General features: G+C 74.0%; 41 protein-coding genes (1 of these 41 running past the window's edge). 17 read left to right on the top strand and 24 right to left on the bottom strand.

Annotated elements, in window-relative coordinates; genetic code table 11:
• The 3 genes from EV385_RS29640 to EV385_RS29635 all read right to left on the bottom strand — a co-directional run.
• Positions 1 to 613, bottom strand: partial view of an MFS transporter gene (locus EV385_RS29640; protein WP_242625147.1) — the 5' portion only. 611 nt of this gene lie to the left of the window's left edge; the window shows 613 of its 1,224 coding nt (coding positions 1–613); the start codon lies at positions 611 to 613; its stop codon lies off the left edge, out of view.
• Between the two features lie 124 nt (positions 614 to 737).
• Positions 738 to 866 (bottom strand): hypothetical protein, encoded by a 129-nt coding sequence (locus EV385_RS35840; RefSeq protein WP_278045015.1) that lies wholly within the window; start codon positions 864 to 866, stop codon positions 738 to 740.
• 10 nt (positions 867 to 876) lie between these two features.
• Positions 877 to 1,239, bottom strand: coding sequence for a hypothetical protein (locus tag EV385_RS29635; RefSeq protein ID WP_130512447.1), 363 nt, complete (start codon positions 1,237 to 1,239; stop codon positions 877 to 879).
• A gap of 188 nt (positions 1,240 to 1,427) precedes the next feature.
• On the opposite strand from EV385_RS29635, the gene EV385_RS29630 reads away from it, so the two are divergent.
• From EV385_RS29630 to EV385_RS29620, 3 genes are all read left to right on the top strand, one after another.
• The gene (locus EV385_RS29630) at positions 1,428 to 1,841 is read left to right on the top strand and encodes a CBS domain-containing protein (RefSeq protein WP_130512446.1); all 414 of its coding nucleotides are present in this window, start codon (positions 1,428 to 1,430) and stop codon (positions 1,839 to 1,841) included.
• A gap of 48 nt (positions 1,842 to 1,889) precedes the next feature.
• Entirely contained in the window at positions 1,890 to 2,327 is a 438-nt protein-coding gene (locus EV385_RS29625; protein WP_130512445.1) for a DUF6582 domain-containing protein, read from the top strand.
• Positions 2,328 to 2,554: 227 nt separating this feature from the next.
• On the top strand, positions 2,555 to 3,571 hold the full coding sequence (locus EV385_RS29620) for an SDR family oxidoreductase (RefSeq protein WP_130512444.1): 1,017 nt from the start codon (positions 2,555 to 2,557) through the stop codon (positions 3,569 to 3,571).
• Positions 3,572 to 3,656: 85 nt separating this feature from the next.
• On the opposite strand, the gene EV385_RS29615 is transcribed toward EV385_RS29620, so the two are convergent.
• On the bottom strand, positions 3,657 to 4,505 hold the full coding sequence (locus EV385_RS29615; RefSeq protein WP_130512443.1) for a Rieske (2Fe-2S) protein: 849 nt from the start codon (positions 4,503 to 4,505) through the stop codon (positions 3,657 to 3,659).
• A gap of 90 nt (positions 4,506 to 4,595) precedes the next feature.
• Here EV385_RS29615 and EV385_RS29610 point away from each other — a divergent pair, with 90 nt between their 5' ends.
• Complete coding sequence (locus EV385_RS29610) at positions 4,596 to 5,810, top strand: PP2C family protein-serine/threonine phosphatase (RefSeq protein ID WP_242625146.1); 1,215 nt, start codon at positions 4,596 to 4,598, stop codon at positions 5,808 to 5,810.
• A gap of 131 nt (positions 5,811 to 5,941) precedes the next feature.
• Positions 5,942 to 8,191: a catalase gene (locus EV385_RS29605; RefSeq protein WP_130512442.1), complete on the top strand. Its 2,250-nt coding sequence runs from the start codon at positions 5,942 to 5,944 to the stop codon at positions 8,189 to 8,191.
• 81 nt (positions 8,192 to 8,272) lie between these two features.
• On the opposite strand, the gene EV385_RS29600 is transcribed toward EV385_RS29605, so the two are convergent.
• From EV385_RS29600 to EV385_RS29585, 4 genes are all read right to left on the bottom strand, one after another.
• Entirely contained in the window at positions 8,273 to 8,473 is a 201-nt protein-coding gene (locus EV385_RS29600; protein ID WP_130512441.1) for an MbtH family protein, read from the bottom strand.
• Positions 8,470 to 23,616, bottom strand: coding sequence for an amino acid adenylation domain-containing protein (locus EV385_RS29595; RefSeq protein ID WP_479723881.1), 15,147 nt, complete (start codon positions 23,614 to 23,616; stop codon positions 8,470 to 8,472). Before EV385_RS29595 ends, EV385_RS29600 begins: the two co-directional genes overlap by 4 nt.
• 86 nt (positions 23,617 to 23,702) lie before the next feature.
• Positions 23,703 to 24,704, bottom strand: a complete 1,002-nt coding sequence (locus EV385_RS29590; protein ID WP_130512439.1) for an iron-siderophore ABC transporter substrate-binding protein — start codon at positions 24,702 to 24,704, stop codon at positions 23,703 to 23,705.
• Between the two features lie 56 nt (positions 24,705 to 24,760).
• Positions 24,761 to 26,077, bottom strand: a complete 1,317-nt coding sequence (locus tag EV385_RS29585; protein ID WP_130512438.1) for a lysine N(6)-hydroxylase/L-ornithine N(5)-oxygenase family protein — start codon at positions 26,075 to 26,077, stop codon at positions 24,761 to 24,763.
• A gap of 165 nt (positions 26,078 to 26,242) precedes the next feature.
• On the opposite strand from EV385_RS29585, the gene EV385_RS29580 reads away from it, so the two are divergent.
• Entirely contained in the window at positions 26,243 to 27,190 is a 948-nt protein-coding gene (locus tag EV385_RS29580) for a methionyl-tRNA formyltransferase (protein ID WP_130512437.1), read from the top strand.
• Positions 27,191 to 27,231: 41 nt separating this feature from the next.
• Here the strand turns inward: EV385_RS29580 and EV385_RS29575 are convergent, their stop codons facing one another.
• A complete protein-coding gene (locus tag EV385_RS29575; RefSeq protein WP_130513638.1) occupies positions 27,232 to 29,052 on the bottom strand; it encodes an ABC transporter ATP-binding protein in 1,821 nt (606 codons plus the stop codon).
• Positions 29,053 to 29,068: 16 nt separating this feature from the next.
• Positions 29,069 to 30,745, bottom strand: a complete 1,677-nt coding sequence (locus EV385_RS29570; RefSeq protein WP_242625144.1) for an ABC transporter transmembrane domain-containing protein — start codon at positions 30,743 to 30,745, stop codon at positions 29,069 to 29,071.
• A gap of 98 nt (positions 30,746 to 30,843) precedes the next feature.
• On the opposite strand from EV385_RS29570, the gene EV385_RS29565 reads away from it, so the two are divergent.
• The 3 genes from EV385_RS29565 to EV385_RS29555 are packed head-to-tail and all read left to right on the top strand — an operon-like array spanning position 30,844 to position 33,727.
• Positions 30,844 to 31,839 (top strand): FecCD family ABC transporter permease, encoded by a 996-nt coding sequence (locus EV385_RS29565; protein ID WP_242625143.1) that lies wholly within the window; start codon positions 30,844 to 30,846, stop codon positions 31,837 to 31,839.
• Entirely contained in the window at positions 31,836 to 32,873 is a 1,038-nt protein-coding gene (locus tag EV385_RS29560) for a FecCD family ABC transporter permease (protein ID WP_130512435.1), read from the top strand. Before EV385_RS29565 ends, EV385_RS29560 begins: the two co-directional genes overlap by 4 nt.
• 17 nt (positions 32,874 to 32,890) lie before the next feature.
• A complete protein-coding gene (locus EV385_RS29555; protein WP_130512434.1) occupies positions 32,891 to 33,727 on the top strand; it encodes an ABC transporter ATP-binding protein in 837 nt (278 codons plus the stop codon).
• A 19-nt stretch (positions 33,728 to 33,746) separates the two neighbouring features.
• Here EV385_RS29555 and bfr read toward each other — a convergent pair whose 3' ends face one another.
• From bfr to EV385_RS29540, 3 genes are all read right to left on the bottom strand, one after another.
• Positions 33,747 to 34,229 carry a bacterioferritin gene (gene bfr / locus EV385_RS29550; RefSeq protein ID WP_130512433.1) on the bottom strand — a complete coding sequence of 161 codons (483 nt, stop codon included), beginning with the start codon at positions 34,227 to 34,229 and terminating at the stop codon, positions 33,747 to 33,749.
• A gap of 37 nt (positions 34,230 to 34,266) precedes the next feature.
• Positions 34,267 to 34,449, bottom strand: a complete 183-nt coding sequence (locus EV385_RS29545) for a (2Fe-2S)-binding protein (RefSeq protein WP_130512432.1) — start codon at positions 34,447 to 34,449, stop codon at positions 34,267 to 34,269.
• A 235-nt stretch (positions 34,450 to 34,684) separates the two neighbouring features.
• Entirely contained in the window at positions 34,685 to 36,892 is a 2,208-nt protein-coding gene (locus EV385_RS29540; protein WP_130512431.1) for a hypothetical protein, read from the bottom strand.
• 186 nt (positions 36,893 to 37,078) lie between these two features.
• On the opposite strand from EV385_RS29540, the gene EV385_RS29535 reads away from it, so the two are divergent.
• Together EV385_RS29535 and EV385_RS29530 are read left to right on the top strand one after the other, a co-directional pair.
• Positions 37,079 to 37,951, top strand: coding sequence for a hypothetical protein (locus EV385_RS29535; protein WP_130512430.1), 873 nt, complete (start codon positions 37,079 to 37,081; stop codon positions 37,949 to 37,951).
• Between the two features lie 89 nt (positions 37,952 to 38,040).
• Positions 38,041 to 38,913, top strand: coding sequence for an alpha/beta fold hydrolase (locus tag EV385_RS29530; protein WP_207229999.1), 873 nt, complete (start codon positions 38,041 to 38,043; stop codon positions 38,911 to 38,913).
• Here EV385_RS29530 and EV385_RS29525 read toward each other — a convergent pair.
• From EV385_RS29525 to gvpJ (EV385_RS36230), 7 genes are read right to left on the bottom strand one after another with little or no spacing between them, the layout of a single operon-like run.
• Entirely contained in the window at positions 38,907 to 39,242 is a 336-nt protein-coding gene (locus EV385_RS29525; protein WP_130512429.1) for a gas vesicle protein K, read from the bottom strand. The two genes, EV385_RS29530 and EV385_RS29525, sit on opposite strands and share 7 nt — an antisense overlap.
• Positions 39,239 to 39,436, bottom strand: coding sequence for a gas vesicle protein GvpJ (gene gvpJ, locus EV385_RS29520; protein WP_130512428.1), 198 nt, complete (start codon positions 39,434 to 39,436; stop codon positions 39,239 to 39,241). Before gvpJ (EV385_RS29520) ends, EV385_RS29525 begins: the two co-directional genes overlap by 4 nt.
• Entirely contained in the window at positions 39,436 to 40,245 is an 810-nt protein-coding gene (locus EV385_RS29515; RefSeq protein WP_130512427.1) for a GvpL/GvpF family gas vesicle protein, read from the bottom strand. Before EV385_RS29515 ends, gvpJ (EV385_RS29520) begins: the two co-directional genes overlap by 1 nt.
• Entirely contained in the window at positions 40,242 to 40,592 is a 351-nt protein-coding gene (locus EV385_RS29510; protein ID WP_130512426.1) for a gas vesicle protein, read from the bottom strand. The genes EV385_RS29515 and EV385_RS29510 overlap by 4 nt, the downstream gene beginning before the upstream one ends.
• Positions 40,589 to 41,005: a gas vesicle protein GvpG gene (locus EV385_RS34460; protein WP_207229998.1), complete on the bottom strand. Its 417-nt coding sequence runs from the start codon at positions 41,003 to 41,005 to the stop codon at positions 40,589 to 40,591. Before EV385_RS34460 ends, EV385_RS29510 begins: the two co-directional genes overlap by 4 nt.
• Entirely contained in the window at positions 41,005 to 41,796 is a 792-nt protein-coding gene (locus EV385_RS29500) for a GvpL/GvpF family gas vesicle protein (RefSeq protein WP_130512425.1), read from the bottom strand. The genes EV385_RS34460 and EV385_RS29500 overlap by 1 nt, the downstream gene beginning before the upstream one ends.
• Positions 41,793 to 42,161 carry a gas vesicle protein GvpJ gene (gene gvpJ / locus EV385_RS36230; RefSeq protein WP_130512424.1) on the bottom strand — a complete coding sequence of 123 codons (369 nt, stop codon included), beginning with the start codon at positions 42,159 to 42,161 and terminating at the stop codon, positions 41,793 to 41,795. The genes EV385_RS29500 and gvpJ (EV385_RS36230) overlap by 4 nt, the downstream gene beginning before the upstream one ends.
• Positions 42,162 to 42,531: 370 nt before the next feature.
• Here gvpJ (EV385_RS36230) and EV385_RS29490 point away from each other — a divergent pair, with 370 nt between their 5' ends.
• The 3 genes from EV385_RS29490 (at position 42,532) to EV385_RS29480 (ending at position 47,328) form a co-directional block, all read left to right on the top strand.
• Positions 42,532 to 44,106 carry a glycosyltransferase family 2 protein gene (locus EV385_RS29490; RefSeq protein ID WP_207229997.1) on the top strand — a complete coding sequence of 525 codons (1,575 nt, stop codon included), beginning with the start codon at positions 42,532 to 42,534 and terminating at the stop codon, positions 44,104 to 44,106.
• A 112-nt stretch (positions 44,107 to 44,218) separates the two neighbouring features.
• Entirely contained in the window at positions 44,219 to 46,345 is a 2,127-nt protein-coding gene (locus EV385_RS29485; protein ID WP_242625141.1) for an acyltransferase family protein, read from the top strand.
• A gap of 89 nt (positions 46,346 to 46,434) precedes the next feature.
• Positions 46,435 to 47,328, top strand: coding sequence for a glycoside hydrolase family 16 protein (locus tag EV385_RS29480; protein ID WP_130512423.1), 894 nt, complete (start codon positions 46,435 to 46,437; stop codon positions 47,326 to 47,328).
• A gap of 63 nt (positions 47,329 to 47,391) precedes the next feature.
• On the opposite strand, the gene EV385_RS29475 is transcribed toward EV385_RS29480, so the two are convergent.
• Entirely contained in the window at positions 47,392 to 48,336 is a 945-nt protein-coding gene (locus EV385_RS29475) for an LLM class F420-dependent oxidoreductase (protein ID WP_130512422.1), read from the bottom strand.
• Between the two features lie 79 nt (positions 48,337 to 48,415).
• On the opposite strand from EV385_RS29475, the gene EV385_RS29470 reads away from it, so the two are divergent.
• The 3 genes from EV385_RS29470 to EV385_RS29460 all read left to right on the top strand — a co-directional run bounded on the left by EV385_RS29470 (position 48,416) and on the right by EV385_RS29460 (position 51,401).
• On the top strand, positions 48,416 to 49,015 hold the full coding sequence (locus EV385_RS29470) for a TetR/AcrR family transcriptional regulator (RefSeq protein ID WP_130512421.1): 600 nt from the start codon (positions 48,416 to 48,418) through the stop codon (positions 49,013 to 49,015).
• A gap of 110 nt (positions 49,016 to 49,125) precedes the next feature.
• Positions 49,126 to 50,703: a DHA2 family efflux MFS transporter permease subunit gene (locus tag EV385_RS29465; RefSeq protein WP_130512420.1), complete on the top strand. Its 1,578-nt coding sequence runs from the start codon at positions 49,126 to 49,128 to the stop codon at positions 50,701 to 50,703.
• A 68-nt stretch (positions 50,704 to 50,771) separates the two neighbouring features.
• On the top strand, positions 50,772 to 51,401 hold the full coding sequence (locus EV385_RS29460; RefSeq protein WP_130512419.1) for a hypothetical protein: 630 nt from the start codon (positions 50,772 to 50,774) through the stop codon (positions 51,399 to 51,401).
• 169 nt (positions 51,402 to 51,570) lie between these two features.
• Here EV385_RS29460 and EV385_RS29450 read toward each other — a convergent pair whose 3' ends face one another.
• From EV385_RS29450 to EV385_RS29440, 3 genes are all read right to left on the bottom strand, one after another.
• Complete coding sequence (locus tag EV385_RS29450) at positions 51,571 to 53,385, bottom strand: dynamin family protein (protein WP_130512418.1); 1,815 nt, start codon at positions 53,383 to 53,385, stop codon at positions 51,571 to 51,573.
• A gap of 158 nt (positions 53,386 to 53,543) precedes the next feature.
• Positions 53,544 to 55,160, bottom strand: a complete 1,617-nt coding sequence (locus EV385_RS29445; RefSeq protein ID WP_130512417.1) for a YdhT family protein — start codon at positions 55,158 to 55,160, stop codon at positions 53,544 to 53,546.
• A 144-nt stretch (positions 55,161 to 55,304) separates the two neighbouring features.
• Positions 55,305 to 57,635 carry a helix-turn-helix transcriptional regulator gene (locus tag EV385_RS29440; RefSeq protein WP_130512416.1) on the bottom strand — a complete coding sequence of 777 codons (2,331 nt, stop codon included), beginning with the start codon at positions 57,633 to 57,635 and terminating at the stop codon, positions 55,305 to 55,307.
• Positions 57,636 to 57,671 lie beyond the last annotated feature (36 nt).

Raw genomic sequence — 57,671 nt, 5'->3', positions numbered from 1 at the left:
CACCGGCGCGCACCCCGCCGTCACCGGGCGCCGCCAGCGGCATGGCCCGCAGGTCGGCGGTGCGCACGGCCGCCAGCGCGCCGATCACCACGAGATACGACAGGCCGTTGATGCCGAACAGCACGCCCGGGCCGGTCAGGCCGACCAGCACCCCGCCGAGCGCCATGCCGCCGATCCGGCCCGCCGAGCTGAGCACCGAACCGAGCGCAAGCGCCGAGCCGAGCGCCTCGCGCGGCACCAGCGCCGCACCGAAGCGGCCCAGCACCGGGCCCTCGAACGCGGCGATCACGCCGGAGGCCAGCGCCACCGCGAAGATCAGCTGGGGTCGGGGGTGGGCCAGCAGGGCCAGCGCCAGGGCGGCCCGCAACGCCTGGGAGGCGATCAGCACCGGACGGGCGGGCAGCCGGTCGGCCAGCGCGCCGCCCCAGCCGCCCAGCACGAGCACCGGCAGGGACTGCAGCATGACCACGATGCCCATGGTCGCGGCGGAGCCGGTGGTGGACAGGATCAGCCAGTTCAGCCCCAGCACCTGCATCCAGGTGCCCCCGGTCGACACGAGGTCGGCCGCGGCCCAGAGTCGGTAGTTGCGCTCCCGGAGCGGCGCGAACAGCACAGCGGCGGACCCCCACAGACAAGTGGCGCCGCGTCTCGGCGCCACGTGCCTGTTCGGGAAGCGCCCCGCAGCCGCTTCGGAGGCCCGGGCATGAACTACCGAACCGCAACCGGTCGAGGGTCAACTACGCGGTCATCCGCCGGCCGCTGATCTCGCGCAGACAGTCGTTGATCATGCCGGCGTCGATCACCTGCCAGCGCCGCCCGTACGACGGATCCTCCTCGCGGTCGGCGTGCGACCGGTCGCGGATCACCGGCAAAAAGTCAGTCGCCGATGAAGATCAGTTGGCGATGGTGTGGTCGTCCTGGCGCTGCCCGCAGCAGGTCAGCCAGAGCGATGATGCGCGTGGCGGCTGTGGCCACCTCCGGGTCGGGGTGATCGGCCGCCAGCGTTGCTAGTTCCGAGACGAGCCTGTTGGCTTGCCGGGAGTTGAAGTAGGTGTCGTCGGTCTCGTCGACTCCCGCGAGCAGCGGATACCGGGCTGGATCATTGGCCGCGTGCGCAGCGAGCCGGTTGACACCAACGGCGCTGTCGAGCGTGTCGACGACCTCCCCGGTGTACTCCTGGACTCGAACATCGATACCCACGACGCCATTGTCCGGGATGGTCATGATCCGGTCGACCACGGGGGTCAGGAGGTGCCGGAGATCCTTACCGCCGTGCCAGGCGACGCCCCACCGGTTCGGCGTCGGCGGCAGGACAACGTCATGCCCCGCGCGCCGATCCGCCGAAACGCTGGCCCGGGACCAGCCGGGTGATTGCCCCGGTCCACCCGGGGTACACCCAGGGGCTCGGACCGAGAAAGGAAGTCAGCATGACGACCGCACGCGAGATCATGACACCCGACGTCACGTGCATCGGGGAGCGGGAGACCCTGGCCGACGCGGGCCGCAAGATGGCCGACCTCGACGTCGGTTCGCTGCCGATCTGCGGCGAGGACAACCGGCTCAAGGGCATGCTCACCGACCGCGACATCGTCACGAAGGCGGTCGCCCAGCACCGCAACCCCGAGGAGATGACCGCGGGCGAGCTGGCGCAGGGCAAGCCGGTCACCATCGGCGCCGACGACGACGTCGCCGAGGTGCTGCGCACGATGGCCAGTCACAAGGTGCGCCGGTTGCCGGTGATCGACGGCCACCAGCTCGTCGGCATCGTCGCGGTGGCCGATGTGGCCCGGGCCCTGCCGGACCGCCCGGTGGGCGACCTGATCGACACCCTCAGCAGGTAGCGGCGCACGCGGGGATTTCGCCGTCGCGCCGGCGGGTAGCAGACATTCATGGCTACCAGGAGAACGCGTCCACAGGAGCTGGACGCCGAGCACCGTAACGCGTTGCCGGACACCAGGTTCGCCTTCCCCCGGGTGCGCAAGGAGCCGTTGACCGACGCCGCGCACGTACGCAACGCCATCGCCCGCTTCGATCAGGTGCGTGATGTCACCGACCGGGAGCGCGACGAGGCGTTCCGGCGGATCCAGCGGGCCGCGCGCAAGTTCGGTGTGCAGATGACGGAAAGCCGGTGGCAGGAGCTGGGCAAGCCGTCGGCGACCAGGAAGTCGTCCGACAAACCCCGGACACCCACCAGGGCCGAGCTCGCCGCGTCACCGCGAGCCCAGCGCTCGAAGGCCGAGTTGTACGCCGAGGCCCGCCGCCGCGAGGTGAAGGGCCGTTCCACGATGACCAAGGACGCGCTGCTGCGCGCCCTGCAGAGCGGCTGACCGAACGTCCGCCGCGGCCTGGGGAGGCCAGGGGCCCATGGGATCGGCACTGCCGCCCGTCCCATGGGCCCCCGCTCTGTGCGCCACTACCGGGCCGTGAGCTGCCTGGAGGAGAGAACTTTGGCCCAGGCTGCCCGGTATTCACCCGGGAACGCCGTCCCCAGGTGTCCCGGACGGGCCGCGTGGGTATGCGCAGGCGCAGCCGTTCCGTCACCGAGGAGGCCACCATGCCGGGGCGCACCGCCCGTACCGTCGTGATCACGGGGGCCAGCGGCGGCATCGGCCGCGCCACCGCCCGGCGGCTGGCCGCCCGCGGCGACCGGCTGGTCCTGCTGGCCCGGGGCGAGACCGGACTGGCGGCCGCGGCGGACGAGGTCACCCGGGCGGGCGGCACCGCCCTGCCGATCGCCGTCGACGTCGCCGACGCCGGGGCGGTCGAGGCGGCGGCCGCGCGGGCGGAGGGCGAGCTCGGCCCGATCGACGTGTGGATCAACAACGCGTTCACCTCGGTGTTCGCGCCCTTCACCCGGATCGGCCCGGCGGAGTTCCGGCGCGTCACCGAGGTCGCCTACCTGGGCTTCGTGTACGGCACGCGGGCCGCGCTGGACCGGATGCTGCCCCGCGACCGGGGCACCATCGTCCAGGTCGGCTCGGCGCTGGCATACCGGGGCATTCCCCTGCAGACCGCGTACTGCGGCGCCAAGCACGCCATCCAGGGCTTCACCGAGGCGCTGCGCTGCGAGCTGCTGCACGAGCACAGCCGGGTACGGGTGACCATGGTGCAGATGCCCGCGCTGAACACCCCGCAGTTCGGCTGGGTCCGCTCCCGGCTGCCGCACCGCGCCCAGCCGGTGCCGCCGATCTTCCAGCCCGAGGTGGCCGCCCGGGCGATCGAGTACGCCTCCGACCACCCCCGGCGCCGCGAGTACTGGGTGGGCGGGTCGACCGTCGCCACCCTGCTGGCCAACGCCGTGGCCCCCGGGCTGCTGGACCGCTACCTGGCCCGCACCGGCTACGCCTCCCAGCAGACCGGTCAGCCGCACGACCCGGAATACCCCGGAAACCTGTGGAAGCCCGCCGACCAGGACGTCGACCACGGCGCGCACGGGGCATTCGACCGGCGGGCGCACCGGCGTACCGCTCAGTTGTGGGCCTCCCAGCACCACGGCCTGCTGGCGCTCGGCGGCGCGGCCGCCCTGGCCGGGGCCGCCGCCGCGCTCGGCCGGGGCCGGCGTCGCGGCTGACGGCACGGTCCCCCGCACGGCGGGCCGCGCGAGGGACCGGCGATCAGGGCCGGCCTCGATCAAGACCGGTCAGGGCCGGCTCCGGTCAGGGCTGGCGCAGTTCCACCATGCCGTCGCGGACCCGGGTGGGCAGGGTGGGCTGATCGCTGGCGGCGGGGCCGTGCACCACCGCGCCGTCCGCCAGCCGGAACGTGCTGCCGTGCCAGGGGCAGACCACGCAGGCGTCGGGCCCCTCGCCCACGATGTCGCCCTCACCGAGCGGGCCGGTCTCGTGCCCGCACCGTTCGATCAGGGCGCAGACCCGGTCACCGGTCCGGTACAGCAGGACCGGCACGTCGCCGACGGTCCGTACGGTGGGTTTGCGGTCGGGCAGGGACGCCAGGGAGCCCACCGCCGTCCAGTCCGCCGGGACCCGCGCCAGCTCCGGCACGGCCTGGTTGGTGCCGGCACCCTGCGCGAACGACAGGTGGCCGCCGAGGAACGCGCCGAGTCCCGCCGCCGACAGACCGGCGAAACCCAGCAGCCGGCCCCGGCCGTCGCGGCCGTTCAGGCGCGCGACCAGCGACGCGGCGTACAGGCCCACCGCGACCGTGTTGGCGGCGGCATGCACCAGCCCCACCCGGCGCCGGTCCGGCGTCATCTGGGACCAGTCGAGCAGGCCGGCGGCGACCGCGGGCGCCACCGAGCCGGTGCCGACCGCGATCAGGGTGGTCGCCGCCCGGCGGCGGCCGGGCATCAGGTCGAGCACGGCCGCCGACAGGAACGCGCCGATCGGCACCTGCACCAGCGCCGGGTGCAGGGGATGGCCGAGCCAGATGCCCTGCAGCAGGTCACGCAGCCGCTGCGGCCGGACCACCTTGGTGACGGCCGCCTGCAACTTGTCGCTGACCGGGTCGAGCGAGCGGGCTTCCTGGAGCCTGGTGAGCGTCTGCATGACTTGCCGGATTCCCCCGGCTGCGGGACGGAAAACACCCGTCGCGGTAGCCGGATCGGGATGGAATGACCATGGCACTACGCTGACGCCGTGGGACAGGGATTACGCGACGACGAGCGGCTGCGTCGCCTTGAGGCGGTCACGGACGCCACCCTGTCGCGCCTCGAGGTCTCCGACATGCTCGACGAGCTACTCGAACGCGTCCGCGACCTGCTGAACACCGACACCGCCACGATCCTGCTGGTCGACCCCCACTCCCAGCAGCTGGTCGCCACCGCGGCCAAGGGCCTGGAGGAGGAGGTACGCCAGGGCGTACGGATCCCCATCGGGCGGGGCTTCGCGGGCCGGATCGCCCAGACCCGCCAGCCCGCGCTGCTGGCCGAGCTGACCAGGGACGACGTCTTCAACCCGATACTGATCGAGAAGGGCCTGCGGTCGTTGCTCGGCGTGCCGATCTTCGTCGGCGGCGAGGTCATCGGGGTGCTGCACGTCGGCACCATGAGTCACCGGGAGTTCACCGACGAGGACCTCAGCCTGCTGCAACTGGCCGCCGACCGCGCCGCGGTGGCCGGGCAGATCCGCAGCCGCAAGGTCGAGCAGACCGCCGCGCTGGCGCTGCAACGCAGCCTGATCCCGCCGACGCTGCCCCGGATCGACGGGTTGGCGCTGGCCGCCCGGTACGTGCCCGGCCACGAGTTCGGCATCGGCGGCGACTGGTACGACGTCTTCGCGCTCCCGTCCGGCTGGCTCGGCGTGGTCATCGGCGACGTCGCCGGTCACGGCCTCGCCTCGGCGGTCGTGATGGGCCGGGTCCGCAGCGCGCTGCGGGCGTACAGCCTGCTCACCTGCGACCCGGGTGAGGTGTTGACCATGCTCGACCGCAAGGTCCGCCACTTCGAGGCCGGCAGCCTCACCACCGCCTGCTACGTGATGATCTCCCCGGACCGGGGGACGCTGCTGCTCTCCACCGCCGGGCACGTGCTGCCGGTGCTGGCGGCGCCGGACGGGCCCACCACCCTGATCGACGCCCCGGTCGACCCGCCGCTCGGGGTGGGCCGGACCGACGGCGGCCGGCACACGACCAGCCTGGAGCTGCCGCCCGGAGGCCTGCTGGTGTGCTACACCGACGGTCTCGTGGAGCGCCGGGGCGAGGTCATCGACGTCGGCCTGAACGCGCTCGTCGACGTGGTCAAGGCGGACGATCCGGAATCGGTCTGCCGCACCATCATGAACGTCATCGGGCTGACGAAGCCGACCGATGACATCGCCCTCCTGGCCATCCGGCGCGATCCCGACGACGCGTGACCTCACGCGGACTCCGGCCGCTCCAGGCCGGACTCCGCGAAGGCACCACGGTCTGATAGCGCACGTTAGAGGCACGGCGGTCCGGGTAACTGGAGCGAATCGGACACCCAACCTCGCTAGGAGCCGGTCTGATGGATCCCCGCAAGCCCGTCGAGGCGGTCAAGGAAGCCGTGCAGCACGCCGCCGCCAAGCTCACCGACGCCGCCACGCCCCGAGTGCCCGGAGCGCCCGGCAGCGGCACCCCGGCGCTGGCGGAGCCGACCGAGCCGGCCGAGCCGCTGCCGCCCAAGCCGGAGCAGGGCACCCCGGAGCCGCGCACTCCCACGGGCGCGGTCCCCGGCTGCCCGGCCGCCGCGTTCGCCCAGCAGGGCGCCTACCTGACCACCGCCCAGGGGGCCCGGCTGCGCGACACCGACCACTCGCTCAAGGCCGGGGCGCGCGGGCCGATCCTCCTGCAGGACCACCACTTCCGCGAGAAAATCACCCACTTCGACCACGAGCGGATCCCCGAGCGGGTGGTGCACGCCCGGGGCGCCGGGGCCCACGGGGTGTTCACCGCGTACGGCACCGCCGAGGCGATCACCCGGGCCGGGTTCCTCAAGAAGGGGCGCGAGACACCGGTCTTCGTGCGCTTCTCCACGGTGCTGGGTTCGCGGGGCTCGGCCGACACCGTGCGCGACACCCGCGGCTTCGCCACGAAGTTCTACACCGACGAGGGCACCTTCGACCTGGTCGGCAACAACATCCCGGTGTTCTTCATCCAGGACGCGATCAAGTTCCCGGACGTCATCCACGCCGCCAAGCCGCACCCGGATCGGGAGATCCCGCAGGCGCAGAGCGCCCACGACACGTTCTGGGACTTCGTCTCCCTGCACACCGAGGCGCAGCACCACACCATGTGGAACATGTCCGACCGGGGCATCCCCCGCTCGTACCGGACCATGGAGGGGTTCGGGGTGCACACGTTCCGGCTGGTCAACGACGCCGGTGCGACGGTGCTCGTGAAGTTCCACTGGAAGCCCAGGCTGGGCGTGCACTCGCTGCTGTGGGAGGAGGCCCAGCTGATCAGCGGGGTCGACCCCGACTTCCACCGCCGCGATCTGTACGACGCCATCGAGGCCGGCGCGTACCCGGAGTGGGAACTGGGGCTGCAGGTGTTCCCCGACACGCCCGAGGAGACGTTCGCGGGCATCGACCTGCTCGATCCGACCAAGATCGTGCCCGAGGAGCTGGCCGAGGTGCAACGCGTCGGCAAGCTGGTACTCAACCGCACGCCGAGCAACTTCTTCGCCGAGTCGGAGCAGGTGGCGTTCCACCTGGGCAACCTGCCGCCCGGCATCGACGTGACCAACGACCCGCTGCTGCAGGGCCGCCTCTTCTCCTACCTGGACACCCAGCTGACCCGGCTGGCCGGACCGAACTTCCCGCAGATCCCGATCAACCGCCCGCACGCCGGAGTCAACGACATGCTGCGCGACGGCTTCCACCAGCACGCCGTGCACGCGGGCGTGGCGCCGTACCGGCCGAACTCGCTGGACGGCGGCAACCCGTTCGAGGCCGGCGACGACGAGAACGCGTTCGTGGACGTGCCCGTGCGGGTCGCCGAGGCGCCGAAGATCCGGGCGAACCCGGTGTCCTTCGCCGACCACTTCAGCCAGACCCGCCTCTTCTGGCAGAGCATGACGCCGGTCGAGCAGGAGCACATCGTGCACGCGTACACATTCGAACTGGGCAAGTGCTACGAGCAGGCCATCAAGGAGCGGCAGGTCCAGTGCCTGGCCGACATCGACCCGGTGTTGTGCGAGCGGGTGGCGACCGGCCTGGGCCTGCCCGTACCGAAGCCGACGACGCCGCTGGCCGAGGTGGTGCCCAGCCCGGCGCTGTCGCAGGTGGGTGCGCAGTGGCCGGCCGAGGGCCGGATCGTCGGCATCGTCGTCGGCCCCGACGCCGACCTGCCCGGGGTGACCGCGGTGCGGGAGGCCGCCTTCGGTGCCGGGCTGGTCCCGCTGGTGATCGCGCCGCACGGCGGGCAGCTGGGTGACCTGACCGTGCAGCGCACGTTCGACACGGCCCGGTCGGTGGAGTTCGACGCGCTGCTGCTGGCCGCCGCGCCCGCCCCGGCGCCCGGCGCGGTCCGCGACGCCAAGGCGGGCACCGCGGACCCGGCGCCGATCGACCCACGGGTGCTGCGCCTGGCCGAGGAGGCGTGGCGGCACGCCAAGGCGATCGGCGCGTGGGGCGACGGCACCGCCGTCCTGCGGGCGGCGGGCATCGCCGGCACGCCCGGCGTGATCTCCGCCTACGCCGGCCCGGACACCTTCGCGGCGGTCCAGGAACTGCTGGCCACCCACCGGGTGTGGCAGCGCTTCGCGAGCGTCTGACTCCGACGCCGGTGGTCGTCACGGGGGTACGGCCACCGGTCCCGCGGCCGTCCGGAGGCAGCGAGCGCGGACGCGGGCCGGTCACCCGGCCCGCAGCGACAGCGGGCGCAGGTCGGTCCAGTTCTTCTCGACGAAGTCGAGGCAGGCCTGGCGGGTGTCCGGGCCGGCGACCTGACGCCAGCCGGCGGGCACCGGCGCGAACGCCGGCCACAGGCTGTGCTGCTGCTCGTCGTTGACCAGGACGAGGAACGAACCGTCAGCGGCGTCGAACGGGTTGCTCATCTGTGCTCCTTGAGGGTGGAGATCGGACGGTCGGGATGGGCGGCGAACGCCGCCACGGTCGCGCGCAGCTCGGCGGCCAGCCCGGCGACGGTGGGCTGGTCGAACACGTCGGTGGCGTAGCCGAGGTAGCACTCGACCGGGCCCGCGCCGCGCGGCTCGTAGCAGCTCAGCACGAGGTCCGCGTGGGCCACCCGGGTCGGTACGGCGTCGAAGCCGCCCCCGCCGGGCGTGGCCAGTTCCGCCTGCTCGTGGTGCACGACCAGCACGGCCGGGTCCGCGCCGAGCGTCGCGGCCCGTACGGCGGCCCACGGCACGTCCTGATGGTCGAGGGCGGCCAGGGTCGCGGCGCGTACCCGGGTGAGCAGGCCGGCGGGGGTCGGGTCGGCACCGGTGTCGGTGCGCAGCACCAGCGGGTGGGCGAAGCAGCCGACCAGGTCGGCCAGGGCGGCGTCCGTGCGGCCCGCGGTGAGGATGCCGATCGGCAGGTCCGCGCCCGCGCCCCGGGCCGTGAGCACGGCGGCCAGGGCGGCGTGCAGCACCATGAACATGCTGGTTCCGGTGGCCTGGGCGAGCGCGTCCACGGCCGCGTGTTCGGCGGCGCTGAGAGTCAGCTCCACCTCGGCGCCCTGGCCGGTCCGTAGCTCCGGCGCCGGCCGGTCCGTGGGCAGCCGCAGCGCGGGGGCGTCCCGCAGCCGGTCGCGCCACCAGGCGAGCTGGCGGGCGTGCCGGCTGTGCGGGTCGGCCGGATCGCCGAGCAGTTCGCCCCACCACCGGGTGGCGTCGGCGTAGGTCACCGGCAGTGGTGCCCAGTCCGGTGCCCGCCCGGCCCGGCGGGCCTCGTACGCCGCCGCGAGGTCGTCGGTCAGCGGCAGCACCGACCACTCGTCGACCGCCACGTGCGCCATGGTCAGCAGCAGCGCCTGCGCCCCGTCGCGGGTCATCAGGTGCGCCTGCACCGGGCCGCCCCCGGGGCGCGGCTGACCGGCGATGGTCGCGGCGGCCACGTCCAGCGTGATGCCGGTGACCGTGGCCTCGCGCAGCGGGGGCGGGTCGGCGAGCACCTGACGGCCGTCCACCAGCACGGTGCGCAGCGGCTCGTGCCGGGCGCACACGTCCGCCCAGGCGGCGGCCAACGCGGCCGGGTCGAAGCCGTGCGGTGCCCGCAGCAGCAGGGCGTGGTCCCACTGCCGGGCAGGCGTCAGCAGGTGTTGCTGCGCCGGTGCCGCCGGCACCACGGCGGGCCGGGGGGCGCGGGTCGGCGCCGGGTAGGCCGCCGACAGCCGGATCCGGACGGCCAGGTCGGCGACCGTGGGCGCGTCGAACACGTCGCGGATGGACAGCTCCGCGCCCAGTTCGGCGCGGACCCGGCCGACCAGCAGCATCGCCAGCATCGAGTGCCCGCCGAGGGCGAAGAAGCTGTCCCGTACGCCCACCCGGGGCAGGCGCAGCAGGTCGGCCACGATGGTGGCCAGCGCCCGTTCGGTGTCGGTGGACGGCTCGTCGTCACCGGCCAGGGCCGCCCAGTCCGGGGCGGGCAGGGCCGCCCGGTCGAGTTTGCCGTTGCTGGTCAGCGGCAGCGGCCGCTCCAGCAGGATCACCATCGCGGGCACCATGTACTCGGGCAGCCGGGTGCCCGCGTACGCCCGGACCAGCTCGGCGTCGGTGCCCGGGGCGGCCTGGGCGTACCCGATGAGGCGGGTCAGCGGGCCGTCGCGGTCCACCACGGCGACCGCCTGCACGACGTCCGGGTGGGCGGTGAGCGCGGCGGCCACCTCGCCCAGTTCGATCCGGAAGCCGCGGATCTTCACCTGGTCGTCGAGCCGGCCGAGGAAGTCGATGGTCCCGTCGGCGCGCCAGCGGGCCCGGTCCCCGGTGCGGTACATCCGGGCACCGGGCGGCCCGTACGGGTCGGCGACGAACCGGGCGGCGCTCAGGCCGGGCTGGCCCAGGTAGCCGCGGGCCAGGCCGCGCCCGGCCACGTACAGCTCGCCGGGTGCGCCGGGCGGGACCGGCCGCAGCGCCTCGTCGAGGATGTAGCACCGGGTGTTCGGGTCGGGTACGCCGATCGGGACGGCCTGCGTCCAGCCGGGCACGGACTGCCACAGGGTGCTGTTCACGGTGGCCTCGGTGAGGCCGTACGCGCCGAGCAGGTTGAGCCGCCGCGACCACCGTCCGATCAGGTCCGGCGGCACGGTTTCCGTGCCGACCAGGATCGTCGCGCCCTCCGGCAGCTCGCAGCCGTCCGGCAGGGCGGCCATCAGCGACGGCGGCAGGATCAGGTGGGTGACGGCGTGCGCGGCGACGAAGTCGGTCAGCGCCGGACCCGCCACGCGGGCCTGCTCCGGGCAGATCACCAGGGTGCCGCCCACGCACAACGCCATCACCTGCTCGAACACGGCCACGTCGAAGCCGGGTGAGGCGAACTGGAGCACCCGCGAGTCGCGGGTCAGCCGCATCCGGTCGATCGCGGTCGCGGCCAGCGAGGCGATGCCCTCGTGCGGCACGCACACCCCCTTGGGGCGGCCGGTCGACCCGGAGGTGTAGATGACGTACGCCGCCGCGTGCAGCCCGGCCGGCGCCCGGCCCAGCGGCCCCGGGTCGGCGGCGGCCAGCGCGGCCGCCGTGCCCGGTTCGTCCAGTACGACGCGGGGCAGGTCGCCGGGGATCCGGCCGGATAGCTCGGCGGTGGTCACCACCACGGCCGCACCGGAGTCGGCCAGCTGGTAGGCCAGCCGGTCGGCGGGATGGGCCGGTTCCAGCGGCAGGTACGCCGCCCCCAGCTTCAGCACCGCCAGCACCGCGGCCGGGAACTCCCGGGTCCGGGGCAGCCCCAGCGCGACCACGGACTCCGCACCGACCCCGGCGTCGGCCAGCAGCCGGGCCAGCCGGTTGGCGTGCGCGTCGAGCTGCGCGTACGTCCACTGCCCGGCGGTGTCGACGACCGCGACCGCGTCCGGGCGCTGCGCGGCGGCGCGGTCGAACAGCTCCGGCCAGGTCAGCTCCGCGACGTCGCGGGCGGTGTCGTTCCAGTCGTGCAGCACCCGCGTGCGCTCGCCGGGCAGCAGGATGTCGACCGCGCTGACCGGCACCGCGGGGTCCGCGGCGACCGCGTCGAGCAGCCGGGTGAGGCGCTGCCCGATCGCCGTCGCGGTGCCCGGGTCGAACAGCTCCGTGGCGTACTCGATCCGGCAGATCAGCCGGCCGGTGTCGGTGTAGTCGGCGAAGCTGAAGACCAGGTCGAACTTCGCCGCCCGGTGTTCGACCGGCTCCCACTGCCCGGTCAGGTCGCCGAGCGTGACCGTGTCCGCGCCGGAACGGGCGTGGTAGCCGACCATCACCTGGAACAGCGGGTTGCGGGCCAGCGAGCGGGGCGGGTTGAGGTGCTCCACGACCGCCTCGAACGGCACGTCCGCGTGGGCGAACGCGGCCAGGTCTGCCTGGCGTACCCGCTCGATCAGGGCGGTGAAGCTCGGGTCGCCGGACAGGTCGGTGCGCAGCACCAGCGTGTTGACGAAGAAGCCGACGAGGTCGTCGAGGGCCTCGTCGGTGCGGCCCGCGATCGGCGCGCCGATCGGCAGGTCGCAGCCCGCACCCAGCCGGTGCAGCAGGGCACCGACCGCCGCGTGCAGCACCATGAACATGCTCGCGCCGCTCGCGCGGCTCAGCGCACGCAGCGCGGCCGCGGCGGGGATGTCCAGTTCGATCTCGCGCCCGGCGAACGTGGGCGCGGCGGGGCGCGGCCGGTCCGTGGGCAGTTCCAGCTCCGGCGGGGCGCCGTCCAACGTACGGGCCCAGTGGTCGAGCTGCCGGGCGGCCAGGCTGGCCGGGTCGGCCGGGTCGCCGAGCAGGTCGCGCTGCCACAGCGTGTAGTCGGCGTACTGGACGGCCAGCGGGGTGAACCGGGGTGCCGTTCCCGCGCGGCGGGCCGCGTACGCGGTGTCCAGGTCGGCCAGGAACGGCCGGTCGGACCACTCGTCGGTGGCGATGTGGTGCAGCAGCAGCACCAGCAGGCACCCGCCGCCGGTCAGCGGGTGCACGGCGGCCCGCAGCGGCGGCTCGACCGCCAGGTCGAACGGGCGGTGCACGGCGGCGCGCACGGCGGCCGCCGCGACCGGCTCGTCGGCCGGTTCCGCCACCTCGACCGGCACCGGCGCCACCGGCAGCACGCGCTGGTGCGGGGCGCCGCCGTCGGCCGGGAACACGGTACGCAGGGACTCGTGGCGCCCGGCCACATCCGCCAGCGCCGAGGCCAGTGCCGCCACGTCCGGCACCGCGGAAACGCGCAGCACGAGCGGGAAGTTGTACGCGGCCGAGCCCGCGTCGAGCTGCTGGGTCAGCCACAGCCGCTGCTGCGCCGCGGACAGCTCGATGCGTTCCGGGCGGGTCCGGGCCAGCAGCGCCGGCCGGGCCGCCGCGTCGCGCCCGGCGTCGGCGCGGACCGCCAGCGCGGCCGGGGTGGGCGCCTCGAACAGGTCCCGCACCGACAGGTGGGTGCCCAGCGCGGTGCGGGCCCGGCTGACCAGGCGGGTGGCCAGCAGGCTGTGCCCGCCGAGGTGGAAGAAGTGGTCGTCGGCGCCGATGTCGGGCACTGCGAGCAGGTCGGCGAACAGTTCACACAGGACCTTCTCGGTGGCCGTGGCGGCGGGCCGTCCGCCGCGCCGTTCCGCCGCCGGTTTCGGCAGGGCGGCCACGTCGAGCTTGCCGTTCACGGTCAGCGGCAGCGTGCCGACCGGCACGAACGCCGCCGGAACCATGTACTCGGGCAGGGTCCGGCCCAGATGGGCGCGCAGGATGTCGGCCAGGTCCGGCGCGGCATCGCCGGCGGGGACCACGTACGCGAGGAGCCGGGCCGCCGGGCCCGAGGTGTCCGCGATCACGGCCGCGTGGGCGATCGCCGGGTGGCTCTGCACGGCCGAGGTGATCTCCCCCAGCTCCACCCGGTACCCGCGGATCTTCACCTGGTCGTCGGTGCGCCCGAGGAAGTCGATGTTGCCGTCCGCGGCCCGGCGCACCAGGTCACCGGTGCGGTACATCCGCGTGCCGGGCGCACCGTACGGGTCGGCGACGAACCGGGCCGCGGTCAGGTCCGCCCGGTGGTGGTAGCCGCGCGCCAGCCCGATGCCCGCGATGTACAGCTCACCCGGCGCGCCCGGCGGCAGCGGCCGCAGGTGACCGTCCAGGATGTACGCCCGCGTGTTCCAGATGGCCTGGCCGACCGTCGGGGTCGCCGAGTCCATGGTGGAGCCGCCCAGCGTGTTGATCGTGTACTCGGTGGGCCCGTACAGGTTGTAGCCGTACACGCCGTCGGTGTCGCGCAGTGCCGACCAGACCGCGTCGGAGACCGCCTCCCCGCCCAGCAGCACCAGCGCGGGCCGGTGCCGTCCCGGCCCGTCCGCCAGCAGCCCCTGCTCGATGAGCAGCTGACAGTAGGTGGGTGTCACGTTGACGACGTCGACCTCGTGGGCGTCGCAGTAGGCGACCAGCGCCTCCGCGTCGCGGCGCAGCACCTCGTCGCAGACGTGCACCTCGTGGCCCTCGACGAGCCACAGCAGTTCCTCCCACGACATGTCGAACGCGAACGACACCGTGTGCGCGATCCGCAGCCGCCGCCCACCCGCGGCGGCGATCGCCGGGGCGAAGATGTTCTCCTGGTGGTTGAGCTGCATGTTGGTCAGCCCCCGGTACGGCGTCACCACCCCCTTGGGGCGGCCCGTCGAACCGGACGTGTAGATCACGTACGCGGGGTGTTCCAGCCGGCCCGGGCGGCCCCGCGCGAACAGCGGCACCTCCGCGTCGGTCACCGGGGCGGGCGAGGTGGCCGCCGCCTGTGCCAGCACCGCGGGGTCGTCCAGCACCAGCGGTGCCGCGGGGCCTTCGCCGAGGCGCGCCAGCACCTCGGAGTTCGTCACCACGCACACCGGGCCGGTGTCGGCCAGCATCCAGCGCAGCCGCTCGGTCGGATGATCCAGGTCCAGCGGCAGGTACGCGGCCCCGGTTCGCAGCACCGCGAACAGCGCCACCACCATGTCGATCGAACGGGGCAGGGCCAGCGCGATCACCCGTTCCGGGCCCGCGCCACGGGCGATCAGCAGGCGGGCCAGCCGGTTGACCCGGGCGTCCAGGTCGGCGTAGCTGAGCCGCTGCGCGCCGAACACCAGCGCCACGTCGTCGGGGGTGGCGGCGCTCTGTGCGGCCAGCAGGTCCGCGATCGTGTCGCCGATCATCGGGTGCTCGCTGGCCGACCATTCGGCGGCCAGCAACTCCCGGTCCCGGGTGGACAGCGTGTCGATGCTGCCCACGACCGGGTCCCCGGCGCAGAAGCGGTCCAGCACGGCCAGGTACCGCTCGGCCAGCGCGGCCGCGCCCGCCGCGTCGAGAACGCCCGCCTGGTGCAGCAACAGCAGCCGCAGCGAGGCGCCCGGGGTCACCACGACGGTCAGCGGGAAGTGCGTGGCGTCCCGGCTGGTGATCTCCGTGATGCCGTGCCGCCGCCGCAGGTTGGCCAGGCCGTCCGCGTCGGCGAAGTTCTGGAACACGTACAGGGTGTCGAACAGCGGGCCGCCGGTGCCCTGGATCGCGGACAGGCTCACATGCTCGTACGGCATCAGGTCGGTGCGCTCGTCCTGCACCCGGCGCAGCAGGGCGCCCAGCGTCTCGGCCGGGTCGACGGTCACCCGCTGCGGCACCGTGTTGAGGAACATGCCGACCGTGTCGGCCGCGCCGGGCAGGTCGGCGGGGCGGCCGGAGACCGTGGCGCCGTACACCACGTCGGTGCGGCCGGTCAGCCCGCCGAGCACCAGCGCCCAGGCGGTCGACAGCACGGTGTTGAGGGTGACGCCGCGGGCGCGGGCGGTGGCGCGCAGCCGCTCGCTGCGGTCGGCGCCGAGCTCGGTGACGTGCCGCGACGGCAGCGTCTCGGTGGCCGTGCCGGACGGGGCCAGCAGGGTGGGCGCGTCCAGACCGGACAGCGCGGACCGCCACGCGGCCAGCCCCTCGTCCGGGTCCTGCCGGTGCAGCCACGCCAGGTGTTCGCGGTACGACGGCGCGGGCGGCAGCTCGTCACCGGCGTACAGCGCGAGCAGTTCGGCCAGGACGGTGCCCTGCGACCAGCCGTCCCAGGCGACGAGGTGGTGCGAGAGCACGAGCCGGTCGGTGTCGCCGCAGCGCAGCAGCGTGAGCCGCAGCAGCGGCGCCGCGCTCAGGTCGAAGCGGCGGGTGCGGTCGGCCTCGATCTCCCGCGCGACCCGTGCCCGCCGCTCGGCGGCGGGCAGGGCGCTCAGGTCGTGCACGGTCAGCGGCGCGGACACGTCGTCCGCCACGTACTGGACGGGGCTGGTCAGCCCGTCGGCGACGATGCCGGTGCGCAGCGCCGGGTGGCGGCGCAGCAGCTCGTCGGCGGCGGCGCGCAGCCGGGCCACGTCCAGCGGCGCGGCGAACGTGTACACGTCCTGGGCGGTGTACACATCGGCGGCGTCGTCGTCGAAGGTGGCGTGGAAGTGGATGCCCTCCTGCAGCGGCGACAGCGGCCACACCTCGGCCACCGGCCCGCCCGCCGCGGCGTGGACCAGCGCCAGCTCGCCCTCGGACAGCTCGATGAGTACGTCGCCGCCGTCGTGGACTGAAGACGGCCGCGCCACGGCCAGCGACGCCAGCTCGGCGCGCCACCGGTCGGCCAGGGCCAGCGCCGACTCCTCGGTGAGACCACCGACGCCGGTGGGCCACGTCCAGGTCGCCTCGAAGCGGGGGCCGTCCGGGCCGTCCTGGCAGACGACGTCGACCTGCAACACGTACGGCAGGGCCAGTCCCGGGTCGTAGCCGGGCGCGGCATACTCCGGGACGGGCTGCCAGTCGCCGGTGCCCGAGGGCATCCGGCCGTAGTAGTTGAACAGCACCTGGGCGCACGGCTGGGCGGCCAGCAGCGGCGCGGTCTGCGGGTTGAGGTAGCGGAGCATGCCGTACCCGGCGCCGTCCGCGGCGACCAGGTCGCGGACCTGAGCCACGTCGGCCCCCGCCGGCAGGCGGACCGGGTGCACGGTGGTGAACCATCCGACGGTACGGGACAGGTCGGCCCCGTCGAGGTCGGTGCGGCCGTGCCGCTCCACGTCGACGAGCAGGTCGCCGGGGGCTCCGCGCCAGCCCTGGGCGGCCCGGGCGAGGGCGGTCAGGAGCCGTTCGGTGATGTCGGCGGTCAACAGTTGACGGGACTCGGCGACCTCCAGCGTCACGGTGTGCCGCCCCGCGTCCCCCACGGTGCCGGTACGCGCGGCGCCGGGCACCAGTTCCGCCCCCGGGGCCAGGGTGCGCGCCCAGTGTTCCAGCTCGGCGAGCCGGGTCCGGTCGACCGCCTCGGCCGCGACCAGCCGCCCGTAGGCCCGCAGCGAGGTGCCCACCGCCGCCAGCCGCGCGGGCCGTCCCGCCGCCACCTCGGTGTACGCGTCGGCCAGGTCGGCCAGCAGGATGCGCCAGGACACCCCGTCGACCGCGAGGTGGTGCACGGCCAGGAACAGCCGCCCCGGCTCGTGCGCGCCCGCGTCGAAGTGGACCGCCTGCACCATCGTGCCGGCGTCCGGGTCGAGCCGGGCCACGGCGGCGTCGAGGTGCCCGGCCAGGTCGTCGAGGCCGGTGACGCGGGTGAGCAGGTTCGCGGCGGCGACCGCGCCGGCCGGGCGGACCTCCAGCGACCACAGCAGACCGGCGAGGCGGGTCAGCCTCAGGCGCAGCGCGTCGTGCCGGTCGAGGACCGCCTGCAGGGCCGCCGCGATGGTGGCCGGGTCGGCCCCGGCCGGGGTCTGCACCAGCGCCGACAGGTGGAACCGGGTGATCGGGCCGCCGTCGGCGCGCAACTGGTGGACGATCGGCAGCGCCACCACGTCCCCGGGGTCCCCGGCGCCGTCCAGCCCGTCGAGTGCGGCGGCCACCGCTCCGGCGTCGGGTTCCCCGGCGATCGGGGACGGCGTGTCGGGCAGCCCGGCCGCGATCGCCGACGGGGTACGCCGCGCGAACACGTCCCGTGGTCCCACCACGAGTCCACGGGCCCGCGCGCGGGTCGCCACCGTGATCGACAGGATGCTGTCCCCGCCGAGCGTGAAGAAGTCGTCGTCCGGGCCGACCTGCGTCAGGCCGAGCACCTCGGCGAACGTCTCCGCCAGTACCCGCACCGGGTGCGGGAGGGCGGCGGCCGGTGAGGTTCCGGCGCGGGCAGGGGCGGCGTCGGGCACGCCCGCTGGCGCGGCCGGCGCCGGGTCGGGCAGGGCGGTCCGGTCCAGCTTGCCGCCGGGGGTGCGGGGCAGCGCGTCCAGCACGACGACCACGGCGGGCACCTGGGCCGGTGGCAGCGCCGCCGCCAGCTCGGCGCGCAGCCGCGCCCCGTCGAGACCGGCGCCCGCGGCGTAGCCGACCAGCCGCAGCGCACCGCGGCCGTCCGGGCGGGCCAGCACATCGGCGTCGGCGACCCCGGGCAGGGCGCGCAGCGCGGCCGCCGACTCCCCCGGCTCGACCCGCACCCCGTGGATCTTCACCTGGTCGTCGGTGCGACCCCGGAACCGCAGCACCCCCGCCGGGTCGTAGCTGACCAGGTCCCCGGTGCGGTACATCCGGGCGCCCGGGGTGAACGGGTCCGCCACGAACCGGGCCGCCGTCAACGCCGCCCGCCGGTGGTAGCCCAGCGCCAGCTGGGCGCCCGACACGTACAGCTCGCCGGGCAGCCCGGCCGGAACGGGGCGCAGCCACGGATCGAGCACGTACGCGCGCACCCCGGCGACGGGCCGTCCGATGGGGACACTGGCGCCGTCGCCATCGCCGGTGCGCCAGTCGGTGACCTGGATCGCGGCCTCGGTGGGGCCGTACACGTTGGACAGCGGCACCCCGGTCCGCTCCCGCCAGGACGCCGCGGTGGCCGGGTCGAGTTTCTCGCCGCCGGAGAACGCGCGGCGCAGGCTCGCCGCCCACGCGCCGTCGGCGAGTTCCGGCTGGGCCAGCAGGGCCGCGTACATCGACGGCACCAGGTCCAGGGTGGTGACCCGCCGCCGCGCGACGAGCCGGGCCAGGTACAGCGGGTCGCGCTGGCCGCCCGGTTCGGCGACGACGACCGTGCCGCCGCAGGTCAGCGGCGCGAAGATCTCCTGGACGGACGGGTCGAAGCTGGTCGAGTACTGGTGCAGGAACCGTTCGCCGCGGTCGAGGTCGTAGCGCTGGTGCAGCCAGGCCAGCTGGGCGAGGACCGCGGCGTGCGACACCAGCACACCCTTCGGCGCGCCCGTGGACCCGGAGGTGTAGATGAGGTACGCGGGCGCCCCCGCCGGCACCGTCACGGCGGGCGCCGGGGCGAGCGGCCCCGCGACGGGCACCCGTACCGGGCCCGCGGGCAGGTCGACGTCGGCGCGGGTGACCACGGCCCGGGCGCCGGAGTCGGCGAGCAGGTACGCGACCCGGTCGGCCGGGTGTTCCGGGTCGACCGGCAGGTACGCGGCACCGGCCAGCAGGATGCCGTACAGGCCGACGATCTGGTCGGCGCCACGGGGCAGCGACACGGCGACGACATCGCCCGCGACGATCCCGGCGGTGTGCAGCCGGGCGGCCAGGGCCTGCGCGCGGCCGTGCAGCTCGCCGTACGTCAGCTCGTGGTCGCCGTCGACGACCGCGACCGCGTCCGCACGGTCCCGCGCCTGCGCGGCGACCCAGCCGTGCAGGGTGGACGGGGCGCCGGTGACGGCGGGCCCGCCGTCCAGGGGCCGCGTGTCGGCCAGCGCGAGCCGGCACATCGGGGTGCCGGGGTCGGCGGCGAGGGTCGCGGCGACGCGCCGGACGGCGTCCAGCAGGCGGTTCGCGGCGCCGTCGGGCAGCCGGGCCGGGTCGTACTCGCAGCGCAGGCGCAGCCGCTCGCCCGGGGTGACGGTGAGTTCCAGCGGGTGGTGCAGGCTCTCCACCGTGCTCGTGGCGGTGACCCGGACGGTGCCGTCGGCGCTGGCCAGGGTGCGCGCGCCGGGGTAGTTCTCCAGCACGACCAGCACGCCGGACAGCACCGGCAGGCCGGTGATGCGCAGCGCGTCGGCGAGGCCGAAGTGCTGGTGGTCCAGCAGGGCCGCCTGCCGCCGCTGGTGCCCGGCGAGGGTGTCGGCGAGGCCGTCCTCAGGGGACCAGCGGACCCGCACGGGCAGCGTGTTGACGAACAGGCCGACCATGTCGGCGACGCCGGGCAGGTCGGCGGGGCGGCCGGACACCGTGCTGTGCACGACGACGTCGGCGCGGCCGGTCTCCTGGCCGACCGCGAAGCCCACGGCGGCGTGCAGCACGGTGCCGAGGGTGAGGCCGTGCGCGCGGGCGGCGGCCAGCAGGGCGGCGGTGGTGTCGGCGTCCCACTCGTCGACCACGACGGTCGCCTCGGCGGCGGGCGCCGCCGGGTCGGCCAGCAGGGTGGGTTCGGTGAGCCCGGCCAGTTCGGTGCGCCAGGCCGCCTCGGCGGCGGCGTGGTCGCGCCCGGCCAGCCACCGGGCGGCGGCCACGGCCGGCGCGGCGGGCGGCAGCGGCTGCCCCGAGTACGCCCGCAGGATGTCGGCCAGCATGATCGGCTCGGACCAGCCGTCCGCGACGGCGTGGTGCACGATCAGGCCGAGGACGCCACCGGAGTCGGTGGGTGCGTACACGGCGCGCAGCAGCGGCGCGACGCTCAGGTCGAACCCGGCGGCCCGGTCGGCGGCCAGTTCCGCGGCGATGTCGGCGCCCACCGGCAGTTCCCGCCACGGCACCACCACCGCGTCCGCGACGACCTGCAGCAGCCGCGTCCCGTCCAGGTGCAGCCCGGTACGCAGGGCGGGGTGGCGGGCCACGACGGCCTCGACGGCGCGCCGCAGCGCGGCCGGGTCGACCGGTCCGGCCAGGTCGATGCGCTGGGTGACCGCGTACTCGTCGGTGTCGCCGGAGGCGCGGGCGAAGAACATGCCGGCCTGCAGCGGCGTCGCCGGCAGGATCTCCACGCCGCGCAGCGCGTCCACCTGGGCCTGGCTGAGCGGTACGAGCGGGAAGTCGGACGGGGTGCGCCCGCCGAAGCCGGGCTCGGCGGCCGCGGCGGCGATCGCGGCCAGCGCCGCCACCCAGCGGCGGGCCAGGTCGGCGACGTCCACCTCGGCGAGCACCCGCCCGGGCCAGGTGAAGGTCGCGGACAGCCGGGGCCCGTCGGCCTCGTCGCGGACGGCGGCGTCGATCTCCAGCTGGTGAGTGATCGGCTGGCCGGGGTCGCGGTCCTCGGCGATCGGGTCACCCTCGGCGACCGCCCAGTCGGCGCCGGCGCCGGCGAACCGGCCCAGGTAGTTGAAGAGGACGCGCGGGGTGGGCGCGTCGGCGAGCGCGCCGACGCGGGCCTGGTAGCGCAGCATGCCGTACCCGATGCCGTGGTCGGGGGCCGCGCGCAGCTGTTCCTTGACGGCCTTGACGGCGGCGGACAGGTCGCCGGCCGGTCCGGGGTCGAGGCGGACCGGGAACAGGGTGGTGAACCAGCCGACCGTACGGGACAGGTCGGCGCCGCCGACCTCCTCCCGCCCGTGGCCTTCGAGTTCGATGAGGACGTCTGTGCCGGTGTGCCCGGTGCGGTCGCGGCGCCACTGGCCGAGGGCGAGTGCGAGTGCGGTGAGCAGGATGTCGTTGACGCCGCCCGCGAACGCGGCGGGCAGTTCGCCGAGCAGCGGCGCGGTCAGCCCGTCGGGCAGGGTGACGGTGTGCCGGCGGGCGGTGTCCGCGGTGTCCGCGGCCCCTAGCTCGGCGGCCCCGAACCCGGCGTCCCCGCCGGCCAGCACCCCCCGCCAGTACGCCAGCTCGCCGGTCCGCCCGGCGGCGGCGTCCCGCTGGATCCGCGCCCACCGCCCGAAGCTGGTCGGCACGGGTGCCAGCGCGATCTCGGTGCCGGCGCACAGGGCCGCCCACCCGGCGGCGAGGTCGTCCGCGAGGATCCGCCAGGTGACCCCGTCGGCGACGCTGTGGTGCAGGACGAGCAGCAGCCGCCCGCCGGTGCGCTCACCTGGCGTACCCGGGTCGGTGGTCATGTGCACGGCCTGGAGCATCACCCCACCGCGCGGGTCGAGGCGCCGCACCGCGTCCCTGGTCAGCTCGTCGACGGGCGCGCCGGCGGCGGCCGGGCGCACGAGGTTCGCGGCGGCGACCGTGCCCGGCTCTCCGATGTCGAAGCCGCCGTCGGCCCGCAGCCGGGCGCGCAGCAGGTCGTGGCGGTCCACGATGGCCTGGACGAGGCGGGCGGCGGCCCCGGTGGTCAGCGCGGCCGGGGTGTGCAGCACGGTGGCCTGGTAGAACCGCTCGGTCGGGCCGTGCAGGTCGCGCAGCCAGGCGAGGATCGGGGTGGCCGGGACGCGGCCGGTGAACGGGTCGTGCCGGGTCGCGCCGCTGTCCCGGGTGTCGGCGACGGCGGCCAGCGCGGCGACGGTCTGCAGCTCGAAGACCTCGCGGGGGGTGAGGTGCAGCCCGGCGCGCCGGGCGCCGGAGACGAGGCTGATGGCGACGATGCTGTCGCCGCCGAGGGCGAAGAAGCTGTCGTGGACGCCGACCTCGGGCAGGTGCAGCACCTCGGCGAAGAGGGCGGCGAGGGTGGCTTCGCTGGGGGTGGCGGCGCGGGTGTCGCTGACGGCGGCGCCCCAGTCCGGGTCGGGCAGCGCCCGGGTGTCGGTCTTGCCGCTGGCGTTGGTGGGCAGCGGCCCGTCCAGCACGACCACCGCCGAGGGCACCAGGTATTCCGGCAGCCGCCGCGCCGCGAACTCCCGGACGTCCGCCGCGGCGGGCACCGGCGCGCCGATCTGCCCCTCGGCCCCGCCGCCGGTCCGCGCCGACACGTACGCGACGAGCCGCTGTGCGCCGCGCTGGTCCCGCCGGGCCACTACCGCCGCCCCGGCGACCGCCGGGTGTTGCATCAGGACACTGGACACCTCGCCCGGCTCGATGCGGTACCCACGGATCTTGATCTGGGAGTCGGCGCGGCCGAGGAAGTCGATCGTCCCGTCGGGATTCCACCGGGCCCGGTCCCCGGTGCGGTACATCCGGCCGCCCACGGTGTACGGATCGGCGACGAACCGGGTGGCCGTGAGGGCAGGCTGGTTGAGGTAGCCGCGGGCGAGGCCGCGCCCCGCCACGTACAGCTCCCCCGCGGCGTCGCCGGTCACCGGGCGCAACGCGTCGTCGAGGACGTAGCAGCGGGTGTTCGGGTCCGGCTCGCCGATCGGCGGCGGCCCGTCCCAGTCGGGGGTCGCCAGCCACAGCGTGGAGTTCACCGTGGCCTCGGTGAGCCCGTACGCGACGACGATGCGCAGGCTGGCCCCCCACCGGGCGATGAGCGACGCGGGGACGGTCTCGGTGCCCACGACGAGCACCATCCCCTCGGGCAGGGTGCACGTGTCGGGCAGCGCGGCGACCAGGGCGGGCGGCAGGATCGCGTGGGTGACCCGGTGCGCGCACAGGTAGGAGGTGAGGTCCTCGCCCGCGACCCGCCGCAGCGTGGGGACGACGACCAGGGTGCCGCCCACGCAGAGCGCCATGACCATGTCCCAGACGGCCACGTCGAAGCCGACCGAGGCGAACTGGGCCACCCGGGACCCGGGCGTCACGCCGATCCGCCGGGTCGCGGTGACGATGAGCGACCCGATGCCGTCGTGGGTGACCACGACGCCCTTGGGCCGCCCGGTGGACCCGGACGTGTAGATCACGTACGCGGCGTCGTCCAGGGCGACGCGCATGCCGACCGGCGTGTCCGGCTTGTCCGCCGCGTCGGCGAGGGTCACCGCGGCGACGCCGTCCGGCAGTTCGCCGGCCGTGTCCGCGGTGGTGACGACGAGCCGGGTGGCGGAGTCGGCGAGGACGTAGCCGACCCGGTCGGCGGGCTGGTCGAGGTCCACGGGCAGGTAGGCCGCGCCCGCCTTGAGCACGCCGAGGATCGCGGCGACGAGGTCGACGCCGCGGGGCAGGGCGATCCCGACGACGTCGCCGACGCCCACCGCACGCTCGCTGAGCAGGTGGGCGAGCCGGTTGGCGGCGGCGTCCAGTTCGGCGTACGTCAGCGCATCGTCCTCGCACACCACCGCGACCGCCCCGGGCCGCCGGGCGGCCGCCGCCTCGAAGGCGGCGGGCCAGGTCAGCTCGGGGCAGTCCACGGGAGGCCGGATGCCGTGCGACGACGGTTGCGGGTGGGCTTGCGCGTACGGCATCTCGGTATCTCCTGAGGGGTGCTGCGGTGGTTCTACTGGCCGAGCTGCGGCTGGATCTGGTCCAGCGCGTACGGAATGCTCAGCACGGTGTTGAAGGACATCGCGGCGGCGACCGGCGGGTTCTCGTAGTCGAGGAACAGGTGCCGGTTCTCACTCGCGACCTTGAGCTGCTGGTACGGCTTGTTCGCCGCGAGCTGCTTCCTGGTGTCGTCGCCGGTGACGAACCAGATGAGCCGGTCGCTCTCCAGCACGTCGAAGCGCTCGTACCCGATGTCGGCGACGTTCTGGCTGCCGACCGCCTGGGTGTAGGCGGGCGAGGCGGTGAAGCCCAGCTCCTTCATGAAGATCATCTTCGGGTCGTTCGGGTTGAACGCCGAGAACTTGCCGGCCTCGTAGATCTCCGCGATCGCCACGGTCTTGCCGGCCCAGCCCGGGTGGGCGGTACGGGCGGCGGCGAACTTCGCGTCGACGTCCGCGATGAGCTGGTCCATCTTGGCCGGCTGGCCGAGCGCCTTGCCGATGACCCGGCTCATGTCGCGCCAGGGTGCCTGGTAGTCGGCGAAGCCGACCGGCTGGGCGACCACCGGAGCGATCTTGCTGAGCGTGTCGTACTGCTCCTTCTTCATGCCCGAGTACTGGGCGATGATCACGTCCGGCTTGGCGGCGGCGACCTTCTCCAGGTTGTACTCGTCGCGCAGCCCGACGATCGCCGGGGCGGTGCCGCCCCACGCGGGCTGGGCCCACGGCCACTTGCCGTACGGCTTCTCCTCGAACCAGTCCACGACGCCGACCGGCTTGACGCCCAGCGCGAGGACGGCGTCGGCGTCGCTGAGCCCGAGGGTGACCACCCGCTGCGGCGCCGCCTTGATCTCGGTGCTGCCGTACTTGTGGGTGAGCTGGACCGGGAACGCCGCCCCGGCCGGGGCGCTGGCCCCGGTGGTGGGCTTGGCGTCCGTGCCGCAGGCGGCCAGCGCGAGGCCCGCCGCCAGGGCGGTCACGGCCGCCCCGAGGCGGACGCGGAGGCTATGGGACATGGGATTCCTTCCATGGGAGAACGCCGGGCGCTGCCGCCCGGGTGGGGAGGGTCGGGTCAGGCGACCGCGAGGGCCGGGGCCGCCCGGTGGGCCACGATGGAGCCGAGCACCTCCCCGACCCGCACGGCGGTGTTGGACAGCAGCGCTGAGGTGATCCCGTGCGTGTGTTCGGTGCCGCCCTGCAGATAGATGCCGCAGCGCAGCTCGGGAGCGGTCACGGCCCGGTAGTCGCGGGTGACCCGGGGGCGGCCGCGCTCGTCGCGCAGGCACAGGTCGGCGACCGGCCCGAGCAGCGCGTACGGATCGGCGTTGTCGTATCCGGTGGCGCAGATCAGCGCGTCGGCGGCCAGGGTGCGCCGCTCGCCGGTGACCAGGGACTCGACGGTCACCTCGACGCCCGCACCCGTTTCGGTGACGCCGCGCATCCGGGTGACGTTGAGCAGCCGCAGCCGTTGCTGCCCGAGCACCTTCTCCTGGTACTCGCGCCGGTACAGCTCGTCGATGAGGTCGATGTCCACCACGGAGTAGTTCGTGTTGCCGTGCACGTCCATGAGCCGCTGCTTGGTGTGCTCCGGCGCGGTGTAGTAGTCGTCCACGGCCGCCGGGTCGAAGATCCGGTTGGCGAAGGCGCTGTCGTCGGCGGGCGAGTACCCGTACCGGGAGAAGACCGCGCAGACCTCGGCGTTGGGGAACTCGCGGTGCAGGTACGCGGTGACCTCGGCGGCGGACTGCCCGGCGCCCACGACGACCAGCCGGCGGGGCGCGCTGTCGCGCAGTCCGTCCACGTTGTGCAGCAGGTCGCTGCTGTGCCAGATCCGGTCGGTGCGCTCGACGCCCTCGGGCATGCGGGGCCGCAGCCCGGTGCCGACGACGAGGTTGCGGGCGCGGTGGGTGACCAGGTCGCCGCCGCTGCGGGAGACCACCTCCAGCGTGTCCACCTCGCCGTCCACGGAGACCGGCCGCACGGAGACGACCTCGGTGTCGTAGCTGACCTGGTCGGCGACGCGGGCCGCGGCCCAGGCGAAGTAGTCGTGGAACTCGACCCGCAGCGGGTACAGCGTCTTGTGGTTGATGAAGTCGACCAGGCGCCCCTGCTCGTGCAGGTAGCGCACGAAGGTGTAGTCACTGCCCGGGTTGCGCAGCGTCACGAGGTCCTTGAGGAAGGACACCTGCATGGTGGCGTCGTCGATCAGCATGCCGCGGTGCCACCCGAAGCCAGCCTGCCGCTCCAGGAACCGGGCGTGGATCGGAGCCTCGTCCGGGGCGCCGCCGTTGTGTTCCGCCACGGCTATCGCCAGGGCCAGATTGGACGGGCCGAAACCCACGCCCAGAAGGTCGAACACGGGACTTCCGCTGGGAAGAGGCTGAGACATGTCCGTCCCCTCGCGCGACTCGCGGTTTCACCGCCTGACGAAGGGAAGGCTAACCTAACTTGAAATCCTCCGCCGAGGGAGGGTGGCCTCGAACTTAGGATTGCCTTCATTAAACTGAGGCTAACCTTATGACAGCCCGTTCGGGCACCACCCTGGAGGTTGACATTGCGCGTCGTCATGTTCGGCTATCAGACGTGGGGGCACCGCACGCTCCAGGCCCTGCTCGACTCCGAGCACGAGGTCGTCGGCGTGGTGACCCACCCCGCCAGCGACGGGGCGTACGAGCGGATCTGGTCCGACTCGGTCGCCGAGCTCGCCGAGGCCCACGGCGTACCGGTCACCTTGCGGGAGCGCCCCGATGACGACGAGCTGTACCAGCAGCTCGTGGCGCTGGCGCCGGACGTCATCGTGGCCACCAACTGGCGCACCTGGATTCCGCCACGGATCTTCACCCTGCCCCGGCTGGGCACCCTCAACGTGCACGACTCGCTGCTGCCCGCGTACGCCGGGTTCTCCCCGCTGATCTGGGCGCTGATCAACAACGAGCCCGAGGTCGGCGTGACCGCGCACATGATGGACGCGACCCTCGACGCCGGGCCGATCGTGCTGCAGCGCAGCGTCGGAGTCGGCCCTCGGGACACCACCGCGGACCTCTTCCAGAAGACCCTGGCGCTGTTCGGTCCGATCACGGTCGACGGGCTCGCCGAGATCGCCAGCGGGCGCACCGACTTCACCCCCCAGGACCGTGGCAAGGCCAGCTTCTTCCACAAGCGGTCCGAGGAGGACATCCGCATCGACTGGACCTGGTCGGCCGAGGAACTCGACCGGCTCGTCCGGGCCCAGTGCGCCCCCTACCCGCAGGCCTTCTGCTACCACCAGGGCCGCCGCATCGAGATCGTGTCCGCGGAGGTGTCCGCCAACGTGTACGGCGGCACCCCGGGCCGGATCTTCTACCGGGAAGGTGACGGCGTCGCGATCGTGGCCGGCGCCGACGCCCGCCGGGGCCGCAACCGGGGCCTGCTGCTCACCCGCGTGCGTACCGAGGACGGCGAGGAGCTGTCGGCGGGCAAGTACTTCACCGCCATGGGCGGTTACCTGACCAGCCGGCCCTGACCCGCGCACCCGGGCCCGGGTCGTGCCGACTCGGGCCCGGGTCAGCGGTGGGCCGACCAGGCGCTCCACAGCGCGGCGTACGGGCCTTCGGCGGCGACCAGCGCGTCATGGGTGCCGGACTCGACGATCCGCCCGTCGGCCATCACCACCACCCGGTCCGCCTCGGCGGCCTGGGTGAGCCGGTGCGCGACCACGATGGCGGTCCGCCCCGACAGCGCCCGGTTCGCCGCCGCCTCCAGCGCACGCGCCCCGGCGCTGCCGGCGTCGGCGGTCGCCTCGTCCAGGATCACCACCGGCGGGTCGGCCAGCACCAGGCGGGCGAGGGCGAGATGCTGTGCCTGCTCCTCGGTGAGGCGGTGGCCGCCCTCACCGACCACCGTGGCCAGCCCGTCGGGCAGGGTCCGTACCCAATCGATGGCCCCGACCCGGCCCAGCGCCGCCCACAGCTCGGCGTCCGTCGCGCCCGGCCGGGCCAGGCGCAGGTCATCGGCCAGGGCGCCGGCGAAGACATGCACGTCCTGGGTGACCAGGACCACCCGGCGCCGCAGCTCCGCCGGGGCCAGCTCGGCGACGTCGTGGCCGCCCAGGGCGATCCGGCCCCCGTGTGGACGGTGGGTGCCGGCCACCAGTGACGCCAGGGTGGTCTTGCCCGCACCGCTGGCGCCCACCAGGGCCAGCCGCTCCCCTGCCGAGACTTCGAGGTCGACGCCGTGCAGCACGTCCTCGCCCGGCCGGTAGGCGTGCCGCACCCCCGAGACGACGATCGCGGGCGGGACCGGATCCGCCCCTGCGGCGGTCGCGGCGCTCGGCGGCGTCGCGGTGGCGGGCGATGTCGCCTCTGGCCAGGTGGCGGGCGATGTCGCCGCTGGCCCGGTGGACGGTGCCGGCAGATCGGCGATCCCCACCAGGCGCGACAGGCCCGCCCGGGCCACCTGCACCTCATCCGCGAGGCCCAGGGCCGCGTTGATCGGGTTGAACAGGTTGTGCAGGTACAGCGCGGCGGCGGTCGCCGTGCCGAGGGTGACGGATCCGGCGCCGACCAGCAGGTAGCCGACGGTGAGGACGCCGCCGAGCGCGACGAACTCGGCCAGGTTGAGCCGGCTGAAGAAGCGGCTGAGCAGGCCGACACCGCGCAGCGACAGGTCCACGGCGGCCGCCGACCGGGCGGCGATCAGGTCGGTGTGCCGCCGGGCCAGCCCGAAGGCCAGCACGGTGTCGGCGCCGGCGTAGGAGTCGAGAAGCTGCTGCTGCTGCGCGGCGACCGCCACGCGGCTGTCGGCGTAGACCGGCCCGGCGGTCCGCGCGTACCAGCGGACCGTGCCCGCCTGCAGCGGCATCGCCACCAGCGCCGCGACCAGGAAACGCCAGTCCAGCAGCGCGAGCGCGACCAGGGTCAGCCCGATGCTGAGCGCGGAGCGGACGAGCGTGGGCAGCGCGTACCGGACGGCCTCGGCGACCGCGGTCACGTCGCGGGTGACGCGGGCGGTGAGGTCACCAGCGCCGGCCGCCTCGATGCGGTCCAGGGGCAGGTGCAGCGCCCGTTCCACGAACCGTTCGCGCAGGTCGGCGAGCATGCGTTCGCCCACCTCCGCGATCCGGGCGGCGCCGATCGCCGTACCGATGCCGTGCACCGTGGCGGCCAGCGCGAGCAGCACCGCCGGGCGGGCCAGGTCGGTGCCGCCGGCCCGCACGTCGTCCACGATCCGCCCGAGCAGGTCGACCCCCGCGAGCCCCACGACGGTGGCGAGGGCCAGGGCCAGGCCCGCGACGACGGCCAGCCGACGGTACGGGCGCAGCAGCGCCCAGGCGGCCCGGCGGGTGTGCGCGGAATCGGCGATCGGCAGCAACTGGGGCGTCACGATTGTCCTCGGCAGACGGTCAACGGGTGGCGGCGCGGTAGCCGGGGTCGGCGGCGGCCAGGTCACGGTGCGCTCCGGTGCGCGCGACGGCGCCGCCGCGCAGGTGGATCACCCGGTCGGCGGTGTCGAGCAGTGCCGGGCTGGTGGTGATCAGCAAGGTGGTGCGGCCCCGGCGGGCGGCGCGCAGCCCGGCCGCGATGGCGGTCTCGGTGACCGCGTCGACGGCCGTGGTCGGGTCGTGCAGCACGAGTACGGGCGGGTCGGCCGCGATCGCCCGGGCCAGGGCCACCCGCTGCCGCTGCCCGCCGGACAGGCTGGCACCGTGCGGGCTGACGACCGTGTCCGCACCAACGGCGAGGCCGTTGATCTGCGCCGCCGCGAGCGCGACGGCCACCATCCCAGTCCCGCCCGCGGCGGCCCTGCCCGCGGCGACGTTGTCGGCGACGGTTCCGGCGAACAGTTCGGCGTGGTGGTCCGCGACGAGCAGGGCCCGGCGGGCGGCCGGTGCGGGAAGTTCGATGAGCGGGACGCCGTCGACCGTGATGCCGCCGCGCTCGGGCACCACCCGCCGGCGCAGGCAGTCGAGCAGGTCGGCCGCCTCAGCCGGGGTGGCGACCACCCCGACGAACTCACCGGCGGCGACGGTGAAGTCCAGGTCCGCGAGCTTCCGGTGGGTCACCGCGTGCACCCGCAGCGCCCCGCGCACCACGGCGGCGGGCCGGGTTCCGCTGTGGATCGCGGGCGGGCAGGCCAGCAGGTCGGCGACCCGGCGGGCGCCGGCCCGGCCGGTGGCGAGCTGCCCGTTCACCCAGGAGAACTGCGACAGCGGCCAGATGAGGAACTGGGCGAGGCCGACCGCGGCGACGAGGTCACCGATGCTGATCCGGCCGGTGGCCGCCAGGTGCCCGCCGAGCGCCGCGACCACCGCCAGCAGCACCCCGGTCATCACGATCATGCTGCCGTCCAGGGCGGACTGCGCCGCCGCGACCCGGATCGCCGCGTCGCGCGACCGTACGCTGGTCGCCCGGTACCGGAGCGCTGCGGCCCGCTCGGCCCCGATGCCCTTGAGCGTACGGATGCCCGCCACCAGGTCGGTGGCGAGCCCCGACGCGGCGGCGGCCTGCCCCTGCCCCTGCTCGGCGCGCCGGGCGAGCGGCTTGCCGCTCACGTGCGACACCGCCAGCAGCACCGGCACCGCGACCAGGACGACCGCCCCCAGCACCACCGAGTACGACAGCAGGGCGGCGGCGCCGGCCAGCAGCCCGACCACGGCGGCCACGGCGCGCGGCCAGGCGAGGTTGGTGTCGCCGACGAGCTGGGCGTCGTCGGTGGAGATGTTGACCAGTTCGCCGGTGAGCCGATCGGTCCGCGCGCCACGGTCGTCGAACAGCCGGCCGGCGATGCGCATCCGCAGCAGGTGGGCGCTGCGGAACGCAGCCCGCTCGCCCAGCCGCAGGCCGTACTTGAAGCTGAGCGACAGGGCGGCGAACGCCACGGCGAGCAGGGCCAGGCCGCCGAGGAGCGTGGCCGGTCCGCCGCCCCGGGCCATGGCCCGGTCGATGATCCACCCGATGAGCACCGGCACCGCGGCCTCGCCGATCTGGTGGCCGGCGGCCAGGACGGCGGCGGCGGCGACCAGCCGTCGCTGTCCGCCGACGGCGTCACGCAGCACGTCGGGGGCTGTGGGCACACGCACGGGGGAGGTCACCTGCCTGGGGTCGTAGGTAAGGCTAGCCTAACGGTACGATGGCGGCGGTGTGGCCACGGGCCCGGGTCACCGTCGAAGGAGCGCGCGTGTCCCCACCCCCGCACCGCCACCCTGGGCGGTGGCTTCTGCTGGCCACGTTCGTGCTGCTCGGGTGCGTCGGCCTGAGCCTCGCGCTGGGCGCCCGCGCGCTGGCGCCGCACGACATCTGGGCGGCGCTGACCGGTGCGCACACCCCGGCCTCGTCGATCATCACCGAGCTGCGGCTGCCCCGTACGGTGCTGGCCCTGGTCGTCGGGGTCGCGCTCGGCCTGTCCGGGACGGTCATGCAGGCCCTGACCCGCAACCCGCTCGCCGACCCCGGGCTGCTCGGCGTGACGATGGGCGCGTCGACCGCGGTCGTCGTCGCGATCGCCTTCGGCGGCGTCAGCGCCCTGACCGGCTACGTCTGGTTCGCGCTCGCCGGGGCCGGCGCCGCCGCCGTGCTCGTGTACCTCGTCGCCGGGCGCACCGGCGCGGGCGACCGGATGGTGCTGGCGGGGGCCGCGGTCAGCGCCGTGCTCGTCGCGGTCACCTCCGCGATCCTGCTGCAACGGCCGGACGCGTTCCGCGACTTCCGGTTCTGGGACGTCGGCTCGCTGGCCGGGCGGCCCCTGACCGTCGCCGCCCAGATCGGCGGCCTGGTGGCGGTCGGCGCGGTCGTGGCGCTGCTGCTGGCCCGTCCGCTCAACGCGCTGGCGCTCGGCGAGGACTCCGCCCGGGCACTGGGCGTCAACCTCACCACCACGCGGCTGCTCGGCGGGCTGGCCGTCACCGCGCTGTGCGGCGCCGCGACCGCGGCGGCCGGGCCGATCGGCTTCCTCGGCCTGGTCACCGCGCACAGCACCCGCCTGCTGGTCGGGCCGGACCTGCGCTGGGCGCTGCCGCTGGCCGCCCTGATCACGCCGAGCCTGCTGCTGGTGGCCGACATCGTCGGCCGCCTGGTGCTCGCACCGCAGGAGCTGTCCGTCGGCGTGGTCACCGCGGTCATCGGGGCGCCGGTGTTCGTGGTGCTGTGCCGCCGGCGCCGGCTGGTCGCGCTGTGACCGCCACGGGCACGGGCCGCCCGTGGACCATCGGGCCGCTGTCCGTACGCCTGCACCTGCGCCCCGCGCTGGTCGCGTCCGCGCTGGTCGCCGCCCTGGCCGTGGTCGGCACCGTCACGCTGATGACCGGCGACTTTCCGCTCACCGGCACGGAGGTCTGGGCGACGCTGCTGGGCGGTGGCGACGGCGGGAGCCGGTTCGTCGTCCTGACCCTGCGGCTGCCGCGCCTGCTGACCGGCGCGCTGGTCGGCGCCGCCCTCGGGGTCAGCGGCGCCCTGCTGCAGGGCATGGCGCGCAATCCCCTGGCCAGTCCCGACATCATCGGCTTCACCAGCGGCGCGGCCAGCGGTGCGATCGTGGCGTTCGTCCTCGGCGCGAGCAGCATCGTCGTCGTCGGCGCGGGCGCCCTCGTCGGCGGCTGCGTCACCGCCCTCGCCGTGTACGCGATGGCCTACCGGCACGGCCACACCGGCGCCCGCCTCATCCTCGTCGGCATCGGCACCACCGCCGCCCTGACCTCGGTCAACACGTTCCTGATCAGTAAGGCGCCGCTGCACGACGCGATCGCCGCCCAGTCCTGGCTGGTCGGCGGCCTGAACAATCGCGGCTGGGAACACGTACGCCCGGTCGGGCTGGCCCTGGCCGTACTCGTCCCGCTCGCGCTCGCCGTCGGGCGGCGGCTCACGGTGCTGGAGTTCGGGGACGCCACCGCCGGCGCCCTGGGGGTTCCGGCGGAGCGCAGCCGGCGGATCCTGCTGGCGATCGCCGTCGCCCTGGCCGCCGTGGCGACCGCCTCCGCCGGACCCGTGGCGTTCGTGGCGCTCGCCGCCCCGCAGGTCGCCCGCAGGCTGGCCGGGCAGTCCCGGCCGGCGCTGCTCGCGGCCGGGCTGACCGGCGCGCTGCTGCTGGCGGCGAGTGACCTGCTGGCCCAGCGGTTGTTCGCGCCCACCCCGCTGCCGGTGGGCATCGTCACCGCCGGGCTCGGCGGCCTCTACCTGATCTGGTTGCTCGCCGCCGGCTGGCGTCGGGCCTGACGAGCATCGGAGCGCAGATGACCGCCACCAGCGACACCCGCCCCGCCGTCACGACGTCGCGGCTGTCCGCCCAGGGCGTCACGCTCGGGTATCCGGGGCAGCCGGTGGTGACCGGCCTGTCCCTCGACATTCCCGACGACGGCTTCACGGTGATCGTCGGCCCGAACGCCTGCGGCAAGTCCACACTGCTCAAGGCGCTCGCCCGGATCCTGTCGCCGAGCACCGGGCAGATCGTGCTGGACGGCCGGGCGATCGCCGGGTACCGGTCGAAGGAGATCGCCCGCAAGCTGGGGCTGCTGGCCCAGTCCGCGACCGCGCCGGCCGGCATCACCGTGGCGGACCTGGTCGCCCGCGGGCGGTATCCGCACCAGTCGCTGCTGCGGCAGTGGAGCAGCGACGACGCGGAGGCGGTGCGCGACGCGATGGACCGTACCGGCGTCGCCGCGCTCGCGGACCGCTTTGTCGACGAGCTGTCCGGGGGGCAGCGGCAGCGGGTCTGGCTGGCCATGGTGCTGGCGCAGCGGACGAACATCCTGCTGCTCGACGAGCCGACGACGTTCCTGGACATCGGTCACCAGTTCGACCTGCTCGACCTGTGCGCGGACCTGCACCGGCAGGGCCGCACGCTGGTGGCCGTGCTGCACGACCTCAACCAGGCCTGCCGGTACGCGACCCACCTCGTCGCGCTGTCCCCCGGCGGCACGGTGGCGGCGAGCGGGCCGCCGCAGGAGATCGTCACCGCCGAGCTGGTCGAGGAGCTGTTCGGCCTGCCGTGCCGGGTCATCCCCGACCCGGAGACCGGCACCCCCATGATCGTCCCGCGCCGCCGCCCCGCGCCCGCGTCCGCCGGGTGAACGGCCGGGTCGTGGCCGGCTACTCCGCGCTCGGGTGTTCGACGAGGTTCTGCAGGTACAGCGACTCGCCCAGGGTCTCGATCAGCTTCAGCTGCGTTTCCAGGTAGTCGATGTGGTGTTCCTCGTCGGCGAGGATGTCCTCGAACAGCTTGGCCGAGGTGACGTCACCGACCCCGCGCATGTACTCGATGCCGCGCCGGAGCCGGTCCACGGCCTCCACCTCGATCACCATGTCCGACTGGAACTGCTCGCGGACGTTCTCACCGATGCGCAGCGGGAACAGGCGCTGGTAGTTCGGCAGGCCGTCGAGGAACAGGATGCGGTCGGTCAGCACCTCGGCATGGCGCATCTCGTCGATCGACTCGGCTCGGGTGTGCGCCGCCAGCTTGGTGTAGCCCCAGTTGTCCTGCATCTTGCCGTGCAGAAAGTACTGGTTGATCGCGGTCAGCTCCGCCGTGAGCTGTTCGTTCAAGAACTCGATGACGCGTTCGTCCCCCTGCATGAACGCGACTGTACCGATAGTCACCCAAATTGGGGCATCACGCCGCCAGCGTGTCCGTGCCCGTCTCCTCGGCGATGAGGTCGTCGATGCGGTCGAGGCAGCTGCCACAGCCGGTGCCGGCGCCGCAGGCGTCGCCGACCTCCTCCTCGTCGCGCGCGCCGCACCGGATCACCGCACGCAGCTCACACTCGCGTACCCGAGCGCAGATACACACGTACATGTCGCGGCGGCCCCGTCTCCCCCGAACCAGTAAGGCGAGCCTCACCTTAGGGGATGCGAGCGCGCCTCGCCACCGGACGAACGGATCAGGGCCGGCTGCCCTTCCGGGTCGCGCCCGCGCGTCGACCGGCCGCGCGTACGGCACCGGGTGCGGCCGACGAAGTCCCTGGTCGCGGCGCCGACGAACGGTCCGGCCCCACCGCCATGGGGCCGGACCGTCCGGGTCACGTCGCCGGTCAGGCGCGGAAGATCCGCCGCCGCCTGCGCTGCCACACCAGCAGCGTCACGCCACCGGCCAGCAGGGCGAGGCCGGTACCGACCGCACCGACGACCGACGCGCCGGTGATCGGCAGGCCGCCGCCCGAACCACCCGTCGGGGGCTCCGGCTCCTCCGCCGGCGCAGCGGGCGCCTGGTGCACCATGGCGTCCCCGCCCATCCAGGTCAGGTCCGGGTTCGCCGTGGTCTCGTAGTTGACCGGCGCCTGCACCGACCGGGCCACCGTCACCGGCAGCTTGGGGTGCTCCTTCTTGAACGTCGTCGCGCTCACCGGCTTCTTCGGCGCCTGCGCGAAGTCGACGCCGCCCAGCACGAGGGGCACCGAGATCGTCTGCCCCGAGCCGTCCGGCACGTCGCGGTGGTAGACGAACTCGCCCTCGTTGAACGACTTCAGGTAGGCGTTGTAGGTGTCGAGCTTGTTCCACCGCACCCGGGCCGGCCAGCGGCTCGTGTCGTTGCTGTTGATGATCGGCGTGAACGCGGTGCTCCTGGTCGCCGCGCGCTGGCGCAGCCACTCGGCGGCCACCCGGCTGAGGTAGACGCGGCGCAGGTCCGCGTACGCCGGATCGGTGTTCACGACCTTCTCCAGCTCGGGCAGGATGATCTGCTGGTAGGTCGCCACGTTCTCCTTGGCCTGCGCCTCGCTCTGCTGGCACTTGTATTTCTCGGGCTGGTTCTTCACCACCATGTACTCGGCGTTGACCTTGAGCGGCGCGTCGAGGATGTACAGCCGCCCGCCCTCGTCGCGCACCGACGCCGGCTTCGCGCTGATCCAGATCCGCAGCGGCAGGCACGGCACGAGCGTCGGGGTGTCGAAGTGCAGCGCGTCCCACAGCCGGTCGCCCAGCGGGGTCTGCGGGTTGAGCAGTTTGGCGTGCGACCGCTTCAGGGTGAGGTCCGCGTCGAGCAGCACCCGGCCGGCGTCGGTCTTCGCGAACCGGTCGTCCATGATCTGGTCCGGGGTGTCCGGGTTGAGGTTCACCCAGAACGCCGAGGGCTGCAGCGCCAGCCAGGTGAACAGCGAGTCCGACGCCAGCTGCGCCTGCTCCAGGCCGCCGAAGCCGGGCTCGACGTCCTCGTCGGCCACGTCGTCGGCCTCGAAGCCGTAACCCAGGCCCTGGCCGTTGTCGGTCTCCGAGACGTACCGCAGCTCCATCGTGGAGAAGTCGATGCCGCCGGGGCGGCGCATCCGCTGGTCCGGCCGACCGGACTGGCGGGCGAGGTCGTCGTCGACCCGGGCCGCCTCACGGGCCTGGTCCAGGGTGCGCCCGGAGCCGGCGAACATGTCGTTGGCGGCGCCCCGCGCCGGAACGTTCACCTTCGGGTTCATCACCTGCGCGCTGGCGCCGGCGTTGGGCCGCGCCGAGTTCACGGCGTTCGGGGTGGCCTTCATGATGTGGTGGTCCACGCCCGCGGCCTGCAGCCGCCGGACGGTCGCCGCGGTGGGCTTGTCACCGAAGACGTACACCACCCGATAGCCCTGACTCTTCGCGATCTGCGCGTCCTTGGCCAGCTGGGCGGCGTCGATCGTGCGCCCGGACTTGAACTCGTACGCGACCTTGTGCCTGCTGTTGATCGCGTCGTAGCGCCGGGTCTCGCCGTTGGCGGTCAGGTCGCCCTGGCAGATCCAGTCGTCGCCGCCCAGGCCGATCTCCTCGACCAGCAGCTTCTCGAACGCCTTGCCGCGCGCGTCGTTGCCCTGGTTGGGCACGTAGCGCGACAGCCACTTGTCCCACGGCAGGGCCGGGCTCGGCTTCTTGCCGACCGGGTTCTCCTGCCACTTGCGCAGCTCGGCCGCCTTGTTCGCCTGGTACCTGTTCCACGACGAGTACAGGTGCGGCAGCGTGCCGGGCGCCTTGCCCGCGGTGCTGTTGCCGTACGGCGCCAGGTCGCGTGCGGTCGGCTCGGCGTGGCCCCGGACGTTCTCCCCCGGGTTGTGGTACTGGTACGGTCGGCCGTTCGCCCCGTCGGTGGAGCGGCTGGCGCCGAGCCCGGGCAGGTCACTCTTGGCCGGCGGCCGCTTGGTGATCGAATACCCGGCCACGTCCTTGCACTTCGTGCCGACCGGTGCCGCGTACGCCGTGACCGGGGTGAACCCGACCAGCGCCCCGAGCAGGCTCGTGACGGCGACGATGGCCCCGCTGCGCGCGAGTCGATGGAACCTCAAGACGTACGCCCCCTGATAGTTGTCCGTATCGCCTGAAACGCGGAGCGGACTTTAGCGAAGTTGACCAATGCGTGAGGCCCCGGAATCCGCACATAGGACAATCCACTGTGTACGTCCGCAGGTGAGTGGCGAAATGTGCCAACAACGGGTCGGTGCTGTCGGCGGGTGGCCGGTAGGCTCCCCGCCATGACCGACCCGCTTCAGCAATGGCGCGAGGCGATCCAGCCGCAGCTCGCCCGGCTGGAGGCCTTCGAGGTGCCGCTGGGCTTCCCGCTCGACTACAGCGAGGATTCGCTGGCCCGCCTCGAGCAGCTCCTGCGGGACCGGCGGCCGAGCGCCAGCCTGGTCGAGTCCGCGACCGCGTACGCCGGTGAGGCCCTGCTCCGGGTGGGTGGCGGCCGCTGGGCGTGGGCGGACGGTCAGCCCGTGGTCCAGCCCGACGAGGCGCTCGGGCTGCCGGCGGTGGCGCCGGGGGATCTCGTCTCCCGGGCCGACGACCTCGCCGCCACCTGGGCGGCCCTGGCCGCCGCGGTCCGGGCGCGCCAGGCGGCACACCCGGGCTGGTCGCCGGTGAAGGAACCGACGCCGGACATGATCGAGGATCGCCGCCCGGTCGTCCTGCCCTGGCTCGGCGACTGGCTGGCCGAACGCGAGAAGTCCTTTCCCGCCTGGGCCGCCGACACCGGCGTCGACGCGGCGGCCTGGGATTTCACGCCCGCTTCGGTGGACGTGCTGGAGACCGTCGTGCGGCACCGCCTGCCCACGGGGCAGGCGTTCACCGATCCCCGCCTGCACGACTTCGTGCAGGGCGCGGTCTGGTACTTCGGTGAGGTGGCGCGCCGGAACAAGCAGTCCGCCGGGTGGCAGTACAACCGGTCCGAGCCAGGCGCGACGGACCGGCGCCTGTCGGCGCAGTACAACCCGTGGGTCGGCCGGCCGTTCATCGAGCAGCTCCTGCCCGACGACATGCAGGCCACGGTCCCGATCTTCGACCTGGAATCGTCGGTCCTCAACGGCACGCCGGGCTACCTGAGGGGCCGGCTGGGCATCCTCGTCTGACCGGTACGCGGTCGCGGTCGCTAACCTTCCCTAACCTTCTCTAACCTTCCCTGTTGTGGCTGTCTGGAGAGACGGTTAGGGTATTTTTCATGATGCCGCGCCCTGTCACCACCGGCACGCCCGTCTACCGTTCCGCCGAGGGGGCCGACGCCGTGCGGCGGCGCTACCGGGCGGCACTGGCGGACTGGCCCGTGCCCGCGCAGCAGATCACGGTGCCCACCGGGCAGGGCGACACGTTCGTCCTCGCCTGCGGCCCGGCGGACGCGCCCCCGGTGCTGGCCCTGCAGGGCTCCGGCGCGAACACCGCCATGTGGCGGCACCAGATCGGCACCTGGGCGCGCGACCTGCGGGTGTACGCCGTCGACGTGATCGGCGAGCCCGGCCTGAGCGCCCCGTCCCGCCCCCCGCTGGAGTCCGACGCGCACGCCCGGTGGCTCGACGAGGTGACCTCGGGACTCGGCCTGGCCGAGGTGGCGATGGTCGGTGTCTCGCTGGGCGGGCTGCTGGCGATCGACTACGCGCTGCGCCGCCCGGGACGCGTGTCCCGGCTGGCGCTGCTGTCCCCCAGCGGCATCGGCCGACGCCGGACCCGGGTGGTGGTGGCCGCGCTCGCGTTGCGGCCGTTCGGCGAGGCGGGACGGCGACGCCTGCTGCGCTACCTCCTCGGACCGGCCACGCCGGGCCGGCCCACGGACAGCGCACTGCCGCTGCTGATCTTCCGGCACTTCCGGCCCCGGACGACGGGCATCCCCACGTTCAGCGACGCGCGGCTGGCCGGACTGACCATGCCCGTGATGGTCATGCTGGGCGGCCGCGACCGGATGCTCGACTCCCACGGCACCGCCCGGCGGCTGTCGGCCGCGGCGCCGCATGCCGTGGTACGGCTCCTACCCGAGGCCGGTCACCTGCTGCCCGATCCGGCCGTACCGGTGCGGGACTTCCTGCTGGGCGGCGGTCAATGACGCCGCGGCGCGGAGTCGGCGGCGGGTCGCGGCGGGTCGACCGGCCCCAGCAGCGGGCCGAGCGGGCCCAGGTCGAGGTTGAGATCCGCGAGTGTGACCCCGAAGTGATCACACAGGCGCACCATGTGCTCTTCCAGGGTCATCAGCGTCAGCCCGAGCCGCTCGACCTGCTCGGCCGACAGCTCACCCTCGTCGACCCGGCGTAGCGCCTGCCGCTCCATCAGTTGCCTGAGCAGCTCCACGACCGTGAGCACCAGCGTCGCGAGTCCCCGCTCGACGGACTCGGGTTCCACGGCCAGGCGCGCGGCACCGTCCCCGGTAGAGCTCACGTCCGGTCACCTCCCCCACTACCGGGCGCGGGCGGTGCGTGCACGGAACACAGCAGGGCCCGCAGCGATATCCGTACCAGGTCGATGTCGGCGACGCGGATGACGACGTCGCCGGTGACCACCACCCCGGTGGCGAGCATCCGGTCGAGCAGGTCCACCAGCGGGACCGGCGGCGGCGCGGCGGCCGGGACCATCACGGCCGTCCCGGCCCGGGCGGTTCGGCCACCGCACAGTACGGCGGCCAGGGCCCCGTGATCTCGATCCGCAGTGCCGGGTCCACGGCCTGCATCTCGGTGGCCGCCCCGGCGAAGCGCGCGGTGTCGTCGTCGGACACCAGATAGGCCGCGTTCAGCAGGGTCCACTCTTCGGCCCCCGCCAGCCACGGGTCGTGTGGCGGATAGCGGCGCGACACGGCCGCGTAGCCGCAGAACGTCCGGTGGATCACGTCGGCGCGCTCCGCCGCCTGCCGGAGGAGCAGTTCGGCGCCTTGCCGCTCGGCGCGGCGACGCATCAGGAACGCCGTCCCGGTCCCGGCCGCGCCGGCAGTGGCGCGTTCGCCGGGATCAGGCGCGGGCGGGCGGCGCAGATGTGCCTTGACCCCCCATTCGGTCCGCCCCGCGGCCAGCCGCAGCCCGTCGCGCAGCAGCGCGCGCCGCTGACCGAGCATGCCCGCCACGCCTGCCTCGTCGCGGTAGACGGTGCCGAGCCGGAAGGGCACCAGGGCGGCGTGCACACGCAGGTCGGTCAGGACGCGGTGGTGGGCACGGGCGATCCGCTCGACGCGGTCGCGGTCGTCACCGGTCCCGACGGCCGCGAACCCGGCCAGCGGCACCGAACCCACCACGGCGGCCAGCCCGGCGTTCTCGACCGCGAAGAGCGGCTCATCCGCCACCCCGGTCAGCGCCGGGGCCGGGCACGGGACCAGCACGACCGCGTAGACCCAGATTCCACGTACGGGACCGGCGCACGTCGCGCCGGGACCGTCATTCATCGGTACGGTCATGGCAGCGCCTCCGGCGCGTCACCGATCGGGGCCGAGCCCGCGTTGTCGACCGGGGTCTCGCCTGGTGGGGTCACCGCGTCCCGGAGTGCGCGGCGGCGGGCGGCCGACGTCAGCGACGGGTCGTGCTCCCACCAGTCGATGCCCATCTCGCGGGCCTTGTCGACCGAGGTCACCAGCAGGCGCAGGCGGATGGTCAGCAGCTCGATGTCGAGCAGCGAGATCCTGATGTCCCCGGCCACCACGACACCCGTGTTCAGCACCCGCTCCAGTATGTCGGCCAGATCGGCCGGCGCGGGGCGCGCGGCGGGCGCCCGCTCGTCGTGCCAGCCGATCAGCGGCCCGCTCATCGGGACCCACCCGGCCCGGCGCCACCGGCGGTCGGCGCGGAGTCGGCGGTGATCGGCGCCGCGTCGCCGGTGACCGGCGCGGCATCGCCGCTGACCGGCGCGGCATCGCCGGTGACCGGCGCGGCATCGCCGCTGACCGGCGCGGCATCGCCGGTGACCGGCGCGGCATCGCCGCTGACCGGGGTGGCGTCGGCCGGCAGCAGGCGTGCCAGGAGCAGGTCCTGCGCCTCGGCGCACTCCTGCTCGGTAATGAGGCCCGCGGCCAGGGCCAGGTCCGTCTCCGCGAGCCGGCGTCGGATCTCCGTCGCCGGATCCCATTCGGTGGCCGCCTGGTCCTGGATGAGCCGGGCCAGCCAGAACAGGCCGCGCAGCGGGGCCAGCGGCAGTGTCGCCAGCCCGGACACGAGTCCCATCAGCCCTCCCCGTGGACGAGCGCGTCGGCGAAGTCGTACGGGGCGAGCGGACCCAGCAGCCGGACCCGGGCCCGGCCCGCCCACTCGGCGGCCAGCCGTTGCACGGCGGCCTCGAACCGCGCCCGGCCATCGTGCTCCACCAGGAACGCCACGCACGCGGCCTCGTCCGCGCCGGTGACCGGCCGGGTCACCGCGGCGACCCGGTACGGCTCCAGCACGGCCCGCACATGCTGCCGGTCGCGGGCCCGCCGGGCGGCGAGCGCGCCGGCCACCAGCTCACCGAGCCGTACCCGGACGCCCGCCGCGCCGCCTCCCGCGCGGACCAGCTCGCGCAGCCGGGCGATGTCCGGCTCCCCGGCCAGCACCTCGCCCAGCACGGCGTCCTCGACGTGGCGCACCGACACGATGAACTGCGCCGTGCCCGCGAGCCGGGCGAGCGCCGCGGCGAACGGCGCGCGGCGCGGTTCGAGCAGCCGGGTCACGACGCTGCCGGGGTCGTCCAGGACGACACCGAAGCGAGCCGGCAGCACCGGTACCGACGCTGCCAGCTCGTCCAGGATCCGGGCGTGGCGAAGCAGGTCGCGTCGGCTGCCGAGGGCACGATCGCGCGCCACCGGGCTGATCACGGCGGCGAGGTCGCCGTGGTGGATCAGGGTGGGTCGCGGGCCGGCGGGGCCGACCCCGCACAGGTCGTCCGGGAGGCGGGTGCCGGACGGTACGACGCCGTAGAGGTAACAGCCGGCGGCGGCGGGCCGGACATCGCGGGGTGCACCGATGGTCGCGGTGCTCATCGTGGCCGCTCCCGCACCGGCTCGTCCGGGGTGGAGAGCAGGCCGACGACGGACTCGGCGGAGGACTGCTGAACAGCGCCGATGGCGCCCTTGGTCACCCCCTCGGCGACCCCTTGGACGAGGCCCGTCAGGTCGCCGCGGGGCGTCACGCGGCCGGCGTCCAGCCGCGCCATCGCGTCCGCGTACCGCAGGTAGGTGTCGATGCTGGCCACGACGACCCGCGCCTCGACGGTCAACACCTCGATGCCGACCAGCGAGACCCGGGCGAACGCGTCCACGACGACGCCCTTGTCCAGGATCATGCCCACCACGTCGGACAGCCCGCCCGAGGCCGACCGTTCCACCAAACCCGCTTCCAGGTTCATGCCGCACCACCGTCACACAGAGAGATCGTTTAATGACAATCCGTCGGATGACAGTGCTGTTGCCGCTTCACGGCCGAAAAACCTCTGTACCACCCTGAATCTGAACCAGTGCTCCGGCGGTCCGGGCCCCGGCCCCTCGTGATCATCGAGCCGGACGTACCCGGCCGAGTGGCCCGCGACACTGTGAATCACCATTGTCGATTCCTTGTCACACGCATTGAACGCGTAACAATTGTCCACAAAGGATGAACGGACGTGACGGCATTCATACCTCCACCCCGCAGCCCAATTCAGTTAACAAACCTATGCTTTTCTTGAAGCGGGGGATCGGCCTGTGGGGGGCCGCACATCTGGACCTGGGAGCACCGTCATGCCCGCGTCAGCCGCGCTCAGCGCGCCGCCGGCCAGCACCGCCGCCGACATCGAAGAACCGTCACCGCTACTACCGGCCCCGCCGGACGACACCGAGCTGTACGCGTATTTCGGCCCGCAACGGCGCTGGGTTCTGTTGTGCGTTTCACTGTCGTACACCTTCACGGCAGCCACCCTGTTCTTCTTCTCGCTGAGGCACCCCGCGCTGTGGGTCTTCCTGGCCGTCCTGGCGCTCAACGCCGCCGCCTGGCTGCTGTCGTGTGTGGACGGCCAACGGCAGCGCCGGATCACCCGCGACTCACACGATCTGCTCCTGCGCGCGTGGCGCCCGGCGAACGCGCCGAGCGTGGACGTCTTCCTGCCCACCTGCGGCGAGCCGATCGCGGTGCTGCGCAACGCGTACACCCACGTGGCGCGGCTGCGGTGGGGCGGGCCGCTGCGGTTCTGGGTGCTCGACGACGCCGCCCGGCCCGAGGTCCGGGCGCTGGCCGACGAGTACGGGTTCACCTACCGGACCCGGCCGGACCGGGGACACCTGAAGAAGGCGGGCAACCTCAACGACGCCCTGGCGCTCAGCGACGGTGACCTGATCGCGATCCTCGACGCGGACTTCTGCCCGCGCCCGGACTTCCTGTCGCATCTGGTGCCGTACCTGGAGGCACCCGACGTCGGCATCGTGCAGAGCCCGCAATGCTTCGACACCGACGCGGCGATGCCGTGGTTGCAGCGGGCCGCGGGCGCGGCCCAGGAGTGGTTCTTCCGCTGGCTGCAACCGTCCCGCGACGCCGACGACGCGGCCATCTGCTGCGGCAGCAACGCCGTCTACCGCCGGGCGGCGGTGCGGCGCATCGGCGGCTTCGCCCGCCTCGAACACAGCGAGGACCTGTACACCGGGCTGGCGATGCTGCGCGCCGGATACCGCACCCGGTACGTCCCCGTCCAGGTCGCCAAAGGCCTGTCACCGGACACGCTGCCCGCGTTCGTCAACCAGCAGTACCGGTGGGCCATGGGCAACCTGCGCCTGCTCTTCGACGCCGACTTCCACCGCATGCCCGCGTCGTGGCGGCTGCGGCTGGCCTACGGCAACGGCGTACTCGGGTATCTGCTGGCCGCGGTGAACGTCTTCGCCGCGCCACTGCCGCCGCTGGTGATGATGTTCTGCTACCCCGCCGAGATCCGGCCCTGGCACGCGCTGCCGCTGCTGGCGCCGCTGTGGGTCTGGCTGGTGCTGCTGCCCTCGGTCTCGGCGACCCGCTGGCGGGTCGAGGTGATCCGCGCCCACCTGATGGTCAGCTTCGCCGGTGCGGTGGCGCTGCTGCACACCCTGCGCCGCCGCTCGGCGGCGTGGGTGCCCACCGGCACCGCGGGCGGATCCTCCCCGCTGGCCCGTACGGTCGGCCGGGTCGCCCTGGGCTGGCTGGCCGCCACCACGCTCGCGCTCTGGGCCGGCGTCGCCTACGACGTGGCGCGCTACGGCTGGGCGCAGCACTGGGGCGTCGCGGGTTACGCGGTGCTCACCTCGTATCTGACCGTGCCGCTGGTCGCGGCCCTGTTTCAGGCCGAGGATCGATGAACGGCGCCCGGGACCGCATCGGCTGGCCGGAGGCGCTGGCCATCACCGCCGCCCTCGCCGTGCTCGCACTGGTCGCCTCCGGCTGGGTCGACGCGATGCTGCCGTGGGCCCGGTGAGCCCGCCCGTGACGCTGACCGCCGGCACACCGGTCGCGCCGGGCCGCGCGGCGGCGGCCGCGTACCGGCTGAACTTCCGGCCCGACATCGAGGGCCTGCGGGCCGTCGCGATCCTCACCGTGCTCGGCTTCCACGCGGGCGTGCCGTTCTTCGCGGGCGGCTACGTCGGCGTGGACGTGTTCTTCGTCGTCTCCGGCTTCCTCATCACCGGGCTGTTGCTGGCGCGCATCACCGCGCACGGCACCTTCTCGCTGGCCGACTTCTACGCCCGCCGGGCCCGGCGCATCCTGCCCGCGGCCGGGGTGGCGCTCGCCGCGACCGCGGCCGCCTGCTGGCTGCTGCTGGCGCCGCTGGCCCGTGTCGACGTCGCGTACGACCTGATCGCGGCCGCGTTCAGCGCGGCGAACTGGCGGTTCGTCGCCGGTCAGACCGACTACCTGGCCGCGCACGCCGAACCGAGCCCGGTGCTGCACTTCTGGTCGCTGGCGGTGGAGGAGCAGTTCTACCTCGGGTGGGCGCCGGTGCTGCTGCTGGTCGCGGTGCTGGCGCGCCGGTGGGGCCGTTCGGCGCTGCCGGGGATCGCGGTCGTGGCGGGCGTGGTGACCGCCGGCTCGTTCGCGCTCAACCTGCGCTGGACCGCCGCGTCGGCGCCGCTGGCGTACCTGGGGTCGCCGTCGCGGGCGTGGCAGTTCGGGGTCGGCGCGACGGCCGCCCTGGCCGCGCCGTACGCGGCCCGGGCGCTGTCCGGCCACGGGCAGGCCTGGGCGCGGGCGGTGCTCGGCTGGGGCGGGGTCGCCGCGATCGGCTGGGCGACGGTGACCTTCGACGGGCTCACCCCGTACCCGGGGCTGGCGGCGCTGGTTCCGACGCTCGGGGCCGCCGCCGTCATCCTCGCCGGACAGCGGGCCGACGACCGGTCGGCGTCGGGCGTACAGGCGGGCCGGCTGCTGGGCAGCGGTCCGGCGCGGACGGTCGGGCGGCTGTCGTACACGTGGTATCTGTGGCATTGGCCGGTGCTCGTGCTGGCGCAGGCGCGCCTGGGTGAGCTGGGCTGGCCCGCGCGCCTGGCGCTGGTGCTGGCGGCCGGTGTGCCCGCCGCGCTGACCACCCGGCTGGTCGAACGTCCGCTGCGGTTTTCCCTGGTCGTCGCCGCCCGGCCGCGCCGGGGCCTCGCCGTCGGGGCCACCGCGGTGGTGGTGCCGCTGGCGGCCGCGCTGCTGCTGGGCAGCGGGGCGATCCGGATCCTGGAGGGCAACGCCCGCGACGCCGCCGGTCCCCCGCCCGTGGGCGCGGCCGGCGGCCCCTGGCTGCTGGCCCAGCCCGGTCCCGCCCGCCACGGCGGACCGGTACGCCCCGCCCCGGCGCAGGCCCGCCGCGACTTCCCGCCGATCGCCGGCTGCGAGGTCCCCCCGGAGGCCACGCTGAGCCCGCCCTGCCGGTACGGCACGCCGGGCGCCCGCGACCGGATCGTCCTGATCGGTGACTCGCACGCCGGACAGTGGTTCACGGCCGTGGACGAGGTGGCGCGGCGGCGCGGCTGGTCGGTCGAGGTGCTGGTCAAGCAGGGCTGCCCGCTGCCGAAACTGACCGTGCGCAGCCCGCAGCTCGGCCGCGCCTACACCGAGTGCGACACGTGGCGCCGCCAGGCGCTCGCCCGGCTCGCCGCCGGGCCCCGGCCGCGCCTGATCGTCGCGGCCAGTCTGAACCGGTACACCGGCGACGCCCGCGCGCTGGCCCGGCGCTGGGACGACACGCTGGGGCGGCTCGCCGCGACGGGCGCCCCGGTCGCGTACCTGCGGGACACCCCCACCTTCGGCCGGGACGTGCCGACGTGCGTGTCGGGTGCGCTGCAGTCGTGGAGCCGGTGCGCCGTCGCGCGGGAGACGGCGCTGCCACCGGACCGCCTCGCCGAGCGGCTGGCGCGGGGCGGCCGGCCGGGGGTGTCGGTCGTCGACCTGACCGGGACGCTGTGCCCGCCCGGGCCGGACTGCCCGGCCGTACGCGAGGGTGTGCTGCTCTATCGCGACGGCGCGCACCTCACCAGCACCGCGGCCACCGTGCTGGCGCCGCGCCTGGAGTTCGAGCTGCACCGGCTCGGCCTGCTGCCGGAGGCGGGCCGGTGAGCCGCCCGGCACCCGGCCGGACCGCCCACGGTGCGGCCCCGCGGCCGCTCGCGGCCAGCGGCGGGCGGCGGGGATCGCTGAGGCGGGCGATGAGCGCCGCGGTCGTGGCCGTCCTGGGGGTCGCGGGTTGCACCGCGCCGGAACCAGACCCGAAGCCCGTGGATCCGCCGTGGACCTCGGTGTGGCGGGACGACTTCACCGGCCCGGCGGGTGCGCGGCTGTCCGGTCAGTGGCGGCACGACCTGGGCACCTGCTATCCGGGCTGCCCGGCACCGCGCTGGGGCACCGGCGAGATCGAGACGATGACCGACGACCCGGCCAACGTCTCCCTCGACGGGGCCGGGCACCTGGCCATCACGCCCCGCAGGGTGGACGGGCAGTGGACCTCGGGGCGGGTGGAGACCGAACGCGCCGACTTCCAGCCGCCGGCCGGTGGGGTGCTGCGCGTCGAGGCGGCGCTGCGGCTGCCCGACGTGAGCGCCGCCGACGGGGCCGGCTACTGGCCGGCGTTCTGGATGCTCGGCGCGCCGTTCCGTGACGGTCACACCGACTGGCCGGGCGCCGGGGAGATCGACGTGATGGAGTCGGTCAACGGCCGCGGCACGGTCGTCGGCGCCATGCACTGCGGCCACCTGCCCGACGGCCCCTGCCGCGAGGCGCGCGGTGGGCTGGGCTCGCTGGAGCGGGCCTGCGGCGACTGCGGTCGCGCATTCCACGTGTACGCGGTGGAGCTCGACGAGTCGACCAGCCCCGCGCAGGTCCGGTGGTACCTCGACGGCGCGCTGTTCCACCGGGTCACCGCCGCCGAGGTCGGCGAACCGGCGTGGAGCCGGGCCACCGGGCACGGCTTCTTCGTCATTCTCAATGTGGCGGTCGGCGGCGCGTTCCCGGCCGCCCTCGGCGGCGGGCCGAACGCGGCCACCGCGCCCGGCCGGTCCATGCTCGTCGACTACGTCGCGGTATCCGCGCGCCGTCCCACCTAGAGCGGCCATGGCGGGAACCGTGACAGCATTCCCGCCATGGCCCGATCCCGGGCTCCGTACGCTCTAGGCCGACGTGACCAGCGGCTGGAGGGCGGCGCCCACGCGGGTGACGAGGCCGGGCCGGTGGCCGTTGCGGATCAGGTTGATGGTGATGCCGTCGATGCCCGCCTTGAGCACCCGCTCGTGCAACTGCTCGGCGACCTGATCCGGCGTGCCGAGGAACGTCCGGTTGCGACGGTCCTCGGGAATGGTCTCGCCGAGCTCCTTCACCTCCTGCTCCGTGTCGCCCACCATGCCCATCACCAGGTAGCTGGTCGCGAGCGTGGCCGGGTCGCGGCCGATCTCCTCGCACCGCTGCCGCAGGGCGGCCACCTTGCGGGGCAGATCCGCGAGGTCACAGATGATGTTCATGTGGTCCGCGAACCGCGCGGCCAGCCGGAACGTCTTCTGCTCACCACCGCCGCCCAGCATGATCGGGATGTCGGGGCGCAGTCGCGGGTTGTTCATCGCGCCGCGCGCCGTGTACCACTTGCCCTCCAGGGTCGCCGGCTCCCCCTTGAGCATGGGGGCGATGATGGTCAGCGCCTCCTCGAGCCGTTCGAAGCGCTGCCCGAAGGAGCCGAACTCGAAGCCGTAGTCGTGATGTTCGCGTTCGAACCAGCCGGCGCCGATGCCGAGGATGGCCCGGCCCTTCGAGACCACGTCCAGTGTGGTCACCGTCTTGGCCAGCAGGGCCGGATTGCGGTACGTGTTCCCCGTGACCAGCGTCGACAGCTGGATCGTCGTGGTGGCCGACGCGAGCGCGCCGAGGGTCGTGTACGCCTCCAGCATCGCGTTCTCGGGCGCGCCGATGCCCGGCAGTTGGTAGAAGTGATCCATCACGAGGACGGTGTCGAACCCGGCCGCCTCGGCGTCCCGGGCCTGCGCGGCGACGGTGTCGAAGAGGTCCTCGACGCTCCCGCCGGGGTAGGTGTAGTTCGGAATTTGGTACCCGAGCCGGATGCTCACAGTGCCTCCGCCATGTAAGAGGGCTATCACTTGCTAATGTAAGAGGTCACTTACACGAACGGCAAGCCGGGGAGGGGACGTGTCCACGGACCGGGGCTACCACCACGGCAGCCTCCGCGCGGCGGTGATCCAGGCCAGCTTCGAGCTCCTGGCCGAGTCCGGCCTGCAGCACTTCTCGGTCGCGGCGGTCGCCCGCCGGCTGAAGGTGAGTTCGGCGGCGCCGTACCGGCACTTCCCGGACCGCGCCCACCTGCTGGCCGCGGTGTCGGCCGCCGCCGCCCGCGACCTGCGCGCAGAGATCACGGCCGCCGCCGACGCGGCGACCCCGGACCCGGCCGCCCGCCTGGCCGCCGCGGCGGGCGCCTATGTCCGGTACGTCGTGCGTACCGGCGCCGGGTTCCCCGTGATCTTCGCGGCGGAGCTGTACGAGCTCGCCGACGAGAGCCGCCGCGAGCAGACCCGTGCCCTGCTGACCACGCTGCTCGACCTCGCCGCGGCGACCGGCACCCGCACCTACCGGGAGGACCTGCTGCTGGTCGAGACGACCGTCGCCGTGGCACACGGCTACACCACGCTGTACGTGGACGGCTTCTTCGCCCGTAACTCCAGCACCATCGACGACGTCGCCGCCCGGGCCGTCGCGGCGACGCGTACCCTGATCACGCCTGACCGAGCGTGAGCTGCACCTCGTTGGGTGAAATACGGATGCTCGGTGTCCGACCGGGGTGAAACCATGTTCCCTGCTCTGTGCCGGACCCCACCCATGCCGGGCGCGCGGCACCTCGACTTATGCCCTACCAACGGGAGCTTCACGTGACTGGTCAAGTCGCCACCCCACCAAACAAACTTGATGCCGCAGTGCTCAAGATCGCCGGGGTGGTGGTGCTCGGCGCGATCATGTCAATCCTCGACATCACCGTCGTCAGCGTCGCGCTGCCCACGTTCCAGGTCGAGTTCGACGCCACGTACGCCGAGGTCGCCTGGACGATGACCGGCTACACCCTCGCGCTGGCGACGGTGATCCCGCTCAGCGGCTGGGCCGCCGACCGGTTCGGCACCAAGCGGCTGTACATGCTCGCCCTGCTGCTGTTCACGCTGGGCTCCGCGCTCTGCGCCACCGCCACCTCGATCGAACAGCTCGTCGGCTACCGGGTGCTGCAGGGCCTCGGCGGCGGCATGCTGATGCCGCTGGGCATGACGATCATGACGCGCGCGGCCGGGCCGGAGCGGATCGGCCGCCTGATGGCCGTCCTGGGCATCCCGATGCTGCTCGGCCCGATCTGCGGCCCGATCCTCGGCGGCTGGCTGATCGAGGCGAAGAGCTGGGAGTGGATCTTCCTGATCAACGTCCCGATCGGCGCGATCGCCCTGGTGTACGCCTGGTTCGCGCTGCCGAAGGACAAGCCGCAGCCGTCGGAGTCGTTCGACTTCCTCGGCATGCTGATGCTCTCGCCCGGTCTGGCGCTGTTCCTCTACGGCGTGTCGTCGTGGCCGGAGGCCGGCACTTTCACGGCCACCAAGGTGTGGCTGCCGATGGTGTCCGGTGCGCTGCTGGTGATCGCGTTCGTCCTGTACTCGTTCAAGCCCAAGCACCCGCTGCTCGACCTGCGGCTGTTCCGCAACCGCAACCTGACCGTCTCGACGCTCTCCCTGTTCGTGTTCATCATCGCGTTCATGGGCGCCGGGCTGCTGTTCCCGAGCTACTTCCTGCAGGTCCGGGGCGAGTCGACCCTGCAGGCCGGGCTGCTGATGGCGCCGCAGGGCATCGGCGCGATGCTGACGATGCCGATCGCGGGCATGCTGGCCGACAAGATCCCGGTGGGCCGCACCGTCCCGTTCGCGATGGCGCTCATCGCCGCCGGGTTCTTCACCTTCACCCAGGTCGGCACGGACACCTCGTACGTGCTGCTGTGCGGTTCGCTGTTCGTGATGGGTCTGGGCATGGGCGGCACGATGATGCCGATCATGACGTCGGCGCTGCGCACCCTGAACCACCACGACGTGGCGCGCGGCTCGACGCTGGTGAACATCCTCCAGCAGATCGGCGGCTCGATCGGTTCGGCGACCATGTCGGTGATCCTGACCAGCCAGCTCAACAAGTCCACGCCCATCCCGGGCACCAACCCGCCGATCACCGAGGCCCAGGCGGCGATCGCCAGCCACCACGTGACGGTGCCGCTGCCCCCGTCCGTGATCCAGCAGGGTCTGGAGTTCGTGGCGCAGTCGTTCGCGACCACCTTCTGGGTCGGCTTCGTGCTGGTGCTCGCGACGTTCATCCCGATCGCCTTCCTGCCGCGCAAGCGGCAGGCGGCGAGCCCGGACGCCGCGGGCGAGGGCACCGTCGAGACGCCGGTGATGATCCACTGACGGGTTAGGGGGTGGTGGGGGGAAGTCCCCCTTGCCGGCACCGGTGGTGATCTACATACAGTAGTGACATGGCACCGGCGCGATCCCTACACGAGATCATCGCGGGGTTGACCGGCACCGCCGGCACCCCGGTAGATCTCGCCGCCGTGCTGCGGTCCGGAGGGCATCCGGACCTGCCGGAGGAACTCCTCGCGGAGGCGGTGGTCAGCTTCGCCGACACCGCCCCGGCAGAGGTCGCCGAGCATCTGGCCCCGTTCGTCATGGCGCACGGTCCGATCACCGAGGGCGACACGGTGGCGGGCGGGATCGGCGATCTGCCCGATCTGCTCGCCGCCGCCCCGGCGGCCGCGGCCGACGACGGACCGGACCTGGCGGCACCGGAGATCGATCCGCTCGTCGACATGGGCGGCGGCCACGAGGCGGATGACTTGCAGGTCCACGACGCCGGCCAGCACGAGTGGGCGCCGCTGGAGATGGCGTTCGGCCACGGGCACGACCACGACCACGCGGCCGTGGTCGACGACATCGACTTCGAGACCGTGGCGCCGCAACCGCAGCCCGGGTACGGCGATCACCACGATCCGCACCACCTTCCGGGTCTGCCGGACGTGGCGCCGGACGCCGAGCTGTGGGAGACCCCCACGCTGCCCGACCACGCCCACGACATCGGCGACCTCGACGACCTCGACGACAACTGAGGCCGGGCTGTCCGGCGTTCTGCGCGGCGTTGACCACGCATCACCAGGGCGAGGAAACGGCAATGTTCGCCGAGCTACTGCGCGAACGCCCCGACCTCGCCGGGACGATCGCCAAGCTCATGGAGGACCACGGGAACCGGTACTTCGCCCGGCACCTGAGGCGAGGCGCTCAGGAGACGAGCGCCGCCGCGTGTTCCCGCAACTGCCGCAGACGCTCCATCTCGGCGCTCAGATCGCGCAGGCGGCTCTCGCGTTCGGCGGTGGTGCGCTGGGCCGCCTCGGACGCGGCGCTCAGCGCCCGGGCGTTGGAGCGGGCCAACTCGTCGGCCAGCTCGCTGTAGTGGTCCCGCAGCTGACGCTGGATGCGGCGCAGGGTGTCCCGGGAGTCCTTGGTCATCACGAAACTGACCTCGTCGCAGTAGCGCCGGATCGCGTTGCGGGCCTGGTTCTGCCGATTCGTACGCTGCCGCTTCTTCTCCTCGCGCAGACCCTTGCGGCCCATCACCAGGCCGATCCCGATGCCGATCGGGCCGAGGGCGATGTTGGCCAGGGTGCCGAGCATGGTGAACATGAGCGCGCCGCCGTAGGCGCTCTTGAGGGCCACCATCGCCTGCTTGCCGAGCTTCATCTTCGCCAGCTCGATCTTGTGCTCGACCTCGGCGGTGCCGGCCAGCGCCACCGGGTCCTTGACCGCGACGTGGCGCAGGACCTGACCCGCGGCCTGTTCGAAGTGGGTCGCCACCTCGTCACTGAGCCGGAGCGCCTGGTCGCGCAGCAGCATGTAGTTGGCCAGCAGCTCCTGGGAGACCCGTTCCTTGAGCCACCGTTCGGTCTCCGCCCAGTCGTCGGCGGGGTCGCCCTCCTCGATCAGCGCGTCGGCCTCCTCGATCAGCCGGCGGATCCGGCCCCGCAGGTCGTGGTCGATGTCGGCGTTGAGGTCGGCGATGCCGTCGCCCAGGGTCTGCTGCCACTTCGCCGCGGCGGCCTTGAGCCCGTCCACGCGGCGCTTCACCTCGGCGAGGTCGTCCATCACCGTGGCCGCGGCGGCCGGGTCGGCCAGGGCGGCCCGTTCGGCCGCGAACTGGCTCTCGATCTGCTCGCAGATCCCGACGACCGACGCGCCCGCCTGGGCGGCGGCCCGGACGGCCGCGCCGCCGGAGACCCGCTGGGAGACGAACGTGACGAGTTCCGGGAACCCGGACTCGGCGTTGAGTTCCTTGTCGCCGGCGGCGACGGCGCGTAGCCGCAGGTCGGAGGAGACCGGAATGATCGGCATCTCCCCTACCGCCCGCAGGTGACCCACGTCCAGGTCACGGATCTTGCGCCAGTACGGATAGAAGTCGGTCTTGGTGAGCACGCACACCGCCGTGCCGCACACCTCGCGCGCCTGGCGCAGGAACTCCACCTCGCTGCGGGTCAGCTCCTGCGCGGCGTCGGTGACGAACAGCACGGCGTCGGCCATGGACGCCGCGGTCAGGCTGGCGGCCGAGTGCACCGAACCGAGGCCGCCGACCCCGGGGGTGTCCACGATGACCAGGCCGCTGGAGAGCAGTTGGCGCGGCAGCCGCACCTCCACCCCGGTGACCCCGTCCACCGCGCCGCCGGCCTCCTTCTCCAGGACGAACTCCCGTACCCGGTCGACGGGCACCGGCTCGCGCCGGGGCGGGACCTCGTCGAGGAGCACCTCGGCGGACGGCTCCTTGCCGTAGCGGACGTAGGTCGGCAGGGCGGTGGCGACGTCGTCGTTGACCGGGCAGACCTTCGTTCCGACCAGCGCGTTCACCAGGGAGCTCTTGCCCTGCTTGAACTCACCCACCACGACGATGTGGACCGCCGGGTCGGCCAGCGTGGCGCGTACGGTGGCGAGCCGGGGGCCGAGGTCCGCCCGGCCGTACGCCTCGCAGGCGCGCTGGGCGAGGTCGATGACCTCGGTCGCCCGGCGCAGCGTGTCGTCGGCCTTGGCTGGTGCCGTTGTTGAGGTCAACGTCGTTCCTCCCGATCACGGTAGGTTACGGCGAGCGGACTCGTCCGGCCACCGGCCCGGGTGCCAGTGCGGCGTGGTGGGTCGGTGGACCCACCACGCCGCTGCGCTGTCATCCGGGACGTTGCCCGATATCCGCCGGTCTGGGTTCGGGCAGCGGATCAGGCGCTGGGGCCCGGCTCCGCGGCCGCGTCCTGGCTCCCGTCGAACTGGTCGACCGATTCGCGGATGATGTTCGAGTCGTCCCCGCGGATCGAGTCGTTCGAGGACTGGTCGTTGAACGAGTCGTTCGCGGACTGGTCGTTGAAGGAGTCGTTGGTCGACTGGTCGTTGAACGAGTCGTTCGTGGACTGGTCGTTGAACGAGTCCTGCGTGTTGGTCGCGTCACCGCGGCCGGACACCGCCGAGTCCTCGATGCGGGAGTCGGTGACGTTGCTCTGGCTGCCCCCACCGAAGTTGATGTTGATCGGGCCCACCGCGCCGCCGGCCCCGCCACTGGCGTTGCCGCCGACACCGGCGCCGCCCGCCGCGCTGCCGCCGACCGCGGTGCCGCCGTCGCCGCCGTCCCCACCGTCGCCGCCCTGGCCCTGGCCGAAGCCCTGGCCGCTGCCGCGCAGGCCGACCCCGACGCCCGCGCCGACCCCGGCGCCGACCGCGCCGCCCGCACCGTCGCCGCCGTCGGCGCTGGCGTCGCCGCCGAACCCGCCCGAGCCGCCGGTACCGTTGGCCGTGCCGCCGGCGCCACCGCTGGTGTCGATGTCGAACTGGGCGGCCTGGTTGTTGTTCCCGACGACGGCCTTGTCCACGTCGTCCGCGACGATGCCGGTGTTGTCGCCCAGGACGGGCTTGTCGATGTCGTCGCCGACGATGCCGAAGTTGTCGCCCAGGATCGCCTTGTCGACGTCGCCGTTGGCCTGCACGCCGGAGTTGATGCCGGTGTTGACCGCGCCGGTGATGTCGCGACCCGCGGTCACCGCGTTGTCGCCGGTGTTGCCGACCACGTCGCCGTTGCCCGACTTGCCCACGAACCCGCCGTCCCCGGTCGCGCCGAGCACGTCGCCCGATCCGGTGCCGACCACCGAACCGTCGCCCGCCGTCACCTTGTCCCCGCCGACGACCTCCACCGACGAGTTGTCGCCCGTGACGCCGATCGCGTCGCCGCCCGCGGCCACCGAGCCGCCCGTCGCGGCGACCTGGTCCCCGTCACCCTGCTGGGCCACGGCGCCGTCGCCGGTGGCCGCGTTGACGTCGCCGTCGCCGGTGCTGGCGACGTTGCCGTCACCGGTCTGGTTGACGTTGGTGGAGTCGACGTCGATGTCGCCCAGGACCGGCCCGTCGACGTCCACATCGACCGAATTGTCGATCTTGGAGGAGTTGTCGGTGAAGGTCCGGGAGTTGTCGATGATGTTCTGGGTGGTGAAGGTCTGCGCGACCTGCGTCACCTGCTGGACCTGCTGCACGCTCGGCGCGGAGGCGGCCGAGCTGCCGGCGCCGCTGTCGCGGAAACCGCCGCCGCTGTAGCCGCCGCCGGAGCCTGCGGTGTAACCGCTGCCGGAGCTGTAGCCGCTCGCGGAGCTGTCGTGGCCGCTGTAGGCCGCCTGCGTGACGATCTGGGTCAGGTCCACCGAGTTGAGCGTCTCGGCGTCGATGTCGTTGGCGGCGAAGGCCCCGGCCGGGTCGGCCAGGAACCGGGCGACCTCCGCGTCGCTGCTGAACACCTTCTCGAACAGCGCCCGGACGTTGTCGATGATGAGCGGGGTAACTTCGATTGCGGCCATGACTTCTCCTGTTCTCGGGCCCGCCCCTCGTGGCCGGACAACTGCAACTCTGCGGGTTGTAGCCGATGCCTCGCATCGGGGCTATCCCCCTTCCGGTAGGAGGGGGTTAGGGGGTGGTCCCGGCGGGGGCTCCGCCCGGCGGACCTACGGCTCCGCCGGCAGCAGACTACGCAGCGCAGCGATCATCTCGGCCCGGTTGCCGGCCCCGAGTTTGGCACGGATCCTGGCCACGTGGTGTTCCACCGTCTTCGGGGACAGGTAGAGCTGGGCGCCGATCTCACGGTGCGTACGGCCCGCCAACACCAGCTGTGCCACCTCCACCTCCCGATCGGACAGACTCCCCCGCCCCCCGTCCGCGGGTGACTCGTCCGCCGCTGCCTCCGGGCGCGACAGCTCCCGCGCCCGCTCCAGCAGCCGGCGCGCGGCCGACGGATCGTCCGTACGGATCGCGGCCTGCCCGAGCAGCCGCGACGCCTCCCACGGCAGCTCGGCCGCGACCAGGTCGGCGGCGTCGGCCAGCACGTCGTCCGGCGGCACGTCACCGGTGAGCGCGGCCGCCCACCGGACGGCGGCCCGGCACTGCGCCCGCTGCCGGGCTCCCGCGGGTTCGAGGCTTTCGAGGTGGTCCGCGGCGGCCGTGGCGGCGGGCTGGTCCTCGCCGACGATCGCGATCTGCAGCCGGATCCAGCCCAGCGACACCGCCCAGGCGGCCGGGCGGCCGAGCCGGTCGACGAGCGCGTCCAGGTCGTCCAGGATCGGCGTGATCCGCCGGTGGTGGCGCAGCCGGGCGGCGGCCACCAGCAGTTCCTCGACCATCTCCAGGTGGAACAGGTCCACCGCGCGCCGGGCCAGCACCGGCTCGGCCAGCGCCCACGCCGCGCGCAGCTGAGCGATGTCGCCCCGGCGCCGGGCGATCCCGGCGGTCAGGCAGGCGAAGGTCAACCGTTCCCGGCCCGGCAGCGGAGTGCCGGCGAGCCGGTCGAGTTCGGCCAGCGCGGTGTCGTACCGGCCGGCCCGCATCCGCGCCCACGCCAGCAGCGTGCGGTGCCGGTCCTGGGCGGCGGGCCCACCGGCCCGCGCGGACAGCGCCCGCTCCAGCAGGTGTTCGGCGGTCGCGGTGTCGCCGGCGGTCACCGCGACCAGCGCGCCAAGCGCGTGCGGCAGGTCGGGCAGCAGCACCGCCGGTGGGACCTGCTCGTACGCCTCGGCCGCCTCGATCAGCGGCGGCAGGGCGCTCGCCGGGTCGCCGACCGCCAGCGCCGCCTCGGCGAGCCGGCGCAGGGGCAGCGGGGCCGGGCCGGTCGCCGCGGTACGCGCCTGCCCCGGCTGCCCGGTGGCCATCAGCGCCGGTACGGCCAGGACCGGGCCGGGCGGGCCGGTGCCCAGCAGCGCCTCGGCCGCCCGGGCGGGCCTGCCGTCGAAGGCCGCCGCCGCACCGGCGACCATCGCCAGCCGGGCCGCGTCGGACGGTCCCCCGGTCGCGGCGTCCAGGTCGACGGGCAGGCCCAGCAGGACGGCCGCCTCCGCGCGGCCGGCGGCCAGCACGGCCGGGTCGGCGCCGGAGTTGAGCGCCTCGTCGTACCAGGACAGGGCGCGTTCCGGGGCGGTGAAGCGCAGCAGGTCGGCGGCGCGCCGGAAGACGTCGGCCGCCGTGGCGGTACGCGCGCGGGCGGCGCGCAGCTGCTCCGCGGCCCGCACCGGGTCGGCGTCGGTGGCCAGGAGCGCCCCGGCCACGGTGTCGTGCAGGCGGCGGCGTTCCGGCGGGGACAGGTCGGCGAGGACCGCGCGGGCGACCGCCGGGATCATCCGTTCCGCGTCGGGCGTCAGCAGGCCCTGGTCGCGCAACGACCGGGTCGCGGCCGCCGCCCGCGCCGGGTCCAGCCGGGCCGCCGCGCAGACGGTGTCGTCGCCGAGGTCCAGCCCGAGCGCGAGGATCAGCGCCAGTTCGGCGGTGTCCCGGTCGGGTCCGGCCAGCCGCCGCTGCAGCCGCGCGACCAGCGCGGGCGGGGTGCCGTCCGGGTCGGCGGCCACCAGGACCGCCACGGCGGGCAGGCCGGCCGAGGCGGCGTGGACGGCGGCCACCTGCTCCGGCGGCGCCGCCCGGCCGAGCACCGTGCTGACCAGCGTGGACATCGCCTCGGCGGCGAGCGGGCCGAGATGCTCGACCGGTCCCGTGGCGGCCAGCGCCTCGTCCAGATCGGCCAGTTCGGGCCCGCCGATCGTGGGACGGCGGGCCATCGCCATCGGCAGCCCGGCGCGGGCGGCGGCGGCCAGCGCGCGCAGCGGTTCCGGGGGCAGCCGGTGGGCGTCGTCCACGACCACCAGCGCGCCGTCGGCGCGGGCCCGGGCCAGCAGCGCGTCCAGGTCCTCGACAGTGGTGAAGACCACGGGGACGACCGGCCGGCCCGTGGCGGCGGCGAGCTCGCCGAGGCGGCGGGTACGCCCGGCGCCGTCCACCCCCACCACGACAGTCACCCGCGCGTTCCCTCCTCGCCCCGTCGACCTGGCAGT

It is taken from the genome of Krasilnikovia cinnamomea, assembly GCF_004217545.1.
GTDB lineage: Bacteria > Actinomycetota > Actinomycetes > Mycobacteriales > Micromonosporaceae > Actinoplanes > Actinoplanes cinnamomeus.
The sequence above is the reverse complement of the archived record's forward strand: the minus strand, read 5'-3'. Positions and strand labels throughout refer to the sequence as shown.

Coding starts and splice junctions, on each gene's coding strand:
- EV385_RS29630 (WP_130512446.1), top strand. CDS start 1,428: ATGACGACCGCACGCGAGATCATGACACCCGACGTCACGTGCATCGGG.
- EV385_RS29625 (WP_130512445.1), top strand. CDS start 1,890: ATGGCTACCAGGAGAACGCGTCCACAGGAGCTGGACGCCGAGCACCGT.
- EV385_RS29620 (WP_130512444.1), top strand. CDS start 2,555: ATGCCGGGGCGCACCGCCCGTACCGTCGTGATCACGGGGGCCAGCGGC.
- EV385_RS29615 (WP_130512443.1), bottom strand. CDS start 4,505: ATGCAGACGCTCACCAGGCTCCAGGAAGCCCGCTCGCTCGACCCGGTC.
- EV385_RS29605 (WP_130512442.1), top strand. CDS start 5,942: ATGGATCCCCGCAAGCCCGTCGAGGCGGTCAAGGAAGCCGTGCAGCAC.
- EV385_RS29600 (WP_130512441.1), bottom strand. CDS start 8,473: ATGAGCAACCCGTTCGACGCCGCTGACGGTTCGTTCCTCGTCCTGGTC.
- EV385_RS29590 (WP_130512439.1), bottom strand. CDS start 24,704: ATGTCCCATAGCCTCCGCGTCCGCCTCGGGGCGGCCGTGACCGCCCTG.
- EV385_RS29585 (WP_130512438.1), bottom strand. CDS start 26,077: ATGTCTCAGCCTCTTCCCAGCGGAAGTCCCGTGTTCGACCTTCTGGGC.
- EV385_RS29555 (WP_130512434.1), top strand. CDS start 32,891: ATGACCGCCACCAGCGACACCCGCCCCGCCGTCACGACGTCGCGGCTG.
- bfr (WP_130512433.1), bottom strand. CDS start 34,229: ATGCAGGGGGACGAACGCGTCATCGAGTTCTTGAACGAACAGCTCACG.
- EV385_RS29545 (WP_130512432.1), bottom strand. CDS start 34,449: ATGTACGTGTGTATCTGCGCTCGGGTACGCGAGTGTGAGCTGCGTGCG.
- EV385_RS29535 (WP_130512430.1), top strand. CDS start 37,079: ATGACCGACCCGCTTCAGCAATGGCGCGAGGCGATCCAGCCGCAGCTC.
- EV385_RS29530 (WP_207229999.1), top strand. CDS start 38,041: ATGATGCCGCGCCCTGTCACCACCGGCACGCCCGTCTACCGTTCCGCC.
- gvpJ (WP_130512428.1), bottom strand. CDS start 39,436: ATGGTCCCGGCCGCCGCGCCGCCGCCGGTCCCGCTGGTGGACCTGCTC.
- EV385_RS29515 (WP_130512427.1), bottom strand. CDS start 40,245: ATGACCGTACCGATGAATGACGGTCCCGGCGCGACGTGCGCCGGTCCC.
- EV385_RS29510 (WP_130512426.1), bottom strand. CDS start 40,592: ATGAGCGGGCCGCTGATCGGCTGGCACGACGAGCGGGCGCCCGCCGCG.
- EV385_RS34460 (WP_207229998.1), bottom strand. CDS start 41,005: ATGGGACTCGTGTCCGGGCTGGCGACACTGCCGCTGGCCCCGCTGCGC.
- EV385_RS29500 (WP_130512425.1), bottom strand. CDS start 41,796: ATGAGCACCGCGACCATCGGTGCACCCCGCGATGTCCGGCCCGCCGCC.
- gvpJ (WP_130512424.1), bottom strand. CDS start 42,161: ATGAACCTGGAAGCGGGTTTGGTGGAACGGTCGGCCTCGGGCGGGCTG.
- EV385_RS29490 (WP_207229997.1), top strand. CDS start 42,532: ATGCCCGCGTCAGCCGCGCTCAGCGCGCCGCCGGCCAGCACCGCCGCC.
- EV385_RS29480 (WP_130512423.1), top strand. CDS start 46,435: ATGAGCGCCGCGGTCGTGGCCGTCCTGGGGGTCGCGGGTTGCACCGCG.
- EV385_RS29465 (WP_130512420.1), top strand. CDS start 49,126: ATGCCCTACCAACGGGAGCTTCACGTGACTGGTCAAGTCGCCACCCCA.
- EV385_RS29460 (WP_130512419.1), top strand. CDS start 50,772: ATGGCACCGGCGCGATCCCTACACGAGATCATCGCGGGGTTGACCGGC.
- EV385_RS29445 (WP_130512417.1), bottom strand. CDS start 55,160: ATGGCCGCAATCGAAGTTACCCCGCTCATCATCGACAACGTCCGGGCG.